This is a genomic window from Methylobacterium segetis, from assembly GCF_004348265.1.
GTDB lineage: Bacteria > Pseudomonadota > Alphaproteobacteria > Rhizobiales > Beijerinckiaceae > Methylobacterium > Methylobacterium segetis.
The window spans coordinates 1-52,903 of the sequence record NZ_SMNT01000005.1 but is presented as its reverse complement, the minus strand read 5'-3'; the positions used below and the strand labels follow the sequence as shown (position 1 = coordinate 52,903).

Below are 52,903 nucleotides of genomic sequence, written 5' to 3'. Positions count from 1 at the left end.
GCACGACTTCAAGCTCCAGCCGGAGGATCTCGAGCGCGTCATCACGCCGAAGACCAAGTGGATCATCCTCAACTCGCCCTCGAACCCGTCGGGCGCCGCCTACACGCGGGACGAGATGAAGCGCATCACCGACGTGTTGATGCGGCACCCGCACGTCTGGGTGCTCACCGACGACATGTACGAGCACCTGACCTACGGCGACTTCGAGTTCGTCACCCCGGCCCAGGTCGAGCCCGGCCTGTACGAGCGCACGCTCACCATGAACGGCGTCTCGAAGGCCTACGCGATGACGGGCTGGCGCATCGGCTACGCGGCGGGTCCCGAGCACCTGATCAAGGCGATGGACTTCGTCCAGGGCCAGCAGACCTCGGGTGCCTCCTCGATCTCGCAATGGGCGGCGGTCGCCGCGCTCGACGGCACGCAGGAGCATCTCGCGCGCTTCAAGGCGGCCTTCCAGGAGCGGCGCGACCTCGTGGTCTCGATGCTGAACCAGACCAAGGGGCTGCAATGCCCGGTGCCGGAGGGCGCCTTCTACGTCTACCCGTCCTGTGCCGAGACGATCGGGCGTAAGGCGCCGTCGGGCAAGACGATCGAGACGGACGAGGATTTCGTGACCGAACTGCTGCAGGCGGAGGGCGTCGCCGCCGTCCACGGCTCGGCCTTCGGCCTCGGCCCGAACCTGCGCATCTCCTACGCGACCTCGAACAAGACGCTGGAGGAGGCCTGTCACCGCATCCAGCGCTTCTGCGGTTCGCTGCGCTAAGCCCGGCCCCGGCCGACGCGATCGGGCGTCCGGTGCCTCGCACCGGGCGCCTTTTTCGTGCGGCGGGCCGGCGGATCGTCACAGCGTGGCCGAATCGTCGATCCGCGGTTGCCCGGCTCGATGCCACCCCCTACATCGGCACTCCCCAGCAACCGATGCGTCCGACGGTTTCGCGAGCCCTCTCGGGCCTGCATGGTGGCGGGGCCGGCAGTGACGGGACGGCGCGGACCAGTTCTCTGCGCCCCTCCTGTGAGGCTCAGTGGGCCGAGTAGCTGCAGGGGTGTCGGGAGCGCGGGGAACAGGAACCGCGGACCTTGGCGCATGGCCCACCTGCCTATCCACACGGCTGCCTGCGCCATTCCGGGACCGCCGAGGCCGGCGCGCCTTGCGGCTTCGTTCACGCTCCTGAGCGAAGCTGGAACCGGCCGTGAAACCGGCCGCGTTCCACCGCGTATCCTCAGGTTACCCATCATGCGGCGCCTCCTCTCCGGCGGCATCAAGGCGATCCTGGCGATCGCGGCCTTGTCCACGGCGGCGCACTGGGCGCTGCGCGTTCAGCGCGAGCCCGCCGCACGCCCGGCTCCCGTCGCCTCGATCCCGGACCCCGTCACCACGGGATCGATCGCGCCCGCGCGCTCCGGCGCGGTTCGGCCGCCGGCCGAGCCCGTGAGCCGCGGCCTCGACCAGGACCACCTGTCGGCGCTGATCGCGAGCACGACCGGCGACAAGCCGAAGGTGCAGAAGGCAGTGGCCAAGCGCTGACGAGAGGCGGACCCTCTCGCCCTCGCCTCACCCAAAGGGGAGGGGCGATCCGTGGGCGCGCCTGACGCGGCGTGTCCTCAGCGCCCGGCGCAGGCCGCCCGGTCTCAGGCCGCGAGCTGGCGGGCCTCGTGCTTGCCCTCCTGCACCTCCTCGATGATCTTCGCACAGAAGGCGTCGAGATCGCCCGGGTTGCGGCTCGTGATGATGCCGTGGTCGGTCACGACCTCCTTGTCCTGCCAAGTGCCGCCGGCATTCACCACGTCGCGCTTGATCGAGGCGAAGGAGGTGAGCTGGCGCCCCTTCACGGCGCCGGTCTCGATCAGGAGCCACGGCGCGTGGCAGATGGCGGCCACGACCTTGCCTGAGGTCAGGAAGCCCTTGATCACGTCGAGTGCCTTCGGCTCGAGCCGCAGCTTGTCCGGATTGATCTGGCCGCCCGGCAGGACGAGGGCGTCGTAATCACCCGCGTTCACGCTCTCCACGTCCTTGTCGACGGGGACGCTCTTGCCCCAGTCGGTCTTGTCCCAGCCGCGGATCGAATCCTTCGACTGGCGCGATTGCGGAGCGACGACGTGGACGGTTGCGCCCGCCTCCTTGAGCTTGGCCTGCGGCACCGTCAGCTCGCTCTCCTCGAAGCCGTCGGTGGCGAGAATCAGGATCTTGGCCTGCTTGATGTCGGCCATGGGTCATACCTCCATGTTGGGGAACTGGAGGCGCAAACCGCGGCTGGCTCCCGATGTTCCGGCCTCTCGCGCCTGGCCCGCCGCCGCAGGTCATCGCGCGCCCTCGGGCGGGAACGGAGGCGGAACCGCTCGGGAGACGGCCCCGTTGACCCGGTATACCCCAACATGATGGAGGAGGCTTCGCATGGCCAACCCCGGCCTTCCGACACCCGAACCCACGCCCGGCGGCAACATCCCCGGCGACCTTCCGCCGCCGCCCCAGCCCGACGACCTGCCGGACACGGGACCGACCGGGCCGCGCACCCCCTATCCGGTCGACGATCCCGGCATCGACGATCCGGCCGGTCCCGGCTCCGAGCCGGATTACCTGCCCGGCAATCCCACCGACCCGGGCGTGCGCCTGTAGGCTTCAGTGGCCGCCATGCGACGCGCGCACGTCGCGCGGGGCGTTGAGGATCTCGGAGAGGCTCGTCGCGACGTGGCGGGCCTCTTCGTCCGTCAGGCGCAGCTGGAACGGGGGCAGGGCGCCGGCCTGGAGGGCGACAACGGCTTGGCCCTGCTCGTCGGTGCCGACCTCGATGGCGGAGGAGGTCACGTCGAGCATGGCGACTTCCTCCTCGCCCATCTCCTCGGGCAGGTCCGACTCGTCGGTCTCGTCGATCGCGGTGAGAAGCTGGCCTACGGCGCGCACGAGTGCGCGGGCCGCCCGGGCGTCCATCACGACGGCGGTGGCCTGATCGTCCTTCTGGAACGAGAGCTGGATGTTGCCGCCTTCGAGGGAAACCGAGATACCCGCCATGGATCGCCTAACTGCCTGGAGCCGAACTCATATATGCACGCTGCGGCGCGAAAAACCCAGGGTCGCGGACCCGGGCTACCCCTGTCGCGGCGGCTCCGAAGCGGATCGTCGAGCCGCCGACGCCTTGTTGCGGCCGCATGAAACGCCTACATAGGGTCTCGGGGGGCTATTGGTGAGACGGGCGCTTTAAAGGTCTTGCGTCTCCAGCCCCGCCGCTCCGACAAACTACGGAAGAGGTCACAGCGCGAGCCCCGCGTGGGCACGCGATGTCGGCCAATGGACGATACGAGGTTCTATTCGTGAATACCGGCACTGTGAAGTGGTTCAACGAGACCAAGGGTTATGGCTTCATCCAGCCCGATGACGGCGGCAAGGATGTGTTTGTTCACATCTCCGCAGTCGAGCGCGCAGGCATGCGCAATCTCGTCGAGGGTCAGAAGATCTCCTACGAGATCCTGACCGACAAGCGCAGCGGCAAGGACGCCGCGGGCAACCTTCAGGCGGCCTGATCTGAAAGCGATCGTCCAGCGCCAGCCCGCTCCGGCGGGCTGGCGTTCCTGAAGGGCTCCAACGCCAAGCCCAAAGCCTTCGACGCCGCCGACGCTCCCAACGGGTCCGGTCGCGCCGGATGCGGAACAACCGAAATCAGAAACGAGTCCGGGCTTCGCCGCAGAGCGAATATCCGGTCGCCAGGACATAAGAAAAAACGACATGCAGTTTGAGTTCACCCGGCGCAGAAGCGCCCGGTCGCCCGTCACCGACGCCGCGACCTTCCGCGTGGCTCGCCTGAACCAGGCCCCGAATGCCGGCACGCCCGGCACCGATTTCAGCCACGTGATCGATCGTTCCTACAACTACCATTCCCCTCGCGAACTGCGCTGGCATCTCGCCGAGCGCTTCGGCCTCGCACCCGCCGCCGTCTCGCTGCGCGAGGCGCGGGCCTGAGGCGGTTCACGCGGTGAGCGCCGCGATCGCCGGCGCGAGCAACCCTTCCGGCACGGCGACGAGTTCGCCGTGCACCGGGTTCTCCCGGTTGTAGATCGTGCGCCGGCCGGCGAGGTCGCAGACCGACCCGCCCGCCTCGCGCAGGATCAGGTCGGCGGCGGCGAGATCCCAGTCCCGCGCGTCCGACGAGACCAGACCCACATCGATGCTGCCTTCCGCGACCCGGGCGACCCGGAGCGCGAGGGAGGGCACACGGTCGACCCGGACGAAGTCCGGCTCGACCCCCTCGCGGGCGAGTCCGCGCGCGAGGCGCTCGATCATGGGCTTCGGGCCCGTGACGCGGGCGGCGGGAAGCATGGCGCGGTCCGAGACCCGGATCGGCGCCGCGTCGCGGGTGGCGCCGAATCCCGCCACCGCCTCGTAGAAATGGCCGCTGGCGGGCGCGTGCACGATGCCGACGAGCGGCTCCCCACCCGCGAGCAGACCCACCGCGATCGACCAGTCGGGATGTCCCGACAGGAAGGCGCGGGTGCCGTCGATCGGATCCACGATCCAGACGAGATCGGCCTTCAGTCGGACGGGATCGTCCCGCGTCTCCTCCGAGAGCCACGCGGCGGCCGGCACGATCTGGCTCAGCCGCACCTTCAGGAAGGCATCAACCGCGACGTCGGCCTCCGTCACGGGCGAGCCGCCCGCCTTCGACCAGATCCGCGCGCGCGTCTGCGCGCCCGGCCGGAAGTGCGGCAGGGCGAGGGAGGCGGCCTCGTGGACCGCCTCCCGCAAGGCCGGCATCACGGCCTGCGCGGCCTCGGGGGACATCGTGTCGGGCATGAAAGTCCGGATCGGGCGGAGCTGTCTGTCCGCACGGGCCTCGGCGGCGTCGTGCGGACGGCGGGTCGGCGGCGTCCCGGCTCACCGTGGCGACGCTCCCGGCGAAGGGTGCGGCATGGTTCATGCCGAGTGCAAGCCGAAACTAGGTCGCGGTCCGATTCGTCACAAGGAGCGCCGCGCAGAATGGGATACGCCGGCTTTGTCCCGATCAGGGCAAGGAAGCGTTGAGCATTCCGAGCTTCAGGGGCATCTCCACCATCGCTTAACGCTCACTCTTAAGGTCGCCTGAGGAGGTTCGACGCGATTTTGCTTGGCATAACGGACGATCCGGCAGAGATCGCCACTTGCATCAGGGCGTCAGGCAGATGAACACTTATCAGAGCATGAACGCGCACAGCCCCGCTCCGGCCTCGGCGGAATCTCCCGTCTTCGCCGCCTCGCCGCTGCCGATCCTCGGCACGCTGTCCGGCGCCGCCCGGCCGACCGGGATCGCCCTCGCTTTCGCGGGCGACGACGCGGAGAGCTGCGGCGAGGACCGGTTCGACCTCGTCCTCGTGGACGACCAGGGCGAGGTGCTGTCGCGGCTCGGCCCCTTCGCGGAGGAGGACGTCGTGGCGGTCTGGCGGGACCTGTCCGCCAAGACCGGCCTTCCCCGGATGATCATCCGCGAGGACGGGGCCTTGAGCCTCGTCTCCCGCCAGATCGGCCGCGTCGCGCTCGGCACCACCCGGATGCGCCGCCGCTGCGGGCTCCTCGGCGACCGCCGCCCCCGCTTCCTCGTGCGCCGCAAGACCGGCCGCCTGCCGGTGCGCCCGCTGATCCACCGGGGCGAGAAGGAGATCATCGCCCGTTCCTGAGACGGTTCAGGCGGCCCAGGCCCTGAGCATCGCGTCGAGGGCGAGCCCGGCGAACAGGATCAGCCCGGCGTCGCGGTTCGAGCGGAAGAGGGCGAGCGCCCCCCGCCCGTCGCGGTCCCGCAGACGCAGCACCTGCCGCCCGAGATGGGCGGCGAAAAGGGCGATCCCGAGAAAGCCCACCGGCCCCGTTCCCGCGGCGAGCGCCGCCAGCGCGACGAGCAGGGCGCACACCCCGTAGCAGAGCCCGACCGCGAGGCGGAGGCGTTGCCCGAACAGGCGGGCCGAGGAACGGATGCCCGCGATCTCGTCGTCCTCGATATCCTGCACCGCGTAGATCGTGTCGTAGCCGATCACCCAGGCGACCGCGCCCGCGTAGAGAAGGCCGGCCGGCAGATCGAGCCGCCCGAAGACGGCGACCCCGCCCATCAGCGCGCCCCAGGCGAAGGCGAGGCCGAGCACGGCCTGCGGCATCGACATGACGCGCTTCATGAATGGGTAGATCGCCACGGGCACGAGGGAGGCGATGCCGACGAGGATCGCCGTCCCGTTGAACTGCAGCAGCACCGCGAGCCCGATCAGGGACTGCGCCACCAGGAACAGGACCGCCGCCTTCGCGCTCACCTGCCCTGAGGGGAGGGGGCGCGAGCGCGTGCGCTCGACCTGCGCGTCGAGGTCGCGGTCGGCGATGTCGTTGTAGGTCGAGCCGGCGCCCCGCATCGCGACGGCGCCGATCAGGAACAGGGCGAGGTGCCGGGGATCGGGATAGGGCTGTCCGTCCGCGCCCGCGGCAAGGGCAGCCGACCACCAGCAGGGCAGGAGCAGGAGCCACCAGCCGATCGGGCGGTCGATCCGGGCGAGCCGCAGGTAGGGCCGCGCGCGAAGCGGGGCGAGGCGGTCGACCCAGTGTCCCGCGACCGCGTCCGCGACCCGGCCCTCCTCTCGGCGGAGGTCGCTCACCGGGGACACGGGACGCTGAGACACGGGAATCGCTGCTGGCTGTTCATCGGCACCGCGCACTCCTCCCGACTCGCCGGGAGGTGGCGCGCGTCTCGGTTCAGGGAATCGGACGCGTTCCCTCTTACAGCGCGCCCTGCGGCATCTTGAAGGACCCGCTCAGGCCCGGTCCGCCGAGGAGGCCGCCGGCACCCGGAGTGCCCCCGCCCGCCGCGGCCTGCGCGCGGGCCTGCGCCTCCATCTTGGACGCCTGAGCCGCCACCGAGCAGATCTTGGTGCGGATGCCCGACACCTTCACGTGGTCGGCCTTGAAGCCTTCCGCGAAGGACTCGGGGATCGAGCACCATTCCTTGTTGGCGGCGATCCACTTGACGCCCTCGGCGCCGTTCGACTGCAGCTTGCCGAACAGGGCGCAGGCCTCCTGCGGCGTCATCTTCTTCTTCGACTGCGAGGCCGCGTTCGCCTTCGCCACGAGGTCCTGCCGGGTCTTCAGCGTCTGCTGAATCGCGCCGCAATCGGCCGATTGCGCGAGGGCCGCGCCGCCGATGAGAAGTGCGCCCGTCAGTCCGGCGGCGAGCGTGGCGATGGATTTCGTGAACATGCCGTCTTCCCTCTAGGCGCCGGTCTCTCGAGATGCGGGCTTCGCCGCGCGGGGCTCGCGCGATCGTCCGCCCGCCGGCCGGACCAGGCTCGTTCCGTTCTGCTGGGCTTCGGTTCTGCATAGGAATGTGGCGTCTTTCGAGCCGCAAACCGGTGGCGGCCCTCGGCCGTGGGCAATTCGGCAAAAAGCGGCGGGCGTAACGTTTTTGCAACGTCTCCCGGGGCCGCGTTGACAGGGCGGCGCGGCCGCGCGACTTCGCAGCCATGGCCGCCTACGATTTCACCGCTCCCCGCCTCTACGTCGAGGCGGATCTCGGGGCGGGCGCGCGCCTGCCCCTCGACCGGGCGCAGGCAAACTACCTCCTCACCGTGCTGCGGCGGAGCCCGGAGGACCCGGTCCTCGTCTTCAACGGGCGACACGGCGAGTGGCGGGGCCGCCTCGACCCGACCGGCCGCAAGAGCGCCGACCTCCTGCTCGAGGCGCAGACCCGGCCCCAGCCGGACCGGGCCGACCTGCATTACCTCTTCGCGCCCCTGAAGAGCGCCCGCCTCGACTACCTCGCCCAGAAGGCCGTCGAGATGGGAGCGGGCACCATCCGCCCGGTCTTCACCCGCTACACGCAGGGCGAGCGGATCAACGCGGAGCGGCTGCGGGCGAACACGATCGAGGCCGCCGAGCAATGCGGCATCCTGGCGATTCCCGACCTGTCCGAGGCGGCCCGCCTGCCCGCGGCTCTGGCCGACCTCGAACCCGACCGGCTCCTCGTCTTCTGCGACGAGGATGCGGCCGTGGCCGACCCCGTCGCGGCGCTGCGCGGGGCGGCGGATCCCGCGAGCCCGCCGCCCCTCGCCGTGCTCGTCGGACCCGAGGGCGGATTTGCGCCGGAGGAGCGCGACCTCATCGCGGGGCGTCCGAACACGGTGGCCCTGTCTCTCGGGCCGCGCATCCTCCGGGCGGACACGGCGGCCGTCGCGGTGATGGCTCTCGTCCAGGCGATCCTCGGCGACGCCCACTGAGGGCCGGATCCGCGTGCGCGGGCGCACATCGGGTCGTCCGGGACGGCACGCGGCACCGGTCCGGAGCCGGTGCCCCGCGCGGGCCTCGCGTTGTCGCGCCTTGCGGGCTGGATTAAGGACACGACATCAGACCGAGGGGCTCGACCGCACAGATGAGCGGCGCGGCCCCTCGCTCCCCCGAACGATCCCGCACCACGAGGCAGCGCATGGCGCGCGATACGTCCGACACGACCCCGCTCACCACGCGCGCCGAATTGATCGCGTGGTTCGCCGAGGGCGAGAAACCGCGCGACCAGTTCGCGATCGGGACGGAGCACGAGAAGATCCCCTTCTATCGCGAGAGCCGTGGACCGGTGCCCTACGCGGGCGAGCACGGCATCCGGGCGCTTCTCGAAGACCTCGCGCGGGAGACGGGCTGGGAGCCCATCGTCGATACGGGCAACATCATCGGGCTGGCGGGCGCCGAGGGCGGGGCCATCTCGATCGAGCCGGGCGGACAGTTCGAGCTCTCCGGCGCGCCGCTTCCCGACGTCCATGCCACGGCGCGGGAGCTGCAGATGCACCTCGATGCGGCGGCGCGCGCCGCCGAGCCGCACGGAATCGGCTTCCTCACCCTGGGGATGAGCCCGAAATGGACGCGGGAGGAGACCCCCGTGATGCCGAAGAGCCGCTATCGCATCATGGCCGGCTACATGCCCAAGGTCGGCACCCTCGGCCTCGACATGATGCTGCGCACGGCGACCGTGCAGGTGAACGTCGATTTCTGCTCGGAGGCCGACATGGCGCGCAAGATGCGCGCGTCGCTCGCCCTCCAGCCCGTGGCGACGGCGCTTTTCGCAAATTCGCCGTTCACCGACGGGCGTCCCAACGGCTTCCTCTCCCGACGCTCCGAGATCTGGCGCGACACCGACGGCGACCGCACCGGCATGCTGCCCGAGGCGTTCCAGCCCGGCTTCGGCTACGAGACCTACGTCGACTGGCTGCTCGACATGCCGATGTACTTCGTGAAGCGGGGCGACACCTACCACGACGTTTCCGGCGCCTCCTTCCGCGACCTGATGGCGGGCAAGCTGCCCCAGCTCCCGGGCGAGTACGCCACGGTCTCGGACTGGGCGAACCACGCCTCCACCGCCTTTCCCGAAGTGCGCCTGAAGCGCTTCCTCGAGATGCGCGGGTCGGATGTCGGCGGGCCGGCGATGATCGCGGCGCAGGCCGCCTTCTGGACGGGCCTCCTCTACGACGAGGGCGCCCTCGACGCCGCCCTCGACCTCGCCAAGGGCTGGAGCGAGGCCGAGCGCGAAGCGGTGCGCGCCACCGTGCCCCGGCTCGGCCTCGCCACGCCGGTGGCCGGCCGGAGCCTCGGGCAGGTGGCCGCGGAAGCGCTCGCCATCGCCCGCTCGGGTCTCCAGGCGCGCGCACGGCGCGATGCCGCGGGGCGCGACGAGACCGCCTATCTGCAGCCGCTCGAGGCGATCGTCGCGGCGGGCCGCACCCATGCCGAGGACCGGCTCGCCGATTACGAGGGTGCGTGGCGTCGCTCGGTCGCGCCCGCCTTCGAGACCTGCGTGTTCTGACCCTTCGACAGGCTCGCGACCCCCTGCGAGGATGCGTCCCTAAGGCCGGCCGCCGGAGCCTCGACCGTACACATGTGCGTGAGGGCACGGGCGAAGCGTGTCCGTGCCCGCGGCCGGCGGAACGGAAATGGAGCGACGCCGTTCTCAGGGCACTACCGCTTCGACACAGGAGATTGTCCTCATGTCGCGTATCTTGACCCTCGCCCTCGCCGGCACTGCCGCGATCGGCATGACCGCGGGTTCCTTCACTGCCGCCGAGGCGGCTCCCCTCCCGGCCCTGAACTCGGCGCAGGTCGGAGGCCCGGCCGGCGGCGTCGATCAGGTTCGCTGGCGCGGCGGCGGCTATTACGGCGGCTACCGTGGCGGCTACGGCTACCGGGGCTACGGCTACCGTCGCGGCGTCGGCGGCGCCTTGGCGGCCGGTGCGGCCCTCGGCATCATCGGCGGCGCGATCGCGGCGAGCTCGGCGCCCCGCTACGGCTACTACGACGGCTATTACGGTGCCGGCTACGGCGGCGGCTACGGCTATCCGGCCTACGGCTACAGCTACCCGGCCTACGGTTACGGCTACGGTTACCCGGCCTACGGCTGGGGCTACTGAGGCCCGGCACGGATGCGCGGCGGGCCGCCTGACGCGGACGCCGCCATCGTCTAGATACCCCGCCGACGGCCTGCGCCGTCGGCGGGGTTTTTTCGTGAGTGACCCGATCGAACTCGACCTGCGCGGGCTCAAGTGCCCTCTGCCGGTGCTGCGTACGCGCAAGGTCCTGCGCGGCCTGACGCCCGGCACTCGTCTCGTCATCGCCTGCACGGATCCGATGGCGGCCATCGACATCCCCAATCTTCTGCGGGAGGAGGGGGACAGCCTTATTGCTCAGGAGCGCGACGGCGCGACGCTGCGCTTCGTCATTCGGCGCAACGGGTAGCCTGCCGCCTCATTGATGCGCCAAGTCCCCCTTAGAGGACCGCCCGAAAGCCGCGGCAACAATCCGCCGCGGCGGGCTCGGGGATTCTCGCATGGCACCCATCATCCGCGGCACCCGGACGGTCCACGACGGCTGGAGCCGCTTCCTCGTCGCCGAGGTGACGATGACCGACGGCACGCCGATCAAGCGCGAGATCGAGGATCACGGCCGCGCCGTCGCCGTGCTGCCCTACGATCCCGAGCGTCGGATCGCCGTTCTGATCTCGCAGTTCCGCGCCCCGGCCTTCTACGCCGACGGGACGGCGGAAGTCTGGGAGGCTCCGGCCGGCCTTCTCGACGAGGCCGAGGCCGAGGAGGGCGCGCGCCGCGAGGTCTACGAGGAGGCGGGGATCAGGCTCGGGCCGCTGGAATGGGTGGTGCGCGGCTGGAGCATGCCGGGCATCTCGACGGAGCAGATGGACCTGTTCCTCGGCGCCTTCACGGCTGCCGACCGCTCCGGACCCGGCGGAGGGCTCGCCGAGGAGCACGAGGCCATCACGGTGCACGAGGTCCCGCTCGCGGACCTCGCCGCGATGAGCGAGCGCGGGGAGATCGCCGACATGAAGACCCTCGTCCTCGTCCAGGCCCTGCGCCTGCGCCGTCCGGACCTGTTCGCCGCGCGCTGACCGGCCCCGTGCCGACCGGATTTCACGCCCGCCGCGTCTCGGCCTTGCCCGAGGCGCCGGCGTCCTGCGCGGCGATCCGAAGGAAGCGCCAGGACCGCACGAAATAGCGGCCGAAGAGCCGCTGCGGCGCGTGCAGGAAGCGGAACAGCCACTCGAAGCCGGTCCGCTGCATCAGGAGCGGCGCCCGTGGGACGAGCCCCGCCGCCACGCTCACCGCATCCCCCACCGCCAGCACAACGGGAGCCCCGAGGGCAGCGCCCTGGCGGTGAACCCAAATTTCCGATTTCGGCGCGCCGACGCCCATCACGAGCAGCGTGGTGCCGTGGGCGCGCACCGCCTCGGCGAGGCGTTGCCCGTAGCCCGCATCCTCCTCGAAGCCGAAGGGCGGCACGGCGAGCGCGACCGCGTCCGGCGCGCAGCCGGCCCGGGCGAGGCGCGCGCGCAGCCGATCACCCGCGAGGGCGGTGGGACAGACGAGGAAGATGCGCGCGGCCGGGTCGGGGATACCGGACAGAGCGCTGGCCAGGAGGTCGTGCCCCGTCACGCGCCGGCCCCCCGGCTGCCCGAGGAGCCGCGAGAACCAGACCAGCGGCATGCCGTCGAGAGTGCGTGCCGCCGCGCTCTCGTAGGCTGCCCGGAAGGCCGCGTTCTCCGAGAGCTGCACGATGTGGTCGACATTGGCCGTCACCACGAGACGAGGCCCATTGCCGGGCCGGGCGGCGACGTCCGAGAGGATCTGCGCCGGGCCGGCGGTCGAGAAGTCGAGGCCGAAGAGGCGCAGGCTTCTCGACGGCGCCCCGGCTGGCGGCTCGGCCGCCGGATGTGGGCGCTCCGCCTCAGGCATCGGCCGCCCGAAAGCTGCGGGCGGGAGCCGGCGCCGGCGGAGGAACCTGCACGGTCCGGCGCTGCGCCTGCCTGCGGTCGCGGTCGGCACCAAGGGCGAGGGCGATGGCGGCGCCGAGCAGCAGGCCGAGCATCAGCGCCACCGGCAGCACCACCTTCGGCGAGGGCGGCCAGGTGCGCTCGCGGGCGGGCGTCGCCGGGGAGATGACCCGCACGTTGGTGTTGTTGAGCCGCTCCTGCTCGCTCGCCTCGCGGGAGCGGCGCAGGAAGGTTTCGTAGATGCCGCGGCGGGATTCGAGCGAGCGCTCCAACTCGCGCAGGCCGACATTGGCGCGGTCGCTGGCCGCATTCTCGGTCTTCACCCGGTCGAGGTTCTTCTGGATGGCGGCCTCGCTCGCGGCGGCCCGGTCGAAATCCTTCTGCGTCGTCTCGATGATCCGCTCCTTTTCCCGCTGGATCAGGCGCTGGAGATCGCGCTGCTGGGCGTATTGCTCGGCCATGGCCGGGTGCCGCTCGCCGAGGCGGGTCGCAAGCTCCGCGGTGTTGCGCGAGAGCGTGGCATATTGCTGCCGCAGCGCCTGCATCTCGAGCGATTGCAGCATCTCGGGGAGCGCCGTGCCGGCGTCGCCGACTTTCATCTTCTTCGCTTGGTCGAGGCGCGAGCGGGCTTCGGCGGTCTTGATCGAGGCGGTCACGAGCTGCTGGTTGAGGTCGCCGAGCTGCTGGTCGGTGAGGAGACGGCCGGACGAGGCGACGAGGCGATTGTCTTCCCGGTAGCGCACCACCTTGCCTTCCGCCGCCTCGACGTCCTGGCGCAGGGCGTTGAGCCGTGCGGAGAGCGAGTCGGAGGCGCGCCGGGCGGCCTCGGTGCGGGCTCCGGCCTCTTCCGCGAAATAGGCTTCGCCAATGGCGTTGGCGATTCGGGCTGCCTTCTCCGGGTCGCGGGACTGGACCGAGACCTCGATGACGAAGGTGCGCTCGGCCCGACGCACGGTCAGCTTGAGGCGGAGGGTGTCGAGGGCGAGGTTCACGGGGTCGCGGCTCGCGGGCGGTGGTACCATGCCGAGGGCCCGCTTCAGGCCGACCACAAGCGGGTTGTCCGAATCGGGCTTCACGAACTCGTCGTCCTCGGCGAGCCCGACCTTGGCGATGGCCCGGCGCAGGACATTGTCCGACTGGATCACCCGCACCTGGCTCTCGGCGATCGAGACGCCGGCATCCGCCTGGGGCGTGCGCGTGCTGATCTCGTTCTCGACCAGCCGAAGGTCGGAGGGATCGATCAGGATCTGGATCGTCGAGGTGTAGGTCGGGGTCAGGAGGCCCATCGCGGCGACCGCCACGGCCAGCATGAACAGGCCGCCGAGCAGGACGAAGCTCAGCCCATTCCAGAGCCGCCGCAGGATCGTGCGCAGGCTCGGCTGGTCGGATTCCGGTTGCTGCATGACCATCTGAACCGGCTCGCCGCGGATCGGTGTCGCGAAGTCGAACATCTGCCTCGTCCCCTGACCTGTCCGGTCCCGGAACTTTCCGGGCGAACGCTTGGCCCCGTCGGACCCGCCTCGCGGTCGCTCCGTGCCGAATCGGCACGACGTTCCCGCTGACGGTGACGAACGATCAACCAATCGCAACCGTCATGCCGAAGAGATAGACCATTTCGCGGCAAGGATGTCTTGCGCCGCGCGAGTCGTCGCGGTGCAAACCCGAGATCACCGGCAGTTACCAGCGGTTAAGATTAACACGCCTGCCACTCCTGATCGTATGAATGTCCTCGAAAGAGGCTCGCACAGCTTCACGTTGTCGCAACGGTGCCGCTTTCCGCGTAGGCTGCCACCCCGCGCGCGAGAAAATCGCTGAAGCGGGCGGCGTCCGCTCGCGCGGCCGCATTCCAGGCCGACACGTTCCCGCGCGCCGCGTCCGCCGCCGCGGCGAGGCGGCCGCCGCGTGCCCAGGCGGCGAGCGCCGAGGCCGAGCCCTCGGGGTCGTCGGGCCGGAGGAACAGGCCGGAGGCCCCGAGGACCTCGGCGAAGACCGGTCCCTCAGGCGCAGCGACGGGCAGGCCCCCGTGCTGCACCTCGAGGAGGGGCAGGCCGAGCCCTTCGGCCTTCGAGGTCGAGATCAGCAGATGGCTCCTCTCGACGAGGCGGCGCAGGCCGGCATCGTCCACGTAGCCGTGGAGGGTCAGGAAGGCGGGCGGATCGTCGAGGAAGGCATGCCGACCCCAGCCGACCCGCCCGACGACGTGGAGTTCGGCCGGCACGCCCATCCGGTTGAGGGCGCCGACGATGGCGATGGCGGCCGGGTAGTCCTTGCGCGGCTCGATCGTGCCGATCGCGAGGAGGCGCAGCGGCTCGCCGGGGGCGGGCGCGGGGCGCCCGGCCGGCAGGCCGGCGAGGCCGAACACGTCGCCGACCGCCGGCCGCAGCAGCGCGACGAGGGCGTCCGGCCGGCAGAGCCGGCGCAACTCGCGGCCCGTGGTCCGGGAATTCACGAGGAAGCGCCGGCCGTAGCGCATGGCGAGGCCGAAGCTCGGCGCCATGTAGAGCCGGCTCTTCCAGCTCAGGTCCTCCGGCCGGGTCAGCAGGAAAGTGTCGTGCACGTAGAGGATGCAGCGATCCCCGAGCGCCGCGCAGAGCGGGCCGGGGGGGAAGCCCGGGAAGACGAACAGCGCGTCTCGATCCCGCAGGCCGCGCAGGGGAAGGCCGATCTGCTGGGCGGCGATCATCGCGGGCAGGCCGCGGCTCCGCAGGAGGCGGACATCGTGCGGGGCGAGCTGCTCCGGGGCGAACAGGTCGCGGGCGACCCGCTCGATGCCCGTGACGTGGCCCCGCAGGTGCGTCTGGTCGATGTAGATGCGCCGGCTCACGCGTTGATTCCCCTTCGGCGCAGGGCGCCGCGCAGGCGCGTGGCGAGGTAGAGGCTGCGGCGCGCCCAGAAGGGAAGGTTGCGGCCGAGGAGTGCGTGCTTCGCCTGCCGGAGCCGCCGGACCAGCGGCGGGGAGGGCGCATCGACGGTGCCGCCCTCGCCGCCGTGCCGGTCGGCCGCCAGATCAAACCGGGCGAGCATCTCGGGGGCGAAGCGCGGGCGGCCTGTCCGCCGGGGCAGGATGCCCGACGTCGCGAGCGCGGCCTCGATCGACATGGAGGCGGCGGCGTAGCTGAAGCGGTTCTCGAGGGCGATGCGGGCGAAGGCACCGAGCCGCCGCCGCGCCGCCCCGTCCGAGACGAGCTCGTCCAGGGCCGCTGCGAGGGCGCCCGGAACCTCCGGCACGAGCCGTCCGGTGACGCCGTCGATGACGGCCGTGGTCAGCCCCGTCGCGCGGTAGGCGAGGGTCGGCGTGCCGCACAGGCCCGCCTCGATCGGCGTCTGGCCCAGCGTCTCCAGCCGGCTCGCCGTGACGTGGAGGTCGCAGGCCCCGTACCAGGCCGCGAGCTCGGCCTCCTCGCCGATCGGACCCGGCGCGTGCAGGTTCGGCAGGCCGAGCCGCGCCGGATCGTCGAGCCGGCCGACGGCGACGAAGCCGATCCCCGGCCGCGCCACGCGGCGCAGGGCGTCGACGAGGTCGGCCACCCCCTTGTCCGGCGCGTCGACGATGACCGCGGAGAACATCACCAGCACATCGTCGGCGGGCAGCCCCAGCCGGCGCCGCAGGGCCGCCCGGTCGCCGGGCGCGAAGACCCCGGTCGGGAAGGCCAGGGCGATCTGCGCGACGCGGGTCGCGGGCGGGGCGTAGTCCCGCGCCCGCTCGGCCGTCCACCGGGAATTGGCGAGGAGGAGCGGACCGCCCGGTGCGCCGAGGACCGAGCGCTTGCGGACGTGCAGTCCGGGAATGCGGTTCCGGCGGAGTTGCGGATACTCGTCGGGGGTGGGACAGGCCGCGTCGCAGCCCACCGCGATGCGGGTGCAGCCCTTCGGGTAGGCGCAGCGCCCGGTGAGGGGGAACAGGTCGTGCAGGACGAGGGCGGTCCGCGCCGTGGCGCCGAGGCGTCCGAGGATGTCGAGGCTGCGCGTCGCGCCATGCAGGTTGCCGGCGATGACGAGGTCCGGGCCTAACTGGCGGATCGTCGCCTCCGTGCCCGGGAAGGCGTCGGTCCACTCGGCCGCTGCGGGGGGCGACTCATCTGTCAGGGCCATCTGCGCCACGCGGTGGCCCGAGAGCCGGAGCGCCTCGCCGAGGCGGCGCTGGGCAATGCCGGCGCCGCCCCGGTGCCCCGCTCCGGTCAGCGACACGATCGATAGGCCCTCGATCGGCTCGGGCGCGGCCGAATCACGCTGGAGGAGGACGGGCCGACCGATCCGGACGAGCGGCGCCCCCATCGCCGCGAGACGGGCCCAGAGTTCGGCCGGGCGAGTCGGCCTCCCATCGAAGGCCGAGCTTGCGAACAGGATCTCGCCGCCGGATTGCGGATCGCCATCGTCCTCGAAGCCTGCGTCGAGGGACGGCGCGTCGAGGCCCGTCACGGCCGCGTCGTAAAGCACCCGCAGGCCAGCCACGGCCGCCGCTCCCGTCAGCGCCGCTTCGAGGGCGAGGGCCGTGAGGGCGCCGGGAGCCAACATGTCGCCCGCGCGCAGGATCAGGACGTGGTCCGCCGCGCCGGCATCGGGGAAGGCGCCGTCCGCGAGCGTGGCCGGGGGCAGGACGTCGTGGCGCGCCTCCGGGTAGCCCTGAGCCAGCACCGAGGCCAGCGTGTCCGCGAGCCCTTCCTCCGTGCCGTCCGAGACCGTGACGATGCGCAGGCGCGGCCAGGGCCGTCCGTCCGGAAGGCTGTCCGGCCGTGCGTCCGCCCCGCGCTGGCCCTGTCCCGGCCAGCCCGCGATGCCGTGGGCTGGCCGGCCCCCGCCGCCTGGGGGCGCAGCCTCGGGCACGCCGTCACTCGGGTCGTCGAAGGAGCGCTTCACGGGTGTCGCCGGGCGGGCTGCGTCACGGGTCGAGGAGCCTTCATCCTGGCCTGCAGAGGTTGACGAAGCCCTTTCCGCCGGGCCGCTTTCCAGGGCCGGCCGCCGGGCCTATCTCATGGCCCGGTCCGGGGAAGCGTTCCCGCCCCGAAGCCCGGCCCTCCTGCGAGCCCGCCCCATGCCTGCCTCCGACGCCTCGCGCAGCTTCATACCCCTCTCGATCGCCGTGCTCACGGTCTCGGACACGCGCCGCCCCGAGGACGACCGCTCGGGCGACACCCTCGTCCAGCGCCTCGCGGCGGCCGGCCACGGGCTCGCGGCGCGCGCCATCGTGCCCGATGAGGTGGCCGCGATCCGCGGGCAGGTGGAGGCGTGGTCGCGCGATCCCGGCATCGACGTCGTCATCACCACCGGCGGAACCGGCTTCACGGGCCGCGACGTGACGCCCGAGGCCCTAGAGCCCCTGTTCGAGAAGCGCATGGACGGGTTCTCGGCGGTGTTCCACCGGATCTCCTACGACAAGATCGGCACCTCGACCCTGCAGTCGCGGGCAACTGCAGGCGTCGTCAACGCCACCTACGTCTTCGTGCTCCCGGGATCGCCCGGTGCCTGCAAGGATGCCTGGGACGGCATTCTCGCTCAGCAGCTCGACTATCGGCATCGGCCCTGCAACTTCGTCGAGATCATGCCCCGCCTCGACGAGCACCTGCGCCGCGGCGCGTCCGTGACCGTCTGAGGCGGATCAGGCCCGTTCGAGGCGCGCCGCGAGGAGGCGCGGCTTCAGGCGCGGGGTGAAGCTCGGGCCTGCCACGAGGCGCTCGCGGCGCACCAGGTCGCCCGGGCGCGGGGCGCTGACGCCGAGCACGCGCTCGCCCTTCGTCGCGAGGCGGGCCGGCAGGTTCGCGTGCGGGCGCCGTAGCCGTGCCAGGGCCACGTCGGGCCGCGCCGTGTTCACGAAGCGGTCGAGGGCGCGGATCCAGCCCTCGGCCGGAACGTCCCCCGCCTCAAGGCACAGAACCCATTCCCGCCGGGCCGCCTTCGCGCCCGCGGCCCAGGGCGAGGCGCCCCGCGGCCGCACCACGAGGGCGGCGCCCGTCGCCTCGGCGACCGTCGCGACGGGCTCGTTCGGCACGGGCACGACGATCACCGCATCGCCGATCAGCCCCGCCGCCACCCCGGTGACGAGGGCGGCGAGGGTGTCCGCGAGGCGATCGATCGCGTCCGGATCTGCCGGTCGGGCCACGTAGGTCAGGGCGGAGATCATGCGCGCCCATAGACCATTTTCACGCGAAAGCGACAGGCCAAGGCAGCGCAGGATCAGCCCCGACCGCGCACCTGAGGGAAATGCACCGGAAATGCTCGAAATTGATGCAGGCGGACTCGCTCATGTTCGCTTTATGTTCTAGTCCCCAAGCGAAGAGGCGGTCCGGAATACCATCGCATGACCAAGCACCTGCCGGACGGCGAGTCGCAGCGGCGTCTTTCCGACACGGGCGTCGAGGCGCCCGCCCGGCGCGGCCGGGGTGCCACCGCCAACCCGTCCGGGCGCTTCGAGCGGTCGGGCCGCGAGATCTTCGACGACGGCTGGGGCCCCTCCGAGACGGCGCGACTGCGCACCGAGGTCCTGCCGGAGCGGGCCTGCCACATCATCACCCGCAACGCCTCGCCCGACATTCCCTTCGATCGCTCCATCAATCCCTATCGGGGCTGCGAGCACGGCTGCATCTACTGCTTCGCGCGGCCGAACCACGCCTATGTCGGCCTGTCGCCCGGGCTCGACTTCGAGACCCGCCTCTTCACCAAGCCGGACGCGGCGAAGCTCTTAGAGCGGGAACTGTCGGCGCCGGGCTACAGCCCGCGCACGATCGCGCTCGGCACGGCCACCGACCCCTATCAGCCGATCGAGCGGACGCACCGGATCACCCGAAGCGTTCTCGAAGTCCTTGCCCGCTTTCGGCACCCGGTCGGCATCGTCACGAAGTCGAACCTCGTGGTGCGCGACGCCGACATCCTGGCCGCGATGGCGGCGGACCGCCTCGTGAAGGTCGCGGTCTCCGTCACGACCCTCGATCCCGCGCTCGCCCGCCGCCTGGAGCCCCGCGCTCCGCATCCGCTGAAGCGCCTCGAGGCAATCGAGCGGCTCAGCGCGATGGGCATCCCCGTGATGGTGATCGTGGCGCCCGTCATCCCCTCTCTCAACGACCACGAGATCGAGGCCATCCTCGCCGAGGCGCGGGCTCGCGGCGCAGGCGAAGCGAACCACGTGCTGCTGCGCCTGCCGCACGAACTCGACGCCCTCGTCTCCGACTGGTTCGCGGAGCACTATCCCGGCCGGGCCCAGCACGTCTTCTCCCTCGTCCGGCAGGCACGCGGCGGCAAGGTCTACGACGCCGCCTTCGGGCGGCGCATGGTGGGGGAGGGGCCCTACGCCGATCTGATCGCGCAGCGCATGCGCCTCGCCAAGGCGCGGCTCGGCTTTGCCGGCGAGCGCGTCACGCTCAACGCCGACGCCTTCTCGCCTCCGGGCGCGCAGCTCAGCCTGTTCTGAGAGGGTCAGACGCCGAGAGAGCGCGTGAAGCTGAGCCTGTGGTGCGGGCTGCGGCCGATCCGGGCGAGGCCGTCGAGGTGGGCGGCGGTGCCGTAGCCGACATTCCGATCCCAGGCGTAGTCCGGGTGGCGGCGGGCGAGCGCCCGCATCAGGCCGTCGCGCAGGCACTTGGCGACGATCGAGGCGGCGGCGATCTGCGGGACCAGCCTGTCGCCGCCGATCACGGCGCGGCACTCGGCATCGAGACCGGGAATCGCGTCACGCCCATCCACCATCACGGGCGCGTCGAGGCCGAGCCGCGCCACGGCTCGAGCCATCGCGTCGAGGGTCGCAGCCCGCACGTTGATGCGGTCGACGAGGGCGCGCGAGCCCGCCGCGACGGCGACGCGCGCATGAGCGCGGATCAGCGGCACCAGGGCCTCGCGGTGAACCGGCTTCAAGCGCTTGCTGTCGTCGAGCCGACCGAGGATCTCGGACGGCAGGGCGGTGGGATCGAACCAGACCGCGGCCACGACGACCGGGCCGCAGAGCGCGCCGCGGCCGACCTCGTCGCAGCCGATGACGGCGGGGTAATCCGCCGCGCGCGCGGGGTCGAAAGGAGGCATGGGGCGGCTCGTGGGAGGGGATCGCGAGGCCCTCCCTTCGCATCAACGGCCGCGCGCGTCACGCGCTTCCGGCCGCCTTTCTCAGCCGAGCTCCACCATGGATGCGGCCGGATTTCGGGCCGCGCGCTGCCGGAGGGCGCCGCGCTGATGGGCGACCTCGACATTCCCGTAGAACTGGCGCGCGCTCTCGGCCCAGGTGTAGCGCAGGGCCTCCTCGCGGCAGCGCCGGCGCGGGATCGTGAGTGCCGCAAGCGCGGCCTGCCGAAGGTCGGCGTCGAGGATGCCGGCCCCCGTCCCGCCGATGACGTCGATCGGTCCCGTGACCGGATAGGCGGCTACGGGCAGGCCGCAGGCCAGAGCCTCGAGGAGAACGATCCCGAACGTGTCGGTGAGGCTGGGGAACACGAAGACGTCGGCCGCGGCATAGATCCGCGCCAGATCCGCGCCGGTGCGCGTCCCGAGGAAGCGGGCCTCGGGCGCCAGCGCCGCGAGGCGTGCCCGGTCGGGCCCATCGCCGACGACGACCTTCGTGCCCGGCAGGTCGAGGCCGAGGAAGGCCGAGACGTTCTTCTCGACCGCGAGCCGGCCGACGAACAGGAAGAGGGGGCGCGGAAGCCCATCGAGCGCGTCCGAATCCTGCGGGCGGAACAGGTCGGTGTCGACGCCCCGGGTCCAGCGCATCAGGTTCGCGAAGCCCCGGCCCGCCAACTCGCGTTCGAGCGACGGCGTGCTCACCATGGTCCCGCTCGCCGCCCCGTGGAAGCGCCGCAGCCACGTATAGCTCCAGGCTTGCGGCACCGGCGCCCGGGCGGCGAGGTATTCGGGAAAGCGGGTGTGGTAGCTCGTGGTGAAGGGGCGTCCTTGCGCGAGGCAGTAGCGCCGCGCGGCGTAACCCACCGTCCCCTCGGTCGCGATGTGGATGTGGGACGGCGCGATCTCGGAGATCCGCGCCTCGAGCCTGCCGCGCGCGGCGTAGGCGAGGCGGATCTCCGGGTAGCCCGGCAGCGGCACCGAGGGAAAATCCCGGTGCGTCAGGAAGACCGGATCGTAGCCGAGGTCGCGGCCCGCCCGCGCCATGTGCTCCAGCGAGCGGACGACGCCGTTGACCTGCGGGTGCCAGGCGTCGGTGGCGATGAGCAACCTCACGCGACGGCCCGGCGGCCCGGCGCCACCTCCTGCTGCGCATGATGCGCGGAAGCGGCCTGCGCCTCGCGGGCGCGAAGCAGGCTCGGATAGTGCAGGACCTCCATGCGCCCGTCGTAATGCTCGACGATGGCCGTGCAGGATTCCACCCAGTCGCCGGTGTTGAGGTAGCGCAGGCCCTCGATCTCGCGGTTCGCCGCGTGGTGGATATGGCCGCAGATCACGCCGTCGGCGCCGACGCGGCGGGCCTCGGCCGTGAGGAACTCCTCGAACTTGCCGATGAAGTTCACGGCGTTCTTCACCTTCAGCTTCGCCCAGGCCGAGAGCGACCAGTAGGCGAGCCCGAGCCGGCGGCGGACCCTGTTGAGGACGGTGTTGACCGAGAGCGCCAGCGCGTAGGCTCCGTCGCCGAGATAGGCCAGCCACTTGGCGTGGCGCACCACCATGTCGAATTGGTCGCCGTGAATGACGAGGTAGCGCTTGCCGTCCGCCGCAATGTGGATCCGGCTCTCGGCGATCTCGACGCCGCCGAAAGTGGTGCCGATGTAGTCGCGCAGGAACTCGTCGTGGTTGCCGGGCACGTAGACGATGGTCGAGCCCTTGCGGACCTTGCGCAGGAGCTTCTGCACCACGTCGTTGTGCGATTGCGGCCAGTACCACCCCGAGCGCAGCTGCCACCCGTCGACGATGTCGCCGACGAGATAGATCTCGTCCGCGTCGTAATCCCTGAGGAAGTCCAGCAGCAGGCCGGCCTGGCAGCCCTTCGTGCCCAGATGCATGTCGGACAGGAAGAGCGTCCGGACGCGGACCGCCTTCTCTGTGTCTTCGGCCACGAGCGTCTCCCGGCGGCTGTCACGGCTCGAGCCAAACCGGATTCCCGTATCAGTTTGATGACGCCCCCCAGGTTCTCATGTTGCGGTGCCGAAGAAAAAGCGGCGATCACGCAGTCTTGCGTTGCAGTGCACGACAAATTTTTTGGACGGATGCCCAAGTTTTTTGAGTTTTCCTTCCTTGGCGAAGCCGGTCATAATCATGGCCAAGGAGACCGCCGGGCTCGCCCGGTGCCGGAAACGGCCAATGGGATCAACGGTAGCAGGAAGGAAGGTGTCCACACCGCGTCGGGAGTGCTTGCAAGCGCGGCCGGCTCGACGCATTGAGGCTCCCGGCCCATCGGAGGCGACCGGCATGACGCGTGCCGCGACCGCGGGCGGTTCACGCCGCCGCGCCGCTCCGCTCGGCACCATGATCTGACCTGGGGCGGACGACGTTGTCGGAATGGAATGGCCTCTGAACACGGCCTGCCCTATTCCAGGCGGCGGGGTCCGCGAGGACCGGATCGTCTCAGAGCGTCCCACGGAACTCCCGCTGCGCCGTCGCGGCCAGGGGGAGGGCTCCCGGAGAACGGGGGCTCCGCGAGGGGCTCACGAATCCGCGGCCACGCGACGACCCCCGCGGTCGAGGGGCCTGCCCCCTCGGATCACGGCATCCACGGGCCACCAACGAGCGACGCTGGCTCACTGACATCATTCTGGCGCCGGCCATCGGGCCGGTCAGCAGTTTAGGAAATCGGAGGACACAACATGGCGGCAACGAGACGGCCGGGTCGTAACCATCTCTTCGTGCCGGGCCCGACGAACATCCCGGACCGCGTGCTGCGCGCGATGTTGGTCCAGTCCGAGGACCACCGCTCGGTGGACTTCCCCTCGCTGACGAAGCCCCTGTTCGAGGACACCAAGAAGGTCTTCGGTTCCACCGACGGCACCATCTTCCTGTTCCCCGCGAGCGGCACCGGCATCTGGGAATCCGCGCTCTGCAACACCCTCGCCCGCGGCGACAAGGTGCTGTCCTCGCGCTTCGGCCAGTTCAGCCACCTCTGGATCGACATGGCCCAGCGGCTCGGCCTCGACGTGATCGTCCAGGAGGAGACCTGGGGCACGGGCGCCAACCCGCAGCGGATCGAGGAGGCGCTGCGCGCCGACAAGAACCACGAGATCAAGGCCGTGATGGTGGTCCACAACGAGACCGCCACGGGCGTCACGAGCGACATCGGCGCCGTGCGCAAGGCGATCGACGCGGCCGGCCATCCGGCGCTGCTCTTCGTCGACGGCGTCTCCTCGATCGGCTCGCTGCCGTTCAAGGCCGACGAGTGGAAGGTCGACGCGGCGATCGCCGGCTCCCAGAAGGGCCTGATGCTGCCGGCCGGCCTCGGCGTCGCCTGCATCAGCCCGAAGGGCCTGCAGGCCGCGGAGAGCCAGGCGGGCAAGAACGACCGCCTCGCCAAGGTCTATTTCGACTACGCCGACCAGCGGAAGGCGAACCCGACCGGCTACTTCCCCTACACCCCGCCGCTGCCGCTGCTCTACGGCCTGCGCGAGGCGCTGGCCTGCCTGTTCGAGGAAGGTCTCGAGAACGTTTACCACCGGCACGCCGTGCTCGGCGAGGCGACCCGTCAGGCCGTCGCGGCCTGGGGCCTCAAGACCTGCGCCAAGGATCCCAAGTGGAACTCCGACACCGTCACGGCGATCGTCGTGCCGGAGGGCGTGGATGCCGCCAAGATCATCAAGCACGCCTATGTCCGCTACAACCTCGCCCTCGGCGCGGGTCTGTCGGAAGTGGCGGGCAAGGTGTTCCGCATCGGCCATGTGGGCGACCTGAACGAGCTGTCGCTGCTCGGCGCCATCGCGGGCGCCGAGATGGCGATGCTCGACAACGGCATCAAGGTGACTCCCGGCTCGGGTGTCGCCGCCGCGTCGAGCTACCTGCGTGAGAACCCCCTCTCGAAGGCCTGAGCGACGATCCGGGCGGGGCCGGCCATCGCCGGCCCCGCTTCCGCGTGAGACACGGACGAAGGCCGCGCGCACGCCAAGCCGGCCGGCCGGTTCTGAAAGGGGTTCCTCATGACGCAGAAAATCGTCTTCCTCGATCGCGAATCCCTCGACGCCAAGGTGCGCGAATTCAAGTTCCCGCACGAATACACCGAGTACGAGTCGACTTGGACGCCGGAGGAGATCGTCGAGCGCCTGAAGGACGCGGAGATCGCGCTCATCAACAAGGTGCCCATGCGGGCCGAGGTCCTGAAGCAGCTTCCGAAGCTGAAGCTGATCGCGGTGGCGGCCACCGGCACGGACGTGGTCGACAAGGCCCAGGCCAAGGCCCAGGGCATCACCGTCTCGAACATCCGCAATTACGCGTTCAACACGGTTCCCGAGCACGTGATCGCGCTGATGTTCGCGCTCCGCCGCGCGATCGTGCCCTACGCCAACTCTGTCCGCCGGGGTGATTGGAACAAGTCGACCCAGTTCTGCTACTTCGACTACCCGATCTACGACATCGCGGGCTCCACGCTCGGCATCGTCGGCTACGGGGCGCTCGGCAAGTCGATCGGCAAGCGCGCCGAGGCGCTCGGCATGAAGGTCATCGCCTACGACGTCTTCCCGCAGGACGGCCTCGTGGATTTCGAGACGATCCTCCGGGAATCCGACGTGATCACGCTGCACGTGCCGCTCACGCCCGACACCAAGAACATGATCGGGCGCGAGCAGCTCGAGAAGATGAAGAACAGCGCCATCCTCATCAACACGGCCCGCGGCGGCCTCGTCGACGAGGAGGCCCTGCTGGAGGCCCTGAAGAACGGCACCATCGGGGGCGCGGGCTTCGACGTGGTGGCACAGGAGCCGCCCAAGAACGGCAACATCCTGTGCGACGCCGATCTGCCGAACCTGATCGTGACCCCGCACGTGGCCTGGGCAAGCAAGCAGGCGATGCAGATCCTCGCCGACCAGCTCGTCGACAACGTCGAGGCGTTCGTGGCGGGCAAGCCGCAGAACGTGGTCGAGGCCTGAGCGAGCCGGCCCTCCTTCCGGAGAGCGCATCCTGAGACGCCGCCCCGCGGCGTCGCGGGGGAGATCCCGGATCGAGCCGACGACCGGATGCCTCATCGAGGCTTTGCATTCGCTCCGCGCCTCGGGATGAGGCGCGGGTGAGACGGACGCCGTGCGGGCTCGTCTGACCCTTGTTGAGACCAAACCGGGCGCCTGCGCCCGTTCGGGAAACGCTGAACCGCGCCGGGACGCGCGGACGAAGGGACAACCAATGAAGAAGCTGCTTTTCCTGTTCGACACGGACGCGGTGCCGAGCGTGTTCGACACGGTCGTGGGCTATGACGGCGGCGCCGATCACATCACGGGCTACGGAAACGTGACGCCCGAGAACGTGGGAGCCCTGGTCGACGGGACGATCTACACCCGCGGCGGCTCTGAGAAGAAGTCGACCGCGATCTTCGTCGGCGGCGGCAACATGGCGGCCGGCGAGGCCGTGCTCGAGGCGGTCAAGAAGCGTTTCTTCGGCCCCTTCCGCGTCTCGACCATGCTCGACTCGAACGGGTCGAACACCACGGCCGCCGCGGGCGTCGCGCTCGTCGCCAAGGCCGCCGGATCGCTGGAGGGCAAGAAGGCGATCGTGCTCGCGGGTACGGGCCCGGTCGGCATGCGCTCCGCCGCGCTCCTCGCCAAGGAGGGCGCGCAGGTCACCGTGGCCGGCCGCTCCCTCGACAAGGCCCAGGCCGCCGCGGACGCGATCAACAAGCGCTTCAACGTCAAGGTCACGGCCGTCGAGACGCCCGATGCCGGCTCCCGCGCCCGCGCCGTGAAGGGCCAGAACATCGTGTTCTCGGCCGGCGCCATCGGCCTCGAGCTCCTGCCCGAGGACTCTTGGAAGGACGAGGCGAGCATCGAGTTCGTGGCCGATTACAACGCCCAGCCGCCGCTCGGCTTCGGCGGCATCGACGCCATGGACAAGGGCAAGGAGCGCCACGGCAAGCGGTCGTTCGGCGCCCTCGGCATCGGCGGGCTGAAGCTCAAGCTCCACCGCGCCTGCGTCGGTCAGCTCTTCGACAACACCGAGCAGGTGCTCGATGCCGAGGAGATCTACGCGCTCGCCAAGAAGATGGCCTGAGGGGAGGCGTCGATGGCCGAGAACGAAACGATCCAGACATTTCTCGACGGGCTGGCGAGCTCGGCCCCGACCCCCGGCGGCGGCGGAGCCGCCGCCATCTCCGGCGCGATGGGCGCGGCCCTCGTGTCGATGGTGTGCAACCTCACCATCGGCAAGAAGAAGTACGTCGAGGTCGAGGCCGAGCTGAAGGAGGTTCTGGCCCAGTCCGAGGCGTTGCGGGCCAAGCTCACCGGCATGATCGCCGACGACGTCGAGGCGTTCGACGCGGTGATGGCCGCCTACGGGCTCCCGAAGAACACCGATGAGGAGAAGGCCGCTCGGTCCCAGCGGATCCAGGCGGCCCTCAAGACCGCCACCGACGTGCCTCTCGCCTGCTGCCGCGTCTGCCGCGAGGTGATCGACCTCGCCGCGATCACGGCGGACAAGGGCAACCTCAACGTTATCTCGGATGCGGGTGTTGCGGTGCTCTCCGCCTATGCGGGCCTGCGCAGCGCGGCGCTCAACGTCTACGTGAACGCCAAGGGGCTCGACGACCGCGCCTTCGCCGAGGAGCGCCTCAAGGAGCTCGAAGGGCTTCTCGCCGAGGCGGGCGCGCTCAACGAGAAGGTCTACGAGGTCGTCAAGGCCAAGGTGAACTGAGCGAAGGTGAGCCGCGCCGGCTCACCAGTCTCGTCCCCGGTTCCTGCCGCCGGGGACGCTGAAACTTTGAATACGAAAAGCATTCCGGCTGCCTTTCAAGGCAGACTTAAAGAGAATGCAAAAAAATATAAACGCTGGAGCGCTTCCCGTGAAATGAAATTTGCGGGATGATCGCTCCCAAGGAAGCGCCAAAAAACGGAGGTCTCGGATGGACGTTCACGAGTACCAAGCCAAAGAGCTGCTCGCGAGCTTCGGCGTCGCCGTGCCGAAGGGTGCCGTCGCCTTCAGCCCGGACCAAGCCGTCTACGCGGCGACCGAACTCGGCGGCTCGTTCTGGGCCGTCAAGGCGCAGATCCATGCGGGTGCCCGCGGCAAGGCCGGCGGGATCAAGCTCTGCCGCACCTACAACGAGGTGCGCGACGCGGCCCGCGAGCTTTTGGGCAAGCGCCTCGTCACCATCCAGACAGGCCCCGACGGCAAGCCCGTCCAGCGGGTTTACGTCGAGACCGCCGATCCTTTCGAGCGGGAGCTCTACCTCGGCTACGTCCTGGACCGGAAGGCCGAGCGGGTGCGCGTGATCGCATCCCAGCGCGGCGGCATGGACATCGAGGAGATCGCGGCGAAGGAGCCCGAGGCGCTGATCCAGATCGTCGTCGAGCCGGCGGTCGGCCTGCAGCAGTTCCAGGCCCGCGAGATCGCCTTCCAGCTCGGCCTCAACATCAAGCAGGTCTCGGCCGCGGTGAAGACCATCATGAACGCCTACCGGGCGTTCCGCGATTGCGACGGGACCATGCTGGAGATCAACCCGCTCGTCGTGACGAAGGACGACCGGGTTCTGGCGCTCGACGCCAAGATGTCCTTCGACGACAACGCCATGTTCCGCCGCCGGAACATCGCGGACATGCACGACCCGTCCCAGAGCGACCCGCGCGAGGCGCAGGCGGCCGAGCACAACCTCAATTACATTGGCCTCGACGGCGAGATTGGCTGCATCGTCAACGGCGCCGGCCTCGCCATGGCGACGATGGACATGATCAAGCACGCGGGCGGCGAGCCGGCGAACTTCCTCGACGTCGGGGGCGGCGCGAGCCCCGAGCGCGTTGCCACGGCCTTCCGGCTCGTCCTCTCCGACCGCAACGTGAAGGCGATCCTCGTCAACATCTTCGCCGGCATCAACCGCTGCGACTGGATCGCCGAGGGCGTGGTGAAGGCGGCGCGCGAGGTGAAGATCGACGTGCCGCTCGTGGTACGCCTCGCGGGCACGAACGTGGAGGCCGGCAAGAAGATCCTCTCGGAAAGCGGGCTCGACCTGATCACCGCGGACACCCTGACCGAGGCCGCCCAGAAGGCCGTTCAGGCCTGTCAGGGCGCCAAGGCGGCCCACTGAGCGGACGGGAGGAGAGAGACCAATGAGCATTCTCATCGATGAGAAGACCCCGATCCTCGTCCAGGGCATCACGGGCGACAAGGGCACCTTCCACGCCCGCGAGATGATCGAGTACGGCTCGAACGTCGTCGGCGGCGTCACGCCCGGCAAGGGCGGCAAGACCCATGTCGGCGTCCCGGTGTTCAACACCGTGAAGGAGGCCGTGCGCGAGACCGGCGCCACCACGACCATCACCTTCGTCGCCCCGCCTTTCGCGGCGGACGCGATCATGGAGGCGGCCGATGCCGGCGTCCGGCTGATCTGCTCGATCACCGACGGCATTCCCGCCCAGGACATGATGCGGGTGAAGCGCTACCTCATGCGCTACCCGAAGGACCGCCGCTCAATGGTGGTGGGCCCGAATTGCGCGGGCATCATCTCGCCCGGCAAGTCGATGCTCGGGATCATGCCCGGACACATCTACCTGCAGGGCAATGTCGGCATCATCTCGCGCTCGGGCACGCTCGGCTACGAGGCCGCCTCGCAGATGAAGGCCGAGGGCATCGGCGTCTCGACCTCGGTCGGTATCGGCGGCGACCCGATCAACGGCTCCTCCTTCCTCGACCATCTCGCCCTGTTCGAACAGGATCCGGACACCCACGCGGTCCTGATGATCGGCGAGATCGGCGGCCCGCAGGAGGCCGAGGCCTCGGCCTGGATCAAGGAGAACATGACGAAGCCGGTGATCGGGTTCGTGGCCGGCCTCACCGCCCCGAAGGGCCGCCGCATGGGGCATGCCGGCGCGATCATCTCGGCGACCGGCGACAGCGCCGCGGAGAAGGCCGAGATCATGCGCTCGTACGGGCTGACCGTGGCGCCGGACCCCGGCTCCTTCGGCGCGACCGTCGCCGAGGTGATGCGCAAGCGCGCGGCGTGAGCCGCACGCATTCCCCTCCCCGTTCCGCGGAGGGGCAGGAGTGGGCGTGGTTCCGCGCGAGGCTCTGCGGTGCCTCCTGCGCCACCCCCACCTCCGACTCGTCCCCCGAGGGGGGAGGAGAGCTGCTGTCGCGCGGGAGGCACGACCACCCATGACCCATACCCTGCATGCCTCGCCGGGCACCGCGGTCGACCACGTCTTCGCGCCGCCGGTGATCACGGGCACGTCCTCCAAGGAGGCGCTCGACATCCTGTTCCACGCCCTGCTCGAGGTCGCCCGCCGGCACGAGCCGGAACTCGAAGTGGTGCTGCACGGCAACGCCAACATCTCGGCCTTCTCGCCCGAGCTGCTCGCGCGTGCGCTTCAGGTCCAGGGGATCTGGTTCCAGCTCCTCTCGATCGCCGAGCAGAATGCCGCGATGCGCCGCCGCCGCCACATCGAGCGGAACGAGGGGCGCTCGGCACTCGGCGGCAGTTTCAGCAAGGTTCTGGCCGAGGCCGCGGCGAGCGGCATCAAGGCCGGTGAGATCCACACCCTCCTCAAGGACCTGCGCATCCGCCCGACCCTCACGGCGCATCCGACCGAGGGCAAGCGCGTGACGGTGCTGGAGAAGTTCCGCCGCATCTACCTGCTGCTGCGCGAACTCGAATTGCCGCGCTGGACCGAGCGCGAACGCAACGGCCTGATGAACGACCTGCGCGACCAGATCGAGCTCGTCTGGATGACGGGCGAGTTGCATCTGGAGAAGCCGACCGTCGAGCGCGAGGTCGCCTGGGGGCTGCACTTCTTCGACGAGACGCTGTTCGAGATGCTGCCGGAGGTGCTCTACTCGCTGGAGGAGAGCCTCGCGCAATACTACCCGGACGAGAAGTTCGAGGTGCCGGCCTTCTTCCAGTTCGGCTCGTGGATCGGCGGCGACCGCGACGGCAACCCCTACGTCACCGCGAGCGTCACCCGGACGACGCTCCAGCGCAACGCGCTCGCCTCGCTGCACCGCTACCGGGACGGCGTGAACGGCCTCGGCCGCATGCTGTCGCTCACCGAGCGCTCGCTGCCGGTGCCCGAGAGCTTCCGGCGCGAGCTCGAGCACCAGCTCGCCGAGAGCGGCGACGGCAGGGCTATCGCCGGCCGCAATCCCGGCGAGGCGTTCCGCCAGTTCCTCACCTGCATCCTGCGCAAGATCGAGGCGACGATCGCCCGGAACGAGGGCCGCCGCGCCCCGGGCCCGGACTACCCGAGCGCGGACGGCCTGATCAACGACCTGCGCACGCTGGAGCAGGGGCTGGCCGATTCGAAATGCGCCTCGCTCGCGACCGATCTCGTGCGCCCGGTGCGGCGCATGGTCGAGATCTTCCGCTTCTCCACCGTCCGCCTCGATCTGCGCGAGAACAGCACCCGCACCACGCAGGCGCTGCAGGCGCTCTGGCGGCAGCAATACGGGGAGGCCAAGACGCCCCCCGACGTCGAGGCGCCGGAATGGAAGGCGTGGCTGCTGAGCGAACTCGCCAAGCCCCGCAACCCCGACCGCTCCTTCGACGATCTGCCGGACGACGCCCGCGAGACCCTCGAGACCTTCGCCCTCGTCGGCGAGATGCGCGAGCAGCTCGACCGCGAGGCCTTCGGCGCCTTCATCCTGTCGATGACGCGCTCGGTGCCCGACATCCTCGGCGCCTACCTGCTGGCCAAGGAGGCCGGCATCTTCCTCGACACGGCGGGCACCGAGATCTGCCCGCTGCCCATCGTGCCCCTCTTCGAGACGATCGACGATCTGCGCGCTGCGCCCGTCATCATGAAGGAGCTGCTCGCCATTCCCGTGGTGCGCCGGTCCACCCGCTGGCAGGGCGGCGTGCAGGAGGTGATGATCGGCTACTCGGATTCGAACAAGGACGGCGGCTTCGTCGCCTCGAACTGGGAGCTCTACAAGGCGCAGTCGAAGCTCACCCTGCTCGGCAAGCATCTCGGCGTGCCGATCGCGTTCTTCCACGGCCGCGGCGGCTCGGTGAGCCGGGGCGGGGCCCCGACCGCGCGGGCCATCGCCGCCCAGCCGGCTGGCTCGATCAACGGGCGTTTCCGCACCACCGAGCAGGGCGAGGTGGTCTCGTTCAAGTACGCCAACCGCGGCACCGCGGCCTACCAGATGGAGCTTCTCGCCTCCTCGGTCTTCGAGCACGCCCTCAGGTCCGAGCGCGAGGCGGCCTCGCTGCCGCGGGCCGAGTTCGACGACGTGCTGGAGGCCTTCTCGGGCGCGAGCCGCGCGGCCTACGTCAACTTGATCCAGCACCCGGACCTCGTCACCTATTTCGGCTGTGCGAGCCCGCTCGACGAGATCGCCCTCCTCAACATCGGCTCGCGTCCGGCGCGGCGCTTCGGTGCCCGCTCCCTCAGCGACCTGCGGGCGATCCCGTGGGTGTTCGCGTGGTCGCAGAACCGGCACGTCATCACGGGCTGGTACGGCGTCGGATCCGGGCTCCAGAGCTTTCTGGAGGTGCGCGGTGCGCAGGGCGAGATGCAGCTCAAGCGGATGTTCCGCGATTCGCGCCTGTTCCGCCTGATCCTCGACGAGGTCGAGAAGACGCTGCTGATGGTCGATCTGGAAATCGCCCGCGACTATGCTGGCCTCGTTCCGGACGAGAGCGTGCGCACGAACATCTTCCGGATGATCGAGGCCGAATACCGCCTCACCTGCGAGATGGCGCTCCGCGTCAGCGGCGACCGGGAACTCGCCGAGCGCTTCCCCCTGTTCCGGGACCGGCTGAACGAGCGCCTGCCCACCATCAACCAGGTCAGCCGCGAGCAGGTCGAGCTTCTGCGCCGCTTCCGCGGCGAGGAGGACGAGGACCAGCGCGAGGCGGTGAAGTCCGCGCTGCTCCTATCGATCAATTGCATCGCGGTGGGCTTCGGCGCCACCGGATGAGCCAACGATCCGGTCGCCCTGTCTCAGGGCGCGCCGGAGGAGAGGTTGAAAACGCGGCCGGGCCGCGCCCTAGCTGCCCGCCGGAAATCCCAGAACACCAAGGAGGACCCCGATGAGCTTCACCCTGATCCAGCAGGCCACGCCGCGCCTGCACCGTTCGGAACTCGCCGTTCCCGGCTCGAACCCGACCTTCATGGAGAAGTCGGCGAATTCCGCGGCCGACGTCATCTTCCTCGATCTCGAGGACGCGGTCGCGCCCGACGACAAGGAGAAGGCCCGCACCAACATCATCCAGGCGCTCAACGAGATCGACTGGGGCAGCAAGACCATGATGATCCGCATCAATGGTCTCGACACCCACTACATGTACCGGGACGTGGTCGACATCGTCGAGGCGTGTCCCCGCCTGGACATGATCCTGATCCCCAAGGTCGGCGTGCCGGCTGACGTGTACGCGATCGACGTGCTCGTCACGCAGATCGAGCAGGCGAAGAAGCGCGACAAGAAGATCGGCTTCGAGGTGCTGATCGAGACGGCGCTCGGCATGGCGAACGTCGAGGCGATCGCCCAATCGTCGAAGCGCCTCGAGGCGATGTCCTTCGGCGTCGCCGATTACGCGGCCTCGGCCCGCGCCCGCTCGACCGTGATCGGCGGCGTGAACCAGGATTACAGCGTGCTGACCGACAAGGACGAGGGCGGCAACCGCCAGACCCACTGGCAGGACCCTTGGCTCTTCGCCCAGAACCGGATGCTGGTGGCCTGCCGTGCCTACGGCCTGCGCCCGATCGACGGCCCCTTCGGCGACTTCTCGGATCCGGACGGCTACGTCTCGGCCGCCAAGCGCTGCGCGGCGCTCGGCTTCGAGGGCAAGTGGGCGATCCACCCGACCCAGATCGAACTCGCCAACGAGGTCTTCACGCCCTCCGAGGCCGAGGTCACCAAGGCCCGCCGCATCCTCGAGGCGATGGAAGAGGCGGCCAAGGCCGGCCGCGGCGCCGTCTCGCTGGACGGCCGCCTCATCGACATCGCCTCGATCCGCATGGCCGAGGCGCTGATCGAGAAGGCCAACGCGATGAACGCGAAGTAGGCCGGCACCCGCTCCGATCCCGGGGAAACCCGGGATCGGCTCCCTCGCGCGGTTCGGGAAGCCCGATGGCCGCGACGGCTTGGCTTCGCCTGCCCCGGGAGGCAGCCTCGGCGGGCCCGCGGAACGCGGCCGTTCCGGCCGGGCGCGCAGGAGCCGCCCATGACCGCCTCAGCCACACCCCTCTCGGCGATCTCGCTCTCGGATCTCGATCCCCTCGTCACGCTCGGCGTCGTCGTCGCGACGGCCGTCACGGATGCGGCCTACGTCTTCTTCAACGCCGCCGTCGGAGCGCGGCACCGGATCCGCGCCGCGAACTGGAGCGCGGTCTGGTATCTGCTCTCCGCCTTCGCGGTGATCAGCTACACGCAGAACGCGCTCTACGTGATGTTCGCGGCCGCCGGCTCCTGGCTCGGCGCGTACGCCTCAGTGACATGGCTGGCCCGTGGACCCGACAACGGAACCGGCCGGCACATCTAGCCTTTCCCAGGAACGCCGCGCCACGCGGCCAAGCTCGAAGGAGATCCGCCATGCACGTGACCATCGAGGACGCGCACAAGGCCATCGAAGCGGCGCGCGCCAAGGCCGTCGAACTCGGCACCCAGATGTGCATCGCCGTCGTCGATTCGGGGGGCAACCTCAAGGCGTTCTACCGGATGGACGATGCCTGGGTCGGCTCGATCGACATCTCGCAGAAGAAGGCCAAGACCGCCCTGTTCTTCGGCATGCCGACCGGACAGATCGGTCAGCTCTCGCAGCCCGGCGGTCCGCTCTTCGGCATCGAGCACTCGAATGACGGTCTCATCACCTTCCCGGGCGGCATCCCAATCGTCGACAAGGACGGGGTGATGTCGGGCGCCATCGGCGTCAGCGGCTCGACGGTGGAGAACGATCACACGGTGGCCGAGGCCGGCGCCAGCGCGATCGGCGCAACCGAGCTGCCGGCGCATCCCTGGCGCACCTGATTTTCCGATCCGGCGCACCCCGAAAAACCTGCGGTTAAGCATAGGCGCCCTATCACGGGCCTGAGAGCCACAGGCAGCCGAGACGGGGAGCGGCGATGAATCGGGAGCAACTCGCGGACGCGCTGAGGCGGCTGGCCGCCTCGCAGGTCGAGGACATCGAGCGCGCGGTCAAGGACGGTCACAAGACCATCGCGTTGAACGAGCTGGCGGACCTCAACCGCCAGCTCAAGGCCTTCGCCGCCGCCCTGAAAAAGGCGCCGGCGCGGGCGTGACCGTCGGGGCCGCGGGGCGGGCGCGAGGGCCGGGCTGTCCGGACTCGCGTTCCGGACAGAGCCCTCAATCCGAGACAATCGAGGTCCCCGACATCCGCCTCGATCCTATCAGCGGGGCCCGTCCCAGCCGGCATGCGGGATCGGCGCAGGGGGAATCGGAGGATCGTAATCGCTGCGGCGGAAGCGCGGGCCGCCGCCGAATCCCGGCCGCTCGTCGCAGACCTTCACCCGGCGCACCACTTCGTCGCCGTAGGCGTCGATGCGGCGCTTCACGAAGACCCGGCACTCGTCGACCGGCGGCTCGAACCGGGGTCCTGCGGTGAAGCGCGGGCCATGAAACCGGGGCTCCGGCGGCGGGGGAGGCGGGGGCGGCGGTCCCCGCTCGAACTCCACCTCGCCGCCGCGAGGTGGGTAGGGACCGTCGAAATCGGCGGCGTGGGCCGCACCGGCGAGCGCGACGGCCGCGAGGCCGCAGAGGCGCATCAGGATCGGACTCGACACGAAATTCTGGCTCCCGAACGGGCCGGCGGGATCGCGCGGCTGCCGTATGGGCGCGATCATCCGAGGCGCCCCCTGAACCGGTCCGGAGCACGCGCGTGTGGATCCGTTCAGAATCGTCGCCCGCACCCTTGACCGAACCGATGCGTCCGTGGCGTGTTCTTGTTCTGTTCGCAAGACAGGACGCGCGATGGCCCCGGCAACGAGCACAAATTCCCCTCATCCGCCGACGGTCGAGGCCATCGCTGCCGCCTATCTTGCGGCTGCCCGGGGGGACGCCGAGGCCGCCATGCTGGCGATCATCCGGGATGCCCTGACCGACCTCTGCGAGGCCGAGCGGCGGACTCTGCGCCGGGATCGGCTGATCTCGCGCGGCTACGTCCGAGGCGCCCTCGACACGGACAGGACGACGAGCTGACGGAACTCAGCGCCCGGCCGGCCCGGCCTCGACCTCCCGGTTCTCCTCGACCTCGGGCGCGACCTGCCCGAAATTCAGCACGGCCACGAGCGCGACGCCGCCGAAGACGTTTCCGATGAGCGTCGGAAGGAAGAAGCGGAAGGCGTAGTCGCCGAGGGTGGCAGCCCCGGTCGCGACGAGGAAGAAGGCCTCGACTGAGCCGGCGACCACATGGGCGAGCCCGCACATCGAGACGAGCCATGTCATCAGGACAATGACGAAGGGCGCTGCCGCGCCGGTCGCCGGCAGGATCCAAACCATCAGGGCGATGATCCAGCCCGCGAAGATCGCCTTGATCACGGTCGCGCCGAACGGGAAGGCGACGGCATGGTGGCTGATCTCGGCGAAGGCCGCCGTCACCGTCGGCCCGAAGGCGTCCGAGCGCGCCAGCACCGTCGCGATGGCGGCGGTGGCGAGGATGTTGCCGGCGAGCACGATCCCCCACAGGCGAAGGACCCGGAAACCGGTCTTCATCGAGCGGTCGTGGAGCAGCGGCAGGATCGGCGTGATCGTGTTCTCCGTGAACAATTGCTGGCGCCCGAGCACCACCACGAGGAAGCCGACCGCGTAGCCCATCGTGGTGATCAGCTTCGCCCATTCGGCCGAGGGCAGGTGCGCCTTGAGGACGCCGGGGACGATCAGGGAGAGGGCGATGCTGAGCCCCGCGGCGACCGCCGAGAGGAAGAGGGCAAGCCCGTGCCGGCGCAATTCCTCGTCGCCTTCGTGCCGGATCACCTCGTGCAGGACGAAGGCGTCCGGGCGGCCGATCTCGTTGACGGCGTCGATCATCGCGTCGTGCTTGGCGATCGCCTCGTCCCGGTCCCGCTCCGTCATCGTCACCGCTCCGATTGAGGGCTCCCGCCCGACGGGTGGGAAACTCAGGCGCGCAGCCGCGCGACCAGTGCCTCGATCTCGCCGCGTGCCGCCGCGACGGCGGCGGCATCCTTGCCGCGCGCCACGATCCGGTTGAGGAAGCCGTCCTGCGTCATCGAGGGATAGGAGCCGATCGAGACCTCGGGATGCGCATTGGCGATCGCCGCGAGATCCGAGGCGTATGCGCCCTCTGGCACGTTGCCGACCTCGATCGTCTCCGAGACCACGCGGGCGCCGGTTCGAAGCGTCGGGCCGATCTCGTCGAGCATGGCCTGCATGATCGCGGGCACGCCCGCCATGACGAAGACGTTGCCGATGCGAAATCCCGGCGCCTTCGAGATCGGATTCGGAATCAGGTCGGCCCCGTCCGGGATGCGGGCCATGCGCAGGCGCGCGGCGTTCAGATCCTCGGGCTTGATCCGCTCGAGCAGCATCGCGCGAGCCCGCGGATCGACGTCGATGCCGACGCCGAAAGCCTCCGCCACGCAGTCGGCCGTGATGTCGTCGTGCGTCGGCCCGATGCCGCCCGTCGTGAAGAGGTAGGTGTAGCGGGTGCGAAGCGCGTTCACCGCCTCGACGATCATGGGCGCCTCGTCCGGCACCACCCGAACCTCCCGCAGGTCGATGCCGATGGCGGTGAGGTAGTCGGCGATGGTGCCGATGTTCTTGTCCTTGGTCCGTCCGGACAGGATCTCGTCGCCGATGACGAGGATGGCGGCGGTCATGGCGTGTGCGTTGGTCGTCATCGGGATCGGGGCGGGGAGGGCGGGTCCCACCGACTTAGCGCGACTGCGTCGCATCGCCAGGGCGGACGAAATGCGGGATCTCCGGCCGCGCTTGTCTGCCTGAAGGTCGCCGATGCAATTCCCGCACGTCCTCGTCGAGGGACGCCTCGTCCAGCGCTACAAGCGCTTCCTCGCCGACATGGCGCTCGCGGACGGATCGGTGATCACCGCCCACTGCGCAAACCCCGGCGCGATGCTCGGGCTTCTCGCACCCGGTCGCCGCGTGCTCCTGTCCCGGGCCACCGCGCCCGGCCGCAAGCTCGCCTATTCGTGGGAACTCGTCGAGGCCGATCTCCCCGGCGGCCCGCAATGGGTCGGCATCAACACGATGCGCCCGAACGCCCTCGTGGCCGAAGCCTTCCGCGAGGGGCGATTGCCCGTGCTCGCGCGCTACGGGGCACTCAGGCCCGAGGTCCGCTACGGACGGGCCAGCCGCGTCGATTTCCTGGCGACGGGCGAGGGGCTGGCGCCCTGCCACGTCGAGGTGAAGAACTGCCATCTGATGCGCCGCGCGGGCCTCGCGGAGTTTCCGGATTGCAAGGCCGCCCGCAGCACGCGGCACATGGAGGAACTCGCCGCGGTGGTGAGGGCGGGCGGCCGGGCCGTCGTCGTCATCGTTGTCCAGATGCGGGCCGACGCCTTCGACGTGGCGCGGGATATCGACCCCGCCTTCGACCATGCGTTCCGTGCGGCGCGCGAAGCGGGGGTCGAGGTGCACGTCCATCGCTGCCGGATCGACGAGGCAGGCGTGACCATCGCCGAGGCGATCCCGGTGATCACGCCGGGCTGAGGACGTGACCCGGCTACCCCCGCTCGAACACGAGATTGAGCTTGGTCCGCGCGATCTCCCGATAGCCGTAGCCCTCGAGATGCGTCGGCAGGTCGAGCTGCCAGCGATCGGTGCCGTTCTCCACGATCAGGAGCTTCGGCAGCAGCGCGGGCGGCGCCTCGCGCAAGAACGGCTCCAGGATCAGATCCTCGGCGCCCTCCACGTCGAGCTTGACCGCGTCGATCCGCTCGATCCCCTCGCCGCGCACGAGGTCGAGGAGCGTCATGGCGGGGACCTTGATCTGCGCGCCCTCGTTGGTGCCGACGATCTTGAGGCTCGATTCGCCGCGATTGCGCGGGTCGATGAACAGCGTCAGCTCGCCCGCCCGGTCGGCGAGCGCGCAGGCGATGGCCTTCACGGTGCCGAACGGGTTCTGGGCGATGTTGTAGGTGAGCCGGTCGAACACGTCGGGCTGCGGCTCGACGGCGAGGATGCGGGCGCGCGGGCCCGCGAAGGCCGCCACGAACAGCGCGTAGGCGCCGATATTGGCCCCGATGTCGAGGAAGACGCCGTTCTGCGGCAGCCGCTCCTTCAGGAGGGCGCGCTCCTTCGGATCGAAGAACTGCGGGGTGAAGAGCACCTTCTTCTCGCAGTTGTTGTTGTAGGGGTAGAGCCGCATCCGGGCGCCGAAGCGTTCCACGTCGAGGGGCTGGCCCCGCAGCAGCGTGATCGCGAGCCGGCGCAGCGCCAGCGCGAGGCGACGGCCGCGCCAAGTGTCCGGCGAGAACCGCCCGGTCCGATCGGCGATGCGCGCGACGAGGCCGGCGGGCGCGTAGGTTCCGTAGGGCTGCGTGTCCGTCATCGGCGATGGTGATGCCAGCCGGATCGTCACGCTGCAAGCCGCGGGCGCATTGCGCCGCGCGGCGTGGCTGATCTAAGCGGGTCGGCGACGATCCGAGAGGCGGCGACGCAATGCAGACCTTCGATTCCGACGGCGTGACCATCGCCTACATCGACGTGCCGGCCGTCGGGGGAACAGGCGATCCCGTCCTGCTGATCCACGGCTTCGCCTCGAACCATGCGGTGAACTGGGTCAACACCCTCTGGGTGAGGACACTGAGCCAGGCCGGCTACCGGGTGATCGCCCTCGACAACCGCGGCCACGGAGAGAGCGAGAAGCTCTACGATCCGGCGGCCTACAGCTCCGAGGCGATGGCGGGGGACGCGTTGCGCCTCCTCGACCATCTCGGCATCGCGCGGGCCGACATCATGGGCTACTCGATGGGGGCCCGCATAACCGCCTTCCTCGCCCTCGACCACGCGGAGCGCGTCCGCTCGGCCCTGTTCGGCGGCCTTGGGATGCATCTCGTGGAGGGGAGGGGGCTTCCCGGCGGCATCGCCGAGGCGCTCGAGGCGCCGCCCGGCACGCCGGCCCCGAACCCGACCGCGCAGGCCTTCCGCACCTTCGCCGAACAGACGCGCAGCGACCTGCGGGCGCTCGCCGCCTGCATGCGGGGCTCGCGCCAGACCCTGTCGCGGGCCGAAATCGCCCAGATCGAGGTGCCGGCCCTCGTCACCGTCGGCACCCTCGACACCGTGGCGGGATCGGCTGCCGGCCTCGCCGCCCTGATGCCGAACGCCCGGGCGCTGGAATTGCCCGACCGCGACCACAGCACGGCGGTGGGTGCCAAGGCCCACCGGGACGGCGTGCTGGCCTTCCTCGCCGCGCGCCCCTGACCGATCAGCTCTTCAGCCGATAGCCGGTCCGGAAGATGTAGGTGACGAGGCCGAGGCAGAGGGCGAGGAACAGGCAGGTCATCGCGACGCTGAGGCCGAGGCTGACGTCGGCCTTGCCGAAGAAGGCCCAGCGGAAGGCGCTGATCAGGTAGACGACCGGGTTGAACAGGCTCACCGCCCGCCAGAAGGGGGGCAGCATCTCGATCGCGTAGAAGCTGCCGCCGAGGAAGGTGAGCGGCGTCACGATGAGGAGCGGCACGAGCTGCAGCTTCTCGAAGCCGTCCGCCCACAATCCGATCACGAAGCCGAACAGGCTGAAGGTGATCGCGGTCAACAGGAGGAAGGCCACCATCCAGACCGGGTGCTCGATGTGCAGCGGCACGAACAGGGCCGAGGTCGCGAGGATGATGAGCCCGATCAGGATCGACTTGGAGGCCGCCGCCCCGACATAGCCCACCACCACCTCCGCCGGCGAGATCGGCGCCGACAGGATCTCGTAGATCGTCCCGGCGAAGCGCGGAAAGTAGATGCCGAAGGAGGCGTTGGAGATGCTCTGCGTCAGGAGCGCCAGCATCATCAGGCCGGGCACGATGAAGAGCCCGTAGGGCACCCCGTCGACCGCGCTGACGCGCGAGCCGATCGCGGCGCCGAAGACAACGAAGTAGAGCGAGGTCGAGATCACTGGCGCCAGGATGCTCTGCATCGAGGTGCGCCAGAACCGGGCCATCTCGAAGCCGTAGATGGCGCGGATCGCGTGCCAGTTCATGCGCGCTCCTTCACGAGATCGACGAAGATGTCCTCCAGCGAGCTCTGGCTGGTGTGCAGATCGCTGAAGCGGATGCCGGCGGCGGACAGCGCGGTGAGGAGCCCGGTGATGCCGGTGCGCTCGCCCTGCGTGTCGTAGGTGTAGACGAGCTCCTGGCCCCCGTCGGCGAGTTCGAGCTCGAAGCCCGACAGCGTTTCGGGCAGGGCGGCGAGCGGCGCCTGCAGCTGGAGGGTGAGCTGCTTGCGGCCGAGCTTGCGCATCAGCTCCGCCTTCTCCTCGACCAGGATGATGCGTCCGCCGCGGATCACGCCGACACGGTCGGCCATCTCCTCGGCCTCCTCGATGTAGTGGGTGGTCAGGATGACCGTTACGCCCTGATCGCGCAGGCGCCGCACGAGCCGCCACATGTCCTGGCGCAGAGCCACGTCGACGCCCGCGGTCGGCTCGTCGAGGAAGAGGATCTGCGGCTCGTGCGAGAGCGCCTTGGCGATGAGGACGCGCCGCTTCATCCCGCCCGACAGCGTCATGATGCGGCTGTCGCGCTTCTCCCAGAGGGAGAGGTCGCGCAGCACGCGCTCGATATGGGCGGGATCCTTGCGCAGGCCGAACAGGCCGCGGGTGAAGCTCACCGTATCCCAGACGGTCTCGAAGGCGTCCGTCGTCAATTCCTGCGGCACGAGGCCGATCGCTTTGCGCGCCGCCCGGTAATCGGCGCGGATGTCGTGCCCGTTCGCCCGCACTTGGCCGGAGGTCGGCGTGACGATGCCGCAGACGACGTTGATGAGCGTCGACTTGCCGGCGCCGTTCGGCCCGAGGAGCGCGAAGATCTCGCCCCGCCGGATCGTCAGGCTCACCTCGCTCAGGGCCGCGAGGCCGGAGGCGTAGGTCTTCGAGAGGTTCTCGATCTCGATGATCGGCTGCATGACTGCCTTTCGAGAGGGCCGGCTTCCGAAACGAAAAAGCCGCCCGGAGGCGGCTTCTCGAAGGATGTCGGCACGGTTCAGTCGCGCAGGCGGTTCCGGACCTCGCCGAGGCTGAGCCGGACGAGATCCTGGGCGGCCTCGCCCTGCATGCGCTCCCGCAGGATCGTCTCCGAGACCCGGACGGCGGCATCGGCTGCCGCAGCCCTGACCTGGGCGGCGGCCTGGGCCTCCGCCTGGGCGATCTTAGTCTCGGCGGCCTTGGTGCGGCGGGCGACGAAGTCGTTGAGGCGGGTGTGACCCTCCTCGGCGATGCGCTCGGCCTCCTCGCGGGCGGAGGCGACGATCGCCTCGGCCTCGCGCTCGGCCTCGGTGCGGCGGCGCTTGTAATCCGCCAGGACCGCGGCGGCCTCCTCTCGCAGGCGGCGCGCCTCGTCGAGCTCGGAGCGGACGCGCTTGGCGCGTCCGTCGAGACCCTTGGTCATCATGCCGAAGCCACCGACCTTCCAGACGATCGCCAGGAAGACGACGAAGGCGACGGCGACCCAGAATTCCGCTGTCATCAGCATCGGTGTCGTTCTCGTCTCAGTGCGCGGTTGCGGCGCGGTCGAGCGCCCGGTCGATGCTGGCCGAATCCGGGGCCTGTCCGGTCAGTCGCTCGACGATGGCCGAGGCCGTCTCGCCCGCGATCTCGCGGACGTTGCCCATCGCCTCGCCGGTACGCTGGCGGATGGTCGCCTCGGACGCGGCGAGCTTCTGGTTGAGGTCGGCCTCGAGGGCCTTGCGCTTCGTCTCCGCCTCGGCGGAGAGCGCGTTGCGGGTCGCCTGGGCGATGTCGCGGGCCTTGGCCTGTGCGTCGGCCAGGGACTTCTCGTAGGCCGCGCCGGCGGCGTCGGCCTCGGCCTTCATCCGCTGGGCCTCGTCGAGATCGGAGGAGAGCCGGTTCGCCCGGTCGTGCAGGATCGCCTGGATCCGCGGCAGGGCGACCTTGTCCATCAGGTAGTAGAGGAGCCCGAAGGCGAGGGCGAGCCAGATCAGCTGCGAGAGGAAGGTGTGGCTCTCGAAGGGCGGAAAGGCACCCCCGTGCGGCGCGGGCTGCTCGCTATGCGCGCCCACATGCGTGTCGGAGCCAGGCGGGGGGGTGGTGAGTGCGTTGGGCTGCGCCATGGCCTCGTCCGTTGGCTGATGAAAATCGAGCGCCCCGCACATTCGGAGCGCTCACCCCTGTCGAGCGGCTCTCCGCGGCCAGTGCCGCGGAGGCAGCCGGTGCGCCGATCTCAGACGGCGAAGAGCAGCAGGAGCGCGATCAGCAGCGAGAAGATGCCGAGCGCCTCGGTGAGGGCGAAGCCCAGGAGCAGGGTGGCGCGCTGGCCGTCGGCCGCGGAGGGGTTGCGAAGGGCGCCGGCGAGGAACTGACCGAACAGGTTGCCGAGGCCGATGCCCGCACCTGCCATGCCGAGGCAGGCGAGGCCGGCGCCGATGTACTTCGCAGCGACGGGATCCATGAGTAACTCCTGAGGTGTTGGAAGAACGAGTGATCGTTTTCGGCGGGTGGAGCCGACCGTCAGTGGCCGGGGTGAAGGGCGTCGTTGAGGTAGATCGCCGTCAACGTCGCGAAGACGTAGGCCTGCAGCGCGGCCACCAAGAACTCGAGGGCCGTGAGCGCGATCGTCAGCGCGAGCGGCAGGGGCGATAGCACGCTCCAGGCGCCTGCGGAAAGCAGCGCCGCCACGAAGAACGCGAAGATCTTCATCGCGATATGGCCGGCCAGGACGTTCGCGAAGAGACGGACGGAGAGGCTGATCGGCCGCGACACGAAGGAGATGATCTCGATCGGCACGAGGATCGCGAGGAGCGGCTTCGGCACGCCCGACGGCACGAACAGGCCGAAGAAGTGCGAGCCGTGCTTCATGACGCCGTAGCCGATCACGACGCCGATCACGAGGGCCGCGAGGCCGAAGGTGATGATGAGATGGCTCGTGACCGCGAAGGCGTAGGGGATCATCCCGAACAGGTTGAGCACCAGCACGAACATGAAGAGGGAGAAGACGAGCGGCAGGAAGCGCTTGCCCTCGTCGCCGGTCGCCTGGTGGAGCGTGTCGGCGATGAACTCGTAGAAGATCTCGGCCAGCGACTGCATCCGGCTCGGCACCACCGAGCGGCTGGAGGTGGCTACGATCGTGATCAGCGCGATGACGCCGACGGCGGCGAACATGTACAGCGCCGACTGCGTGAAGGCGAGCTCCTGATTGCCGATGTGCCCCAGCGACACGAGCGGCTTCAGCTCGAACTGGTGGATCGGGTCTACACTGACCGCCATGCCCGCTTCCGTCCCTTGTTGTCAGCCGGGCGCCCCGGGATTCCGCCCCGGGCCGTCCCGCGAAGCCTGTCGTCTCTCAAGATCCCCGACGATCGTCCGGTCCGGAGCGCTGCCCGCCGAAGCCGGACGCGCGCATCACGTTGTAGACGCCCGTGACGAAACCCAGCATCAGGAACACGATCAGGCCCCAGGGTTTAGTCCCCAGTAGATGATCGAAGATCCAGCCGAGGATCCCCCCCGCGATCACGCCGGCGACGAACTCCGTGGAGAGTCGCATCGCCTGCCCGAGGGGGGACGGCCCGGCAGACCCGGAACGCGACGAAGGCCCGGGAGTGGCCGAGGGCCGCTTCCGTTCAATCTGCGTCTCGAGACGTCTGAGCCTCGCGGAGAGATCGCTGTCCGGTGTCGCTGCCCGGCCGTTGTCCCCCTCGTGCTTCGCGTCGTTGCCGCTCACGGCGATACTCACAACATCAGCGAGAGGCGAGAGGAACCGGCTGGAACGCCCCCTTCAAGCGCGGCGCACCATAGTTTCGCCCTCCTTGGGTGTCAAGGCGAGCTGAATACAATCTAAGTTATTGCACGCTCTGCAGAATTGCCGTTTCGGAGCGCAATCGGCGAAACGTTCTTCTCACAGGTTCCGGAGGGCGGCCCGGCACTCCGCGAGCCGCCCCGAACGGGTCATGCGCCGAGGATCGGCTTGATGACCTTCTCCATGCCGTCGAGGGTCATCTCGCCCTTGTAGCGCTCGCCGTTGATGAAGAAGGTCGGGGTCGAATCGACCTTGAACGTGTCCAGCCCGCGCTGCTTCACGGCGTTGATGCCTGCGTAGAGCTTCTGGTCCTTGAGGCAGGCCTCGAACTTCTCCTTGTTGATGCCGGCTTGGCGCAGGAGGCTCTCCAGGGCATCGACGGGCGATTGCGGCTTCTGGACGAAGGCCCAGTTCGCCTGCTGATCGAAGAGCAGATCGGTGATCGGATAATACTTCGCGTCGCCGTCGCAGCGCGCCAGCATGAAGGCGGCGGTCGCGAGCGGGTCGAGGGGGAATTCGCGGAGCGTGAAACGCACCTTCCCGGTGTCGATGTAGCGCTCCTTGAGCGCCGGCCAGGTCTGGCGATGGAAGGCCGCGCAGTGCGAGCAGGTCATCGAGGCGTACTCGATGATCGTGACCTTGGCATCCTTCGGCCCGAGCCAGACGTCGCCGAGGGGGCCGGGCTGCATCAGCGCGGCGACGTTCTCGCTCTGCGCGAGCGCCGACAGCGTGAGCTTCGGCAGGAGGACGGCCGCGCCGAGCGCGAATCCGGTGGCTTTGAGGGCGTCGCGCCGGGTGATCATGTCGTGACGGGCTCCGGTAGGGAACGTGCACCTGAGACGGTTGCGGTAGAATCTCGGCGCCGGCGTGGCAAGGCGCCGTGCCGTCGCCCAGGGCTGCCTCTCAGCGCTTCGGCCCGGACGCCACCACCGCCGTGCCCAGGCGGTCGAGGGCATCCCGCAGGGCGTCGTCGCCGATCTTCGAGACGGCGAGCGCGACCTCGCCCCGCCGCACGGGATCGATGCGTGGCGGCTCGACGCGGCGTTGCGCCGCTCCGACCCGGCCCTGCTTCATCACGATGCGGCCGATGCAGGCCCAGCCGTAATGCGCGTTGATCCGCTCGATCACTACGGGCGCGAGATGCTGCAATTCCAGGGCGAAGACGCCCTCGACGCGCACCACCAGGGTGCCCGGCTCCGGGCGGCCGTCCTCGTCCTTGCGGCGTCGGCGCGGCCATTCGAGCTTCGAGGGCTGGCAGAAGCGGGCGAGGCGCGGGCCGACGATGTCGGGCCACGCCGCGAGGATGTCCGTCGACGCGAAGCCCTGGGCCGCGAAGGCAGGGCCCACGCAGGACTGGATGAGTTCGGCCAGCGGTTTGACGCGCGCCATGCGGAGAGACACTGCCCGGACGAGACCCTTGTTCCGGCGCAGTGTAGCGCGCGGACGGTTTCGGGAAACCTGCCGCGCTCAGACGGCACCGATCGTCAGGGCCTGCTGCGTCAGGCGATCCCGGATCTGGTCCTGGCGGGCACGAACCAGGCCCGGGATCAGGAAGACGTCGATCAGGACCCAGATGAAGCCGATCAGCACGAGGTTGCACAGGATCTGCAGGATGGCGGTGCCGGTGCGGCCCAGATAGAACCGGTGCGCCGAGAAGGCGCCGAGGCAGAACCACAGGATGTAGGCCACGCCGACACTGGGCCCGTCGTTCGAGACCCGGGTCTCGATCAGAATTCGGTCCTGGGTCGTCAGTGCCATGAGGCCGGCTCGTCTGTAATGGTCAAGCTGGGCTAGCACGGGGTTCGGACAAGGTCCAGATCACGCCCTGTTGCCCGCGCTCACCCCTTGGAGAGCCCGGACCAGCCGGTTATGCAGCGCCGCGCATGGCAAAGCCTGGATTCCAGACCGACCCGCCTCGGGCCGCCGACCTTCTGTGCTGGTACGACCGGCACCGGCGCGTCCTGCCGTGGCGGGCGCTGCCCGGCGAACAGCCGGACCCGTACCGCGTCTGGCTCTCCGAGGTCATGCTGCAGCAGACCACGATCGCGGCCGTGCGGCCGTATTTCCAACGGTTCCTCGACCGCTTTCCCACGGTCGAGGCCCTGGCGGGGGCGCCGGAAGAGGCCGTGATGTCGGCCTGGGCGGGACTCGGCTACTACTCGCGCGCCCGCAACCTGCATGCCTGCGCGAGGGCGGTGGCGGCGGCCGGCCGCTTCCCCGACACGGCCGATGGCCTGCGCCGGCTGCCCGGCATCGGCGCCTACACGGCGGGCGCCATCGCGGCGATCGCCTTCGAGCGGCCCGAGGCCGCCGTCGACGGCAATGTCGAGCGCGTGGTGACGCGCCTCTTCGCGATCGAGGCGCCTCTGCCCGGCAGCCGTGCCGAGATCCGCCGCCTGACGCAGGCGCTGGTCCCGGCCGAGCGCCCCGGGGATTTCGCACAGGCGGTGATGGATCTCGGCGCCACGATCTGCACGCCGAAGCGCCCGGCCTGCGCCCTCTGCCCCTGGATGGCCCCCTGCCGCGCCCGGGACCTCGGGCTGCAGGAGACCTTTCCGCGCAAGCTCAAGGTCGCGAAGGGCGCGCTGCGGCGGGGCGCGGCCTTCGTCGCCGTGCGCAGCGGCGACGACGCGATCCTCCTGCGCACGCGCCCGCCGGAGGGGCTGCTCGGCGCGATGGCCGAGCCGCCGATGAGCCCTTGGGAGATGGATTACGATCCGGCCCGCGCCCTCCTCGACGCGCCGCTCGATGCGCGCTGGCGGCGGCTGCCCGGCCTCGTGCGCCACGGCTTCACGCATTTTCCCCTGGAACTGACCGTGTTCCACGCCCGCGTCGGCCTCGACACGCGGGTCCCAGAGGGCATGCGCTTCACGCCTCGCCGCGACCTCGGCGAGGAGCCTCTGCCGGGCCTGATGAAGAAGGTGCTGGCCCACGCCTTCGACCCGAAGCCCGAGGCGGAGAAGAAGCCGCGCGGCCGCCCGAAACGCGAGCCCGAGCCCGCGCCGCTCCTCGCCATGGCGGAGACGCCTCGGGAGCCGTCCGCGCCTGCGCCCCGCTTCCGTCCCGTGCCGAAGCCTGCGCCTCGGCCGGCCGCTCGCCCCGCCGAGGGCGGGGCCGAGGGGGAGGAGGAGGGGCCGCCCGAAGCCGGACCCGGCCCCAAAAGGCCGGCCACGCGCCCTCGGCGCCCGCGGGCACCGAGACGCTAGGTCGGCGCGGTGACGGCCGGACCTCGGCCGACGAGCCTCAGTGCGCGGCGATGCGGCGGCTCGGGACGATGTCGTTGGCGATGACCTCGCCGAACGGCCCGTCGTTGCGGGCGTCCGTCGGCGCCTTCCCGGTCGTCGCCCGCAGGGGAAGCTTCGGGAAGACGAGCTCGGCGAAGCGGTACGCCTCCTCCAAGTGCGGGTAGCCCGAGAGGATGAAGCGGTCGATGCCGAGGTCGATGTACTCCTTCATCCGGTCCGCGACCTGATCGGCCGATCCGACGAGGGCGGTCCCGGCGCCGCCGCGCACGAGCCCGACGCCGGCCCAGAGGTTCGGCGAGACGACGAGCCGGCTGCGGTCGCCGCCGTGCAGCGCCATCATCCGGCTCTGGCCGACCGAATCCTGGCGCTTCAGCGTCTCCTGCGCCCGGGCGATCGTGGCGTCGTCGAGCCGCGAGATCAGCCGCTCGGCCTCGGCCCAGGCCTCGCTCTCCGTTTCGCGCACGATGACGTGCAGGCGGATGCCGTAGGAGAAGGTCTTGCCGCGCCGCTCCGCCGCCTCGCGCGCGCGGGCGATCTTCTCGGCGATACCCGCCGGCGGTTCGCCCCAGGTGAGGTAGACGTCGCAATGGTCGGCCGCGACCTCGATGCCGGCGGGCGACGAGCCGCCGAAATAGAGCGGCGGATAGGGCGCCTGGACGGGTGGGAAGATGACCCGGCCCGCCTCGCAGCGCAGGTGCTTGCCCTCGAAGCTGACGGTCTCGCCGGCGAGGAGCCCGCGCCAGATCGTCAGGAACTCGTCGGTGACGACGTAGCGCTCGTCGTGCTCGAGGAAGACGCCGTCGCCGCGAAGCTCGACCGGATCGCCACCCGTCACGACGTTGATGAGGAGGCGGCCGTTCGAGAGCCGGTCGAGGGTCGCGGCCATGCGGGCGGCGACGGAGGGCTCCTGCAGGCCGGGCCGCACGGCGACGAGGAAGCGCAGCCGCTCGGTCAGGGGCGCGAGCGCCGAGGCGACGACCCAGGAATCCTCGCAGGAGCGGCCCGTCGGCAGCAGCACGCCGTAATAGCCGAGATCGTCCGCCGCCTGCGCGATCTGGCGGAGGTAGGGCAGGGTGACGGACCGCGCGCCCTCGGCGGCGCCGAGATAGCGCCCGTCGCCATGGGTCGGCAGGAACCAGAGGACGTCGGCGCGCCCGTCATTCGGCTGGGTCATGGGGTCAGGTCCTTGTCGGTTGCGCTCAGGCGGCCTTCCCGCCGAGCAGGTATTCGAGGATGCGGCCTTCCAGCGCCGCGAGGCGCGGGTCGCCGCGGCGGCGGGGACGGGGCACGTCGACCTTGAGGTCGAGGGCCACGCGCCCCGCATCGAGGACGAGGATGCGATCCGCGAGTGCCACCGCCTCCCCGACGTCGTGGGTCACGAGGAGGGCCGTGAACCGCTGCGCCTGCCAGATCCGCTCGATGAGATCCTGCATCCCGATCCGGGTGAGGGCGTCGAGCGCCCCGAGGGGCTCGTCGAGGGCCATGAGACCGGGCCGGCTGACGAGCGCGCGGGCCAGCGCCACGCGCTGGCGCTGGCCGCCCGACAGCGTCGCTGGCCACGCGCCGGCCTTGCCGGAGAGGCCGACCTCCTCCAGCGCGGCCGCCGCCCGGGCTCGGCGCTCCGCCCGCGTGCCCTGGCCGGTCAGGCCGACCGCGACGTTGTCGAGCACGCGCGCCCAGGGCAGCAGCCGCGGCTCCTGGAACATGATCCGGCGCGGGCGGGCGCGGCGCCGGGCCGCCTCCGCATCGTCCAGCCGGATGCGGCCGGCGCTCGGCGTCTCCAGCCCGAGGATCAGGCGCAGCAGGGTGCTCTTGCCGCAGCCCGAGCGTCCCACCACGGCCGTGAAGCCGCCGGCCGGCAGGTAGAGATCGAGCCCTTCGAGGACCGAGGCCTCCCCGAACCGCTTGGCGAGGCCCTGCACGGTCACGGCGATGCCGCGATCGGCGGCGGCCGGCGGCAGGCCGGCCGTCGGCGGCACGGCTTCGACGCGTCGCGTCGCGGTCTCGGGGCGGGTGAGATCGAGCAGCATGGGATCAGACCGTCCGGTAGGCGGGGTTCCAGGCGAGGCAGACGCGCTCCAGCCCCCGTGTCAGCGCGTCGGCGAGCTTGCCCAAGGCCGCGTAGATCAGGATCGCCAGGACCACGACGTCGACGAGCATGAACTCGCGCGCCTGCATCGCCATGTAGCCGAGGCCGGAGGAGGCGGAGATCGTCTCGGCGACGATGAGCGTCAGCCACATGATGCCGAGGCCGTAGCGCAGGCCCACGAAGATCGAGGGCAGCGCGCCGGGCAGCACGACGCGCCGGAACAGCTCGCTGTTCGTCATGCCGTAGACGCGGCCCATCTCGACGAGCGTCGGGTCGACCGAGCGGATGCCGTGGAGCGTGTTGGCGTAGATCGGGAAGAACACGCCGAGGGCGACGAGGAAGAGCTTGGCCTCCTCGCCGATGCCGAACCAGAGGATCACGAGGGGGATCAGCGAGAGGTGCGGGATGTTGCGCACCATCTGCACGCTGGTGTCGGTGAGCCGCTCGGAGCGCGGCGACAGGCCGTTGGCGAGGCCCAGCGCGAAGCCGATGCCGCCGCCGATGGCGAAGCCCGCCAGCGCCCGCAGGGTGCTGACGCCGAGGTTGGTCCAGAGCTCGCCCGAGCGCGCCGCCTCGATCCCTGCGCGCGCCACGTCGAGCGGGGCCGGCATGAAGCGGTTCGAGACGAGCCCGAAGGAGACCGCCGCCTGCCAGCCGCCGAGGATCAGCGCCGGCAGCAGCCAGGGTGTGAGGCGCGCGACGGTGCGTGACGTCAGCGTGTCGAGTCTCTCGGTCATCGCACTCATCCGTTGCGTGCGGGCGTCCAGACCGCGTCGGCGACCCGGAGCGGCTTCGGCAGCAGCCCGAGGGCGTGGAAGGCGTCGGCGACCCGCTGCTGGTCCGCGATGGTCTCGGCATCGATCGGCCTGACACCGTAGGAGAGGCGGCCCAGAGCGACCGTCAGGACCGGCGCGGGAATCCCGACCGAGGGTGCGAGCTCGGCGGCGACCGTCTCCGTATTGGCCTTCGCCCAGGTGTCGATCTCGCCGATCGCCCCGATCGTGGCCTCGATCGCGGCCCGGTGCGTCTCCACGGCCCCGCGGTTCGAGAGGTAGAACTGGCGGTTCGGCGCGAGGCCGGTGCCGCTGACAAGCGTGCGCGCCCCGGTGCTGCGTTCGGCCGAGGCGAGGTAGGGATCCCAGATCACCCAGGCATCGACGGAGCCGCGGGCGAAGGCGGCCCCGGCATCGGCCGGGCTCAGCCAGGCGAGGTTGACCGCCTCGTAGGGCACGCCGGCCTCGGCCAGCGCCCGCACGAGCAGGTAGTGCACGTTCGAGCCCTTGTTGAGGGCGATCGTGCGGCCGCGCAGATCCGCCACCGTGCGCACGGTGCTGTCGCGGGGCACGAGGATCGCCTCGCCGAGCGGCGCGGGCGGCTCGTTGGCGACGTAGCGCAGATCCGCGCTCGCGGCCTGCGCGAAGATGGGCGGTGCCTCGCCGGCCGAGCCGAGATCGATGGCGCCCGCGTTCAGGGCTTCGAGGAGCGGCGGGCCGGAGGGGAACTCCGCCCAGGTCACGCGGTAGCCGAGCGGCTTCAGGCGCTGCTCCAGCAGACCCTTACCCTTCAGGAGGACGAGGGTTCCGTATTTCTGATAGCCGACCCGCAGGAGGCCGGGCTCGGCCGCGCGGACCGGGCGGCCCGCCGCGAGGGCCGCGGCTCCGAGGGCGCCCGCGAGGACGGAGCGGCGGCTCGGCGCCGAGAGGGTGGGCGCCGCGGCGGCGCGTGAGCGGGAGGGGTCGGTCATCGGGATCGTCTCGGCTCTCGGGCCTCAGCCATTGCGGTTCGGGAGGTGCCAGACCGCGTCGGCGACGCGGATCGGCCGCGGGATCAGGCCGGCGGCGTGGACGCGGTCGGCGATGCGCTGCTGCTCGGCGGCGGCTGCCGGGCTCATCGGGCCGATCACGTAGTCGGTGCGGTCGACGGCCCTGCGGGTCGCGGCCAGCGGCACGCCGGTGCCCTTCGACAGGATCGCCGCGACCTCGCCGCGGTTGGCCTCGCACCAGCGGGCCACGCCCGAGAGGGCGTCGATGGCCTCGGCCAGCACGGCGCTCCGCCCTTCGGCGAAGCGGCGGTTGGCCAGGAAGTAGTTGTTCGGCCGCGCGATGTCGGTGCTGCGCGCGAGGACGCGCGCGCCCGGCTGGGCCTCGGCGATTGCGAAATACGGGTCCCAGATCGTCCAGGCGTCGATGCTGCCGCGGGCGAAGGCGGCGGACGCGTCGGCGGGGGCGAGCGTCACGGGCTCGATGTCGGCGTAGGCGAGGCCGGCCTTCTCGAGGGCCGCCAGGGTCAGGTTGTGGGCGCTGGATCCCTTGGCGAAGGCGACGCGGCGCCCCTTGAGATCCTGCAGCCGCTCGATCTTCGAGCCGGCGGGCAGGAGGATGCCGGCGCCGGACCCTCCGGCCTCCTGCGCGGCCGCGTAGACGAGGTCGGCCCCGGCCGCCTGCGCGAAGATCGGCGGCGCATCGCCCGTCTGCCCGAAATCGATGCTGCCGAGGCCGAGCGCCTCCAGGAGCGGCGGCCCGAAGGAGAACTCGACCCAGCGGACGCCGTGGCCGAGGCGCGCGAGGCGCTCCTCGATGACGCCCTGCTGGCGGGCGACGACGAGGATGCCGTTCTTCTGGTAGCCGATCCGGAATTCCTCCGCCGCCCGGGCGGGCCGCGAGGCTGCGGGGAGCGCGGCCGCGAGACCCGCGGCGAGGAGGCGGCGGCGGTCGATCATCGGCTGGCCGCCGCGACGGGGGACCCGGCCGACGCGTCCTCGGGCCGGATGCCGGGCAGGAGCCCGCGGGTCAAGAGGGCGGCGAGCTGGCCGGCGGCGTCCTGGACGCGCGCGCGGACGCCGGCATCGGTGAGGGCGTAGTCGGTGAAATCGGCGTTGGACCCGTAGACGGCGGTCGGGAGCTGGAGGGCGTTGAAGAAGCCGAACAGGGGGCGGAAGGCGTGCTCGACGACGAGGGCGTGGCGCGCGCCGCCGCCGGTCGCGGCGATGGCGACGGGCTTGTTGGCGAGGGCGCCCGGCTCGACGAGATCGAACAAGTGCTTGAAAAGTCCGGTATATCCGCCCTTGTAGACCGGCGAGCCGACGACCAGGGCGTCCGCTTCCTCGATGGCTTCGACGACGCGCCGGGCCGGCAGGGGCAGCGCGCTGCGGGTCCAGGCCGAGCCGAGGCCGGGGCCGGCATCGACGAGGTCGAACAGGCGGACCTCCAGCGGGGCCTGGGCCGCCGCCGCGCCGGCGATCGCCTCCACCAGCACCCGTGTCCGCGACGGCCGCTGCAGATTGGCGCTGATGCCGACAAGTCTCGGTCTGCTCATACTCAAGATCTCCGCAGATGTTCCGCTGCCGGTGGAGAGATGTGACGGCGCCGTCCGCCCGCC

The 52,903-nt window shown here is 70.4% G+C and carries 62 protein-coding genes (1 of these 62 cut by a window edge); 28 read left to right on the top strand and 34 right to left on the bottom strand.

The window, feature by feature from the left end; translation table 11 throughout:
• On the top strand, nt 1–763 hold the 3' portion of the coding sequence (locus tag E1J50_RS02425; protein WP_132250047.1) for a pyridoxal phosphate-dependent aminotransferase. The gene continues 440 nt to the left of window position 1, outside the view; the window shows 763 of its 1,203 coding nt (coding positions 441–1,203); its start codon lies beyond the left edge, outside the window; it ends in the stop codon at nt 761–763.
• Nucleotides 764–1,234: 471 nt separating this feature from the next.
• On the top strand, nt 1,235–1,525 hold the full coding sequence (locus E1J50_RS02420) for a hypothetical protein (RefSeq protein ID WP_132250045.1): 291 nt from the start codon (nt 1,235–1,237) through the stop codon (nt 1,523–1,525).
• Nucleotides 1,526–1,629: 104 nt separating this feature from the next.
• Here E1J50_RS02420 and E1J50_RS02415 read toward each other — a convergent pair whose 3' ends face one another.
• Nucleotides 1,630–2,208 carry a type 1 glutamine amidotransferase domain-containing protein gene (locus tag E1J50_RS02415; protein WP_132250043.1) on the bottom strand — a complete coding sequence of 193 codons (579 nt, stop codon included), beginning with the start codon at nt 2,206–2,208 and terminating at the stop codon, nt 1,630–1,632.
• 184 nt (nt 2,209–2,392) lie between these two features.
• On the opposite strand from E1J50_RS02415, the gene E1J50_RS02410 reads away from it, so the two are divergent.
• Nucleotides 2,393–2,614, top strand: coding sequence for a hypothetical protein (locus tag E1J50_RS02410; protein WP_132250041.1), 222 nt, complete (start codon nt 2,393–2,395; stop codon nt 2,612–2,614).
• A 3-nt stretch (nt 2,615–2,617) separates the two neighbouring features.
• Here E1J50_RS02410 and E1J50_RS02405 read toward each other — a convergent pair whose 3' ends face one another.
• The gene (locus E1J50_RS02405) at nt 2,618–3,007 is read right to left on the bottom strand and encodes a hypothetical protein (RefSeq protein ID WP_132250039.1); all 390 of its coding nucleotides are present in this window, start codon (nt 3,005–3,007) and stop codon (nt 2,618–2,620) included.
• A 299-nt stretch (nt 3,008–3,306) separates the two neighbouring features.
• On the opposite strand from E1J50_RS02405, the gene E1J50_RS02400 reads away from it, so the two are divergent.
• Together E1J50_RS02400 and E1J50_RS02395 are read left to right on the top strand one after the other, a co-directional pair.
• Complete coding sequence (locus E1J50_RS02400) at nt 3,307–3,516, top strand: cold-shock protein (RefSeq protein ID WP_109896418.1); 210 nt, start codon at nt 3,307–3,309, stop codon at nt 3,514–3,516.
• Nucleotides 3,517–3,718: 202 nt separating this feature from the next.
• Nucleotides 3,719–3,952 (top strand): AsnC family transcriptional regulator, encoded by a 234-nt coding sequence (locus E1J50_RS02395; RefSeq protein WP_132250037.1) that lies wholly within the window; start codon nt 3,719–3,721, stop codon nt 3,950–3,952.
• Between the two features lie 6 nt (nt 3,953–3,958).
• On the opposite strand, the gene E1J50_RS02390 is transcribed toward E1J50_RS02395, so the two are convergent.
• Nucleotides 3,959–4,783: an inositol monophosphatase family protein gene (locus tag E1J50_RS02390; protein WP_132250035.1), complete on the bottom strand. Its 825-nt coding sequence runs from the start codon at nt 4,781–4,783 to the stop codon at nt 3,959–3,961.
• Between the two features lie 383 nt (nt 4,784–5,166).
• Here E1J50_RS02390 and E1J50_RS02385 point away from each other — a divergent pair, with 383 nt between their 5' ends.
• Nucleotides 5,167–5,640 carry a DUF6101 family protein gene (locus E1J50_RS02385; RefSeq protein ID WP_132250033.1) on the top strand — a complete coding sequence of 158 codons (474 nt, stop codon included), beginning with the start codon at nt 5,167–5,169 and terminating at the stop codon, nt 5,638–5,640.
• A 6-nt stretch (nt 5,641–5,646) separates the two neighbouring features.
• On the opposite strand, the gene ubiA is transcribed toward E1J50_RS02385, so the two are convergent.
• Both ubiA and E1J50_RS02375 read right to left on the bottom strand, forming a co-directional pair.
• Nucleotides 5,647–6,597, bottom strand: coding sequence for a 4-hydroxybenzoate octaprenyltransferase (gene ubiA, locus E1J50_RS02380; RefSeq protein WP_132250031.1), 951 nt, complete (start codon nt 6,595–6,597; stop codon nt 5,647–5,649).
• 121 nt (nt 6,598–6,718) lie between these two features.
• A complete protein-coding gene (locus tag E1J50_RS02375) occupies nt 6,719–7,195 on the bottom strand; it encodes a hypothetical protein (protein ID WP_132250029.1) in 477 nt (158 codons plus the stop codon).
• Nucleotides 7,196–7,458: 263 nt separating this feature from the next.
• Between E1J50_RS02375 and E1J50_RS02370 the strand changes: the two genes are divergently transcribed.
• From E1J50_RS02370 to E1J50_RS02350, 5 genes are all read left to right on the top strand, one after another.
• Nucleotides 7,459–8,211, top strand: a complete 753-nt coding sequence (locus E1J50_RS02370; protein WP_132250027.1) for a 16S rRNA (uracil(1498)-N(3))-methyltransferase — start codon at nt 7,459–7,461, stop codon at nt 8,209–8,211.
• 206 nt (nt 8,212–8,417) lie between these two features.
• Nucleotides 8,418–9,785 carry a glutamate--cysteine ligase gene (locus E1J50_RS02365; RefSeq protein ID WP_132250025.1) on the top strand — a complete coding sequence of 456 codons (1,368 nt, stop codon included), beginning with the start codon at nt 8,418–8,420 and terminating at the stop codon, nt 9,783–9,785.
• Between the two features lie 181 nt (nt 9,786–9,966).
• On the top strand, nt 9,967–10,386 hold the full coding sequence (locus E1J50_RS02360; RefSeq protein WP_132250023.1) for a hypothetical protein: 420 nt from the start codon (nt 9,967–9,969) through the stop codon (nt 10,384–10,386).
• A 94-nt stretch (nt 10,387–10,480) separates the two neighbouring features.
• Nucleotides 10,481–10,711, top strand: coding sequence for a sulfurtransferase TusA family protein (locus tag E1J50_RS02355; protein WP_132250021.1), 231 nt, complete (start codon nt 10,481–10,483; stop codon nt 10,709–10,711).
• 91 nt (nt 10,712–10,802) lie between these two features.
• The gene (locus tag E1J50_RS02350; protein WP_132250019.1) at nt 10,803–11,375 is read left to right on the top strand and encodes an NUDIX domain-containing protein; all 573 of its coding nucleotides are present in this window, start codon (nt 10,803–10,805) and stop codon (nt 11,373–11,375) included.
• 22 nt (nt 11,376–11,397) lie between these two features.
• Here E1J50_RS02350 and E1J50_RS02345 read toward each other — a convergent pair whose 3' ends face one another.
• The 4 genes from E1J50_RS02345 to E1J50_RS02330 form a co-directional block, all read right to left on the bottom strand.
• Entirely contained in the window at nt 11,398–12,219 is an 822-nt protein-coding gene (locus E1J50_RS02345; RefSeq protein WP_132250017.1) for a WecB/TagA/CpsF family glycosyltransferase, read from the bottom strand.
• A complete protein-coding gene (locus tag E1J50_RS02340) occupies nt 12,212–13,708 on the bottom strand; it encodes a GumC family protein (RefSeq protein WP_132250015.1) in 1,497 nt (498 codons plus the stop codon). The genes E1J50_RS02345 and E1J50_RS02340 overlap by 8 nt, the downstream gene beginning before the upstream one ends.
• A gap of 299 nt (nt 13,709–14,007) precedes the next feature.
• Nucleotides 14,008–15,081 (bottom strand): glycosyltransferase, encoded by a 1,074-nt coding sequence (locus E1J50_RS02335; protein ID WP_132250013.1) that lies wholly within the window; start codon nt 15,079–15,081, stop codon nt 14,008–14,010.
• Nucleotides 15,078–17,114: a glycosyltransferase gene (locus E1J50_RS02330; protein ID WP_245516393.1), complete on the bottom strand. Its 2,037-nt coding sequence runs from the start codon at nt 17,112–17,114 to the stop codon at nt 15,078–15,080. The genes E1J50_RS02335 and E1J50_RS02330 overlap by 4 nt, the downstream gene beginning before the upstream one ends.
• 175 nt (nt 17,115–17,289) lie before the next feature.
• Between E1J50_RS02330 and moaB the strand changes: the two genes are divergently transcribed.
• The gene (gene moaB, locus E1J50_RS02325; RefSeq protein ID WP_132250011.1) at nt 17,290–17,847 is read left to right on the top strand and encodes a molybdenum cofactor biosynthesis protein B; all 558 of its coding nucleotides are present in this window, start codon (nt 17,290–17,292) and stop codon (nt 17,845–17,847) included.
• A 6-nt stretch (nt 17,848–17,853) separates the two neighbouring features.
• Here moaB and E1J50_RS02320 read toward each other — a convergent pair whose 3' ends face one another.
• Nucleotides 17,854–18,375 carry a hypothetical protein gene (locus E1J50_RS02320; protein ID WP_132250010.1) on the bottom strand — a complete coding sequence of 174 codons (522 nt, stop codon included), beginning with the start codon at nt 18,373–18,375 and terminating at the stop codon, nt 17,854–17,856.
• Nucleotides 18,376–18,552: 177 nt separating this feature from the next.
• Here E1J50_RS02320 and E1J50_RS02315 point away from each other — a divergent pair, with 177 nt between their 5' ends.
• Nucleotides 18,553–19,659 (top strand): PA0069 family radical SAM protein, encoded by a 1,107-nt coding sequence (locus E1J50_RS02315; RefSeq protein ID WP_132250009.1) that lies wholly within the window; start codon nt 18,553–18,555, stop codon nt 19,657–19,659.
• A gap of 5 nt (nt 19,660–19,664) precedes the next feature.
• Here the strand turns inward: E1J50_RS02315 and E1J50_RS02310 are convergent, their stop codons facing one another.
• The 4 genes from E1J50_RS02310 to E1J50_RS02295 all read right to left on the bottom strand — a co-directional run bounded on the left by E1J50_RS02310 (nt 19,665) and on the right by E1J50_RS02295 (nt 22,519).
• On the bottom strand, nt 19,665–20,264 hold the full coding sequence (locus E1J50_RS02310; RefSeq protein ID WP_132250007.1) for a ribonuclease HII: 600 nt from the start codon (nt 20,262–20,264) through the stop codon (nt 19,665–19,667).
• Between the two features lie 81 nt (nt 20,265–20,345).
• Complete coding sequence (locus tag E1J50_RS02305) at nt 20,346–21,410, bottom strand: glycosyltransferase family 4 protein (protein WP_132250005.1); 1,065 nt, start codon at nt 21,408–21,410, stop codon at nt 20,346–20,348.
• The gene (locus E1J50_RS02300) at nt 21,407–22,186 is read right to left on the bottom strand and encodes a UDP-2,3-diacylglucosamine diphosphatase (protein WP_425374900.1); all 780 of its coding nucleotides are present in this window, start codon (nt 22,184–22,186) and stop codon (nt 21,407–21,409) included. The genes E1J50_RS02305 and E1J50_RS02300 overlap by 4 nt, the downstream gene beginning before the upstream one ends.
• Nucleotides 22,187–22,315: 129 nt before the next feature.
• Nucleotides 22,316–22,519: a hypothetical protein gene (locus E1J50_RS02295; RefSeq protein ID WP_132250001.1), complete on the bottom strand. Its 204-nt coding sequence runs from the start codon at nt 22,517–22,519 to the stop codon at nt 22,316–22,318.
• Nucleotides 22,520–22,987: 468 nt separating this feature from the next.
• Between E1J50_RS02295 and E1J50_RS02290 the strand changes: the two genes are divergently transcribed.
• The 11 genes from E1J50_RS02290 (at nt 22,988) to E1J50_RS27075 (ending at nt 34,537) form a co-directional block, all read left to right on the top strand.
• Nucleotides 22,988–24,196: an aminotransferase class V-fold PLP-dependent enzyme gene (locus E1J50_RS02290; protein WP_132249999.1), complete on the top strand. Its 1,209-nt coding sequence runs from the start codon at nt 22,988–22,990 to the stop codon at nt 24,194–24,196.
• A 108-nt stretch (nt 24,197–24,304) separates the two neighbouring features.
• Nucleotides 24,305–25,249: a D-2-hydroxyacid dehydrogenase gene (locus E1J50_RS02285; RefSeq protein WP_132249997.1), complete on the top strand. Its 945-nt coding sequence runs from the start codon at nt 24,305–24,307 to the stop codon at nt 25,247–25,249.
• Nucleotides 25,250–25,499: 250 nt separating this feature from the next.
• Nucleotides 25,500–26,360: an NADP-dependent methylenetetrahydromethanopterin/methylenetetrahydrofolate dehydrogenase gene (locus tag E1J50_RS02280; protein WP_132249995.1), complete on the top strand. Its 861-nt coding sequence runs from the start codon at nt 25,500–25,502 to the stop codon at nt 26,358–26,360.
• Nucleotides 26,361–26,372: 12 nt separating this feature from the next.
• On the top strand, nt 26,373–26,999 hold the full coding sequence (fchA, locus tag E1J50_RS02275) for a methenyltetrahydrofolate cyclohydrolase (protein WP_132249993.1): 627 nt from the start codon (nt 26,373–26,375) through the stop codon (nt 26,997–26,999).
• A gap of 208 nt (nt 27,000–27,207) precedes the next feature.
• Nucleotides 27,208–28,386: a malate--CoA ligase subunit beta gene (locus tag E1J50_RS02270; RefSeq protein WP_132249991.1), complete on the top strand. Its 1,179-nt coding sequence runs from the start codon at nt 27,208–27,210 to the stop codon at nt 28,384–28,386.
• A gap of 22 nt (nt 28,387–28,408) precedes the next feature.
• Nucleotides 28,409–29,302 carry a succinate--CoA ligase subunit alpha gene (gene sucD, locus E1J50_RS02265; RefSeq protein ID WP_132249989.1) on the top strand — a complete coding sequence of 298 codons (894 nt, stop codon included), beginning with the start codon at nt 28,409–28,411 and terminating at the stop codon, nt 29,300–29,302.
• Between the two features lie 151 nt (nt 29,303–29,453).
• On the top strand, nt 29,454–32,216 hold the full coding sequence (locus E1J50_RS02260) for a phosphoenolpyruvate carboxylase (protein ID WP_132249987.1): 2,763 nt from the start codon (nt 29,454–29,456) through the stop codon (nt 32,214–32,216).
• Nucleotides 32,217–32,328: 112 nt separating this feature from the next.
• Entirely contained in the window at nt 32,329–33,303 is a 975-nt protein-coding gene (locus E1J50_RS02255) for an HpcH/HpaI aldolase/citrate lyase family protein (RefSeq protein WP_132249985.1), read from the top strand.
• 159 nt (nt 33,304–33,462) lie between these two features.
• Nucleotides 33,463–33,780, top strand: coding sequence for a hypothetical protein (locus tag E1J50_RS02250; RefSeq protein WP_132249983.1), 318 nt, complete (start codon nt 33,463–33,465; stop codon nt 33,778–33,780).
• 50 nt (nt 33,781–33,830) lie between these two features.
• Complete coding sequence (locus tag E1J50_RS02245) at nt 33,831–34,265, top strand: GlcG/HbpS family heme-binding protein (protein WP_132249981.1); 435 nt, start codon at nt 33,831–33,833, stop codon at nt 34,263–34,265.
• A gap of 95 nt (nt 34,266–34,360) precedes the next feature.
• Nucleotides 34,361–34,537, top strand: a complete 177-nt coding sequence (locus E1J50_RS27075) for a hypothetical protein (RefSeq protein ID WP_165937749.1) — start codon at nt 34,361–34,363, stop codon at nt 34,535–34,537.
• A gap of 108 nt (nt 34,538–34,645) precedes the next feature.
• Here E1J50_RS27075 and E1J50_RS02240 read toward each other — a convergent pair whose 3' ends face one another.
• Nucleotides 34,646–35,038: a hypothetical protein gene (locus E1J50_RS02240; protein ID WP_132249979.1), complete on the bottom strand. Its 393-nt coding sequence runs from the start codon at nt 35,036–35,038 to the stop codon at nt 34,646–34,648.
• A 286-nt stretch (nt 35,039–35,324) separates the two neighbouring features.
• On the opposite strand from E1J50_RS02240, the gene E1J50_RS28400 reads away from it, so the two are divergent.
• On the top strand, nt 35,325–35,453 hold the full coding sequence (locus tag E1J50_RS28400; RefSeq protein WP_342635883.1) for a hypothetical protein: 129 nt from the start codon (nt 35,325–35,327) through the stop codon (nt 35,451–35,453).
• 6 nt (nt 35,454–35,459) lie between these two features.
• On the opposite strand, the gene E1J50_RS02230 is transcribed toward E1J50_RS28400, so the two are convergent.
• Both E1J50_RS02230 and E1J50_RS02225 read right to left on the bottom strand, forming a co-directional pair.
• On the bottom strand, nt 35,460–36,326 hold the full coding sequence (locus tag E1J50_RS02230) for a formate/nitrite transporter family protein (protein ID WP_132249975.1): 867 nt from the start codon (nt 36,324–36,326) through the stop codon (nt 35,460–35,462).
• 44 nt (nt 36,327–36,370) lie between these two features.
• Nucleotides 36,371–37,111, bottom strand: coding sequence for a competence/damage-inducible protein A (locus E1J50_RS02225; RefSeq protein ID WP_132249973.1), 741 nt, complete (start codon nt 37,109–37,111; stop codon nt 36,371–36,373).
• 112 nt (nt 37,112–37,223) lie between these two features.
• Here E1J50_RS02225 and sfsA point away from each other — a divergent pair, with 112 nt between their 5' ends.
• Nucleotides 37,224–37,940 carry a DNA/RNA nuclease SfsA gene (sfsA, locus tag E1J50_RS02220; RefSeq protein WP_132249971.1) on the top strand — a complete coding sequence of 239 codons (717 nt, stop codon included), beginning with the start codon at nt 37,224–37,226 and terminating at the stop codon, nt 37,938–37,940.
• A gap of 13 nt (nt 37,941–37,953) precedes the next feature.
• Here the strand turns inward: sfsA and E1J50_RS02215 are convergent, their stop codons facing one another.
• Nucleotides 37,954–38,781 (bottom strand): FkbM family methyltransferase, encoded by an 828-nt coding sequence (locus E1J50_RS02215; RefSeq protein ID WP_132249969.1) that lies wholly within the window; start codon nt 38,779–38,781, stop codon nt 37,954–37,956.
• A gap of 110 nt (nt 38,782–38,891) precedes the next feature.
• On the opposite strand from E1J50_RS02215, the gene E1J50_RS02210 reads away from it, so the two are divergent.
• Nucleotides 38,892–39,656, top strand: a complete 765-nt coding sequence (locus E1J50_RS02210) for an alpha/beta fold hydrolase (RefSeq protein ID WP_132249967.1) — start codon at nt 38,892–38,894, stop codon at nt 39,654–39,656.
• 4 nt (nt 39,657–39,660) lie between these two features.
• On the opposite strand, the gene E1J50_RS02205 is transcribed toward E1J50_RS02210, so the two are convergent.
• The 10 genes from E1J50_RS02205 to E1J50_RS02160 form a co-directional block, all read right to left on the bottom strand.
• Nucleotides 39,661–40,422, bottom strand: coding sequence for an ABC transporter permease (locus E1J50_RS02205; protein WP_132249965.1), 762 nt, complete (start codon nt 40,420–40,422; stop codon nt 39,661–39,663).
• On the bottom strand, nt 40,419–41,345 hold the full coding sequence (locus tag E1J50_RS02200; RefSeq protein ID WP_132249963.1) for an ABC transporter ATP-binding protein: 927 nt from the start codon (nt 41,343–41,345) through the stop codon (nt 40,419–40,421). The genes E1J50_RS02205 and E1J50_RS02200 overlap by 4 nt, the downstream gene beginning before the upstream one ends.
• Before the next feature lie 77 nt (nt 41,346–41,422).
• The gene (locus E1J50_RS02195) at nt 41,423–41,908 is read right to left on the bottom strand and encodes a F0F1 ATP synthase subunit B family protein (protein ID WP_207919134.1); all 486 of its coding nucleotides are present in this window, start codon (nt 41,906–41,908) and stop codon (nt 41,423–41,425) included.
• 19 nt (nt 41,909–41,927) lie between these two features.
• Nucleotides 41,928–42,509, bottom strand: a complete 582-nt coding sequence (locus tag E1J50_RS02190) for a F0F1 ATP synthase subunit B (protein ID WP_132249959.1) — start codon at nt 42,507–42,509, stop codon at nt 41,928–41,930.
• A gap of 110 nt (nt 42,510–42,619) precedes the next feature.
• Nucleotides 42,620–42,847 (bottom strand): F0F1 ATP synthase subunit C, encoded by a 228-nt coding sequence (locus tag E1J50_RS02185; RefSeq protein ID WP_007566773.1) that lies wholly within the window; start codon nt 42,845–42,847, stop codon nt 42,620–42,622.
• A gap of 59 nt (nt 42,848–42,906) precedes the next feature.
• On the bottom strand, nt 42,907–43,662 hold the full coding sequence (locus tag E1J50_RS02180; protein ID WP_132249957.1) for a F0F1 ATP synthase subunit A: 756 nt from the start codon (nt 43,660–43,662) through the stop codon (nt 42,907–42,909).
• 76 nt (nt 43,663–43,738) lie between these two features.
• A complete protein-coding gene (locus tag E1J50_RS02175) occupies nt 43,739–44,116 on the bottom strand; it encodes an AtpZ/AtpI family protein (RefSeq protein WP_132249955.1) in 378 nt (125 codons plus the stop codon).
• A 224-nt stretch (nt 44,117–44,340) separates the two neighbouring features.
• The gene (locus E1J50_RS02170; RefSeq protein WP_132249953.1) at nt 44,341–44,994 is read right to left on the bottom strand and encodes a DsbA family protein; all 654 of its coding nucleotides are present in this window, start codon (nt 44,992–44,994) and stop codon (nt 44,341–44,343) included.
• A gap of 100 nt (nt 44,995–45,094) precedes the next feature.
• Nucleotides 45,095–45,580, bottom strand: coding sequence for a DUF721 domain-containing protein (locus E1J50_RS02165; protein WP_132249951.1), 486 nt, complete (start codon nt 45,578–45,580; stop codon nt 45,095–45,097).
• Between the two features lie 78 nt (nt 45,581–45,658).
• Nucleotides 45,659–45,949, bottom strand: coding sequence for a TM2 domain-containing protein (locus E1J50_RS02160; RefSeq protein WP_132249949.1), 291 nt, complete (start codon nt 45,947–45,949; stop codon nt 45,659–45,661).
• 125 nt (nt 45,950–46,074) lie between these two features.
• On the opposite strand from E1J50_RS02160, the gene mutY reads away from it, so the two are divergent.
• Nucleotides 46,075–47,397 carry an A/G-specific adenine glycosylase gene (gene mutY / locus E1J50_RS02155; RefSeq protein WP_132249947.1) on the top strand — a complete coding sequence of 441 codons (1,323 nt, stop codon included), beginning with the start codon at nt 46,075–46,077 and terminating at the stop codon, nt 47,395–47,397.
• A 37-nt stretch (nt 47,398–47,434) separates the two neighbouring features.
• Here the strand turns inward: mutY and ssuD are convergent, their stop codons facing one another.
• The 6 genes from ssuD to msuE are packed head-to-tail and all read right to left on the bottom strand — an operon-like array spanning nt 47,435 to nt 52,840.
• Nucleotides 47,435–48,610, bottom strand: a complete 1,176-nt coding sequence (gene ssuD / locus E1J50_RS02150) for an FMNH2-dependent alkanesulfonate monooxygenase (protein ID WP_132249945.1) — start codon at nt 48,608–48,610, stop codon at nt 47,435–47,437.
• Nucleotides 48,611–48,635: 25 nt separating this feature from the next.
• Nucleotides 48,636–49,466, bottom strand: a complete 831-nt coding sequence (locus E1J50_RS02145) for an ATP-binding cassette domain-containing protein (protein ID WP_132249943.1) — start codon at nt 49,464–49,466, stop codon at nt 48,636–48,638.
• 4 nt (nt 49,467–49,470) lie between these two features.
• Nucleotides 49,471–50,262, bottom strand: coding sequence for an ABC transporter permease subunit (locus E1J50_RS02140; protein ID WP_132249941.1), 792 nt, complete (start codon nt 50,260–50,262; stop codon nt 49,471–49,473).
• A gap of 5 nt (nt 50,263–50,267) precedes the next feature.
• Nucleotides 50,268–51,269, bottom strand: coding sequence for a sulfonate ABC transporter substrate-binding protein (locus E1J50_RS02135; RefSeq protein ID WP_132249939.1), 1,002 nt, complete (start codon nt 51,267–51,269; stop codon nt 50,268–50,270).
• 24 nt (nt 51,270–51,293) lie between these two features.
• Complete coding sequence (locus tag E1J50_RS02130; RefSeq protein WP_132249937.1) at nt 51,294–52,244, bottom strand: aliphatic sulfonate ABC transporter substrate-binding protein; 951 nt, start codon at nt 52,242–52,244, stop codon at nt 51,294–51,296.
• Complete coding sequence (gene msuE, locus E1J50_RS02125; protein WP_132249935.1) at nt 52,241–52,840, bottom strand: FMN reductase; 600 nt, start codon at nt 52,838–52,840, stop codon at nt 52,241–52,243. Before msuE ends, E1J50_RS02130 begins: the two co-directional genes overlap by 4 nt.
• Nucleotides 52,841–52,903: the final 63 nt, after the last annotated feature.

Excerpts from the sequence above, each read along its gene's own strand:
- E1J50_RS02420 (WP_132250045.1), top strand. The coding sequence starts at position 1,235 with ATGCGGCGCCTCCTCTCCGGCGGCATCAAGGCGATCCTGGCGATCGCG.
- E1J50_RS02415 (WP_132250043.1), bottom strand. The coding sequence starts at position 2,208 with ATGGCCGACATCAAGCAGGCCAAGATCCTGATTCTCGCCACCGACGGC.
- E1J50_RS02410 (WP_132250041.1), top strand. The coding sequence starts at position 2,393 with ATGGCCAACCCCGGCCTTCCGACACCCGAACCCACGCCCGGCGGCAAC.
- E1J50_RS02405 (WP_132250039.1), bottom strand. The coding sequence starts at position 3,007 with ATGGCGGGTATCTCGGTTTCCCTCGAAGGCGGCAACATCCAGCTCTCG.
- E1J50_RS02395 (WP_132250037.1), top strand. The coding sequence starts at position 3,719 with ATGCAGTTTGAGTTCACCCGGCGCAGAAGCGCCCGGTCGCCCGTCACC.
- E1J50_RS02390 (WP_132250035.1), bottom strand. The coding sequence starts at position 4,783 with ATGCCCGACACGATGTCCCCCGAGGCCGCGCAGGCCGTGATGCCGGCC.
- E1J50_RS02385 (WP_132250033.1), top strand. The coding sequence starts at position 5,167 with ATGAACGCGCACAGCCCCGCTCCGGCCTCGGCGGAATCTCCCGTCTTC.
- E1J50_RS02375 (WP_132250029.1), bottom strand. The coding sequence starts at position 7,195 with ATGTTCACGAAATCCATCGCCACGCTCGCCGCCGGACTGACGGGCGCA.
- E1J50_RS02370 (WP_132250027.1), top strand. The coding sequence starts at position 7,459 with ATGGCCGCCTACGATTTCACCGCTCCCCGCCTCTACGTCGAGGCGGAT.
- E1J50_RS02365 (WP_132250025.1), top strand. The coding sequence starts at position 8,418 with ATGGCGCGCGATACGTCCGACACGACCCCGCTCACCACGCGCGCCGAA.
- E1J50_RS02360 (WP_132250023.1), top strand. The coding sequence starts at position 9,967 with ATGTCGCGTATCTTGACCCTCGCCCTCGCCGGCACTGCCGCGATCGGC.
- E1J50_RS02350 (WP_132250019.1), top strand. The coding sequence starts at position 10,803 with ATGGCACCCATCATCCGCGGCACCCGGACGGTCCACGACGGCTGGAGC.
- E1J50_RS02345 (WP_132250017.1), bottom strand. The coding sequence starts at position 12,219 with ATGCCTGAGGCGGAGCGCCCACATCCGGCGGCCGAGCCGCCAGCCGGG.
- E1J50_RS02340 (WP_132250015.1), bottom strand. The coding sequence starts at position 13,708 with ATGTTCGACTTCGCGACACCGATCCGCGGCGAGCCGGTTCAGATGGTC.
- moaB (WP_132250011.1), top strand. The coding sequence starts at position 17,290 with ATGCCTGCCTCCGACGCCTCGCGCAGCTTCATACCCCTCTCGATCGCC.
- E1J50_RS02320 (WP_132250010.1), bottom strand. The coding sequence starts at position 18,375 with ATGATCTCCGCCCTGACCTACGTGGCCCGACCGGCAGATCCGGACGCG.
- E1J50_RS02315 (WP_132250009.1), top strand. The coding sequence starts at position 18,553 with ATGACCAAGCACCTGCCGGACGGCGAGTCGCAGCGGCGTCTTTCCGAC.
- E1J50_RS02310 (WP_132250007.1), bottom strand. The coding sequence starts at position 20,264 with ATGCCTCCTTTCGACCCCGCGCGCGCGGCGGATTACCCCGCCGTCATC.
- E1J50_RS02300 (WP_425374900.1), bottom strand. The coding sequence starts at position 22,186 with ATGCATCTGGGCACGAAGGGCTGCCAGGCCGGCCTGCTGCTGGACTTC.
- E1J50_RS02290 (WP_132249999.1), top strand. The coding sequence starts at position 22,988 with ATGGCGGCAACGAGACGGCCGGGTCGTAACCATCTCTTCGTGCCGGGC.
- E1J50_RS02285 (WP_132249997.1), top strand. The coding sequence starts at position 24,305 with ATGACGCAGAAAATCGTCTTCCTCGATCGCGAATCCCTCGACGCCAAG.
- E1J50_RS02280 (WP_132249995.1), top strand. The coding sequence starts at position 25,500 with ATGAAGAAGCTGCTTTTCCTGTTCGACACGGACGCGGTGCCGAGCGTG.
- fchA (WP_132249993.1), top strand. The coding sequence starts at position 26,373 with ATGGCCGAGAACGAAACGATCCAGACATTTCTCGACGGGCTGGCGAGC.
- E1J50_RS02270 (WP_132249991.1), top strand. The coding sequence starts at position 27,208 with ATGGACGTTCACGAGTACCAAGCCAAAGAGCTGCTCGCGAGCTTCGGC.
- sucD (WP_132249989.1), top strand. The coding sequence starts at position 28,409 with ATGAGCATTCTCATCGATGAGAAGACCCCGATCCTCGTCCAGGGCATC.
- E1J50_RS02260 (WP_132249987.1), top strand. The coding sequence starts at position 29,454 with ATGACCCATACCCTGCATGCCTCGCCGGGCACCGCGGTCGACCACGTC.
- E1J50_RS02255 (WP_132249985.1), top strand. The coding sequence starts at position 32,329 with ATGAGCTTCACCCTGATCCAGCAGGCCACGCCGCGCCTGCACCGTTCG.
- E1J50_RS02250 (WP_132249983.1), top strand. The coding sequence starts at position 33,463 with ATGACCGCCTCAGCCACACCCCTCTCGGCGATCTCGCTCTCGGATCTC.
- E1J50_RS02245 (WP_132249981.1), top strand. The coding sequence starts at position 33,831 with ATGCACGTGACCATCGAGGACGCGCACAAGGCCATCGAAGCGGCGCGC.
- E1J50_RS27075 (WP_165937749.1), top strand. The coding sequence starts at position 34,361 with ATGAATCGGGAGCAACTCGCGGACGCGCTGAGGCGGCTGGCCGCCTCG.
- E1J50_RS28400 (WP_342635883.1), top strand. The coding sequence starts at position 35,325 with ATGCTGGCGATCATCCGGGATGCCCTGACCGACCTCTGCGAGGCCGAG.
- E1J50_RS02230 (WP_132249975.1), bottom strand. The coding sequence starts at position 36,326 with ATGACGGAGCGGGACCGGGACGAGGCGATCGCCAAGCACGACGCGATG.
- E1J50_RS02225 (WP_132249973.1), bottom strand. The coding sequence starts at position 37,111 with ATGACGACCAACGCACACGCCATGACCGCCGCCATCCTCGTCATCGGC.
- sfsA (WP_132249971.1), top strand. The coding sequence starts at position 37,224 with ATGCAATTCCCGCACGTCCTCGTCGAGGGACGCCTCGTCCAGCGCTAC.
- E1J50_RS02215 (WP_132249969.1), bottom strand. The coding sequence starts at position 38,781 with ATGACGGACACGCAGCCCTACGGAACCTACGCGCCCGCCGGCCTCGTC.
- E1J50_RS02210 (WP_132249967.1), top strand. The coding sequence starts at position 38,892 with ATGCAGACCTTCGATTCCGACGGCGTGACCATCGCCTACATCGACGTG.
- E1J50_RS02205 (WP_132249965.1), bottom strand. The coding sequence starts at position 40,422 with ATGAACTGGCACGCGATCCGCGCCATCTACGGCTTCGAGATGGCCCGG.
- E1J50_RS02200 (WP_132249963.1), bottom strand. The coding sequence starts at position 41,345 with ATGCAGCCGATCATCGAGATCGAGAACCTCTCGAAGACCTACGCCTCC.
- E1J50_RS02190 (WP_132249959.1), bottom strand. The coding sequence starts at position 42,509 with ATGGCGCAGCCCAACGCACTCACCACCCCCCCGCCTGGCTCCGACACG.
- E1J50_RS02185 (WP_007566773.1), bottom strand. The coding sequence starts at position 42,847 with ATGGATCCCGTCGCTGCGAAGTACATCGGCGCCGGCCTCGCCTGCCTC.
- E1J50_RS02180 (WP_132249957.1), bottom strand. The coding sequence starts at position 43,662 with ATGGCGGTCAGTGTAGACCCGATCCACCAGTTCGAGCTGAAGCCGCTC.
- E1J50_RS02170 (WP_132249953.1), bottom strand. The coding sequence starts at position 44,994 with ATGATCACCCGGCGCGACGCCCTCAAAGCCACCGGATTCGCGCTCGGC.
- E1J50_RS02165 (WP_132249951.1), bottom strand. The coding sequence starts at position 45,580 with ATGGCGCGCGTCAAACCGCTGGCCGAACTCATCCAGTCCTGCGTGGGC.
- E1J50_RS02160 (WP_132249949.1), bottom strand. The coding sequence starts at position 45,949 with ATGGCACTGACGACCCAGGACCGAATTCTGATCGAGACCCGGGTCTCG.
- mutY (WP_132249947.1), top strand. The coding sequence starts at position 46,075 with ATGGCAAAGCCTGGATTCCAGACCGACCCGCCTCGGGCCGCCGACCTT.
- ssuD (WP_132249945.1), bottom strand. The coding sequence starts at position 48,610 with ATGACCCAGCCGAATGACGGGCGCGCCGACGTCCTCTGGTTCCTGCCG.
- E1J50_RS02145 (WP_132249943.1), bottom strand. The coding sequence starts at position 49,466 with ATGCTGCTCGATCTCACCCGCCCCGAGACCGCGACGCGACGCGTCGAA.
- E1J50_RS02140 (WP_132249941.1), bottom strand. The coding sequence starts at position 50,262 with ATGACCGAGAGACTCGACACGCTGACGTCACGCACCGTCGCGCGCCTC.
- E1J50_RS02135 (WP_132249939.1), bottom strand. The coding sequence starts at position 51,269 with ATGACCGACCCCTCCCGCTCACGCGCCGCCGCGGCGCCCACCCTCTCG.
- E1J50_RS02130 (WP_132249937.1), bottom strand. The coding sequence starts at position 52,244 with ATGATCGACCGCCGCCGCCTCCTCGCCGCGGGTCTCGCGGCCGCGCTC.
- msuE (WP_132249935.1), bottom strand. The coding sequence starts at position 52,840 with ATGAGCAGACCGAGACTTGTCGGCATCAGCGCCAATCTGCAGCGGCCG.